We start from the raw sequence: 57,033 nt of genomic DNA, 5'->3' as shown, positions 1-57,033 counted from the left end.
GCCTCGATGCGCACCCAGCCCGGTTGGGCGAGAGTCACGCGCGCCTGGGCGGTGGTCAGCTCGAAGCCGCGCAGCGCGTCGGGATTGCGCACGCGCACGCTGACCGTGCCATAGCTGAGGTGCAATTTAAAACTGTCGTCATCGAGCTCGCTCACTTCCAGCTCGGAATCGCCATCGAGCCGCACGGCGGCCGCGCCCACGCGAAATTCCGCCAGCGCGCCGCGCATGGTGCTGAGCAGGTTATCCGTCGTGACGGGCCAGTTCAGCAGGGCGTTTTGCGCCTCGCCATCGCCGGCGCGCACCAGCACCTGCCCTTCGACGGTGGAAATGCGCCCCACGCGGGCAGGCGGGTCCTGTGCCAGGGCGAAGGTGCACGCCGACGACAGCAGCATGGCGCATACGGTGTTCAAGAGGGGGAGAGACAGGATAGGACGCATGGCAGCGCTCCAGGCAAGACGTACAAGGATGATTGCTATCGATTACATCCGCATAATGCGGGCATCGCAAGCGGGCTTACAACTGTTTGCATATTGACCTGGCTTAGGACGCCGCCTGGCCACCGCGCTTGACGAAGAACAATGCCGTGCCGACGGCCATCAGCAAGCCGCCAAAGAAGCGGTTCTGCTTCTTCACGGCCTTGGCATCGCGGAAAAAGCGCTGCATCGAGGATGCCAGGAAAGCGTAGCCGTGCATGACGATCTGATCGATCGTGCACATGGTGACGGCCAGGATCAGCAACTGCGGCAACAGCGGCGCCGTGGGGCTGATGAATTGCGGCAACACCGCCACCATGAAGATGATGCCTTTCGGATTCGTCACGTTGGTCAGAAAACCCGTCAGCACGCGCCGGCCCATGGACGGCACCACCGCGTCGGCATGCAGGTCGCCCGTGACGGCCACCCTGGCGCGCCACTGCGACAGGCCCAGGTAGATCAGATACAAGGCGCCCACCGTCTTGACGATATTGAACGCCACTTCGGATGCCAGCAGCAAAGAGCCCACGCCGGCGCCGGCAATGCCCAGCACCACCAGCAGCCCCAGCTGCAAGCCGAGAATGGTGGCGCTGGCCTTTCTGACCCCGTACGACAGGCCGTGCGACATCGACAGCACGGCGCCCGAGCCGGGCGAGATGGCGATGATGGAAGCGGCGATGACAAAGGTGATCCAGGTGGCGAAATGCATGCGGTGTCCAAAAATGCTGACGAGGAGCAATTTTAACCCGGCCCGTGCGGCCCTGCCGGCCATCCCTGGGGTAAGATCGCAAGGATGCCTTACCCACGTCACCCCTTGCCGTACAACCAAGAATAACATCATGAAAAACAACACTTTCCTCGCCGCACTATTCCCTGCCACCACCGCGGGAGCGCGCTGAGATGGCCGGCTCCAGCCTGCTGGCCCTGCTCGACGACATCGCCAGCATCCTCGATGACGTTTCCCTGATGACCAAGGTGGCCGCCAAGAAGACGGCCGGCGTGCTCGGCGACGACCTGGCCCTGAACGCGCAGCAAGTGGCCGGCGTGCGCGCCGAGCGCGAATTGCCCGTCGTGTGGGCCGTCGCCGTCGGCTCGCTGAAGAACAAGGCCATCCTCGTGCCCGCCGCGCTGGCCATCAGCGCGTTTGCGCCATGGGCCATCACGCCACTGCTGATGGTGGGCGGCGCCTACCTGTGCTTCGAAGGCTTCGAAAAGATCGCGCATAAATACCTGCATCCGGACGACAGCCACAAGGCCGAGCTGGCGCAGGCGCTGCGCGACCCGCAGGTCGACCTGGTGGCGCTGGAAAAGGACAAGATCAAGGGCGCCATCCGCACCGATTTCATTTTGTCGGCGGAAATCATCGTCATCGCGCTCGGCACGGTGGCCACGGCCACCTTCGCCGAGCAGGTGGCCGTCGTCGTCGGCATCGCCATCATCATGACGGTGGGCGTGTATGGCCTGGTGGCCGGCATCGTCAAGCTCGACGACGCGGGCTTCTACCTGGCCGCGCGCAAGGGCGCTGGCGCGCTGATGAACGGCGTGCGCGCATTTGGCCGCATGCTGGTGTCGGCGGCGCCGAAACTGATGAAATTCCTGTCCGTGGTGGGCACGCTGGCGATGTTCATGGTCGGCGGCGGCATTTTGACGCACGGCTGGCCGTGGGCCAGCGCCATGCTGCACCACGCGGAAGAAGCGGTGGCCGGCGTGGCCGGCATCGGCCCCGTGCTGGCCGCCGTCACGCCCAGCCTGATCAACGCAGTGGCCGGTCTCATCGCCGGTGGCCTGGTGCTGGCCGGCGTCACGGCCGTGTCGGCTTTATTGCGCATGATCAAGCCAAACAAATAAGCTTTCTGGTCTGATGGGGCGGCAGGCGCATCCGTGCCTGCCGCCCCGGCCATGCCGGCGGCGCCCGCTGCCCATGGAGACCCTATGCAGACTTCCCCCATCCAACGTCCCAGCAGCGCCTTCATCGGTGCCTCCTGGGCGGCACTGCTGATCGGCGCCATCACCTATTTGACCGGCCTGTGGAACGCCGGCATGGCCCTCAATGAGAAGGGCTATTATTTTACGCTCCTGATGTATGGCCTGTTCGCCGCCGTCTCGCTGCAAAAATCCGTGCGCGACCGCGCGGAAGGCATCGCCGTGACGGGCATGTATTTCGGCCTGTGCTGGATTTCCGTGCTGCTGGCCTTGCTGTTATTGACGGTGGGCCTGTGGAACGCCAGCCTGCAGAACAGCGAGAAGGGTTTCTATGCCATGGCATTCCTGCTGAGCCTGTTTTCCGCCGTGGCCGTGCAAAAGAATGTGCGTGACGTGGCACGCGCCGCGCCCGCCACCTCGGCCGAGACGCCGGGAACTTAAACAGCAGCGGCGCATCTATTCTGTATCCATGTCGGGAGAGGATGATGGGCGACCAGCAGAAACGTTTACAGATGGCGCTGGAAGCAGCGCACATGGCCATCTGGGATTCGCGCATCGTCGATGGCCAGGTCATCGACGGCACGGTCATCTGGTCGGCCAAGGGTGCCGCCTTGCTGGGCCTGGAAGAACATGCGCTGACGCAGCCGTTCCGCAGTTTTCTCGACAGCGTGCATACCAGCGACCGCGACAAGGTGATCAAAGTACTGCAAGACGGCGTGCGCCGGCGCGGCGGCTACGCGCTGCAATACCGCGTCATCTGGCCCGACGGCAGCGAACACTGGCTGGCGGCCAAGGCGCGGATCTTCATGGATGACGCCGGACAGCCCGAACGCACGCTGGGCATCATCTGGGATATCACCGAGCACATGGCGCGCGAGCTGATGATCGCCGAACGCAAGGAACTGGCCGAAGTGACGCTCAGCTCCATCGGCGACGGCGTCATCACCACCGATCCACAGGGCAAGACGCGCTACCTGAACCGCGTGGCGGAACAATTAACGGGCTGGAGCAGCCAACTGGCCGAGGGCCTCGATATCCGGCAAACGCTGCAGCTGATCGATGAAAACACGGGCGAAGCGCTCGAGCACGTGGCCCTGAAATGCCTGCAGCAGCGCCAGGCCATCGGCGTATCCACGCACACGCAACTGATCACGCGCAAAGGACGGCGTATTTCAATCGAGGACTCCGCCGCTCCCATCTGGTCGCGCGACGGCGAGATCCTTGGCGCCGTGATCGTGTTTCGCGACGTCAGCCACGAACGGAAATTAAGCCGGCAACTGTCGTGGCAAGCCACGCACGACACCTTGACGCAGCTGATCAACCGGCGCGAATTCGAACACCTGGTCGCTGGCGCCCTGCGCACGGCCAAGCAGGAAGGCCACGCGCATGCGCTGCTGTACCTGGACCTGGACCAGTTCAAGGTCATCAACGACACCTGCGGCCACGCCGCCGGCGACGTGCTGCTGCGGCTGCTGGCCAAGATGCTGCAGGGGAAGATGCGCGACAGCGACATCCTGGCGCGCCTGGGCGGCGATGAACTGGGCGTGCTGCTGCCCCACTGTCCGCTCGACCATGCGCGCCTGATCGGCGAACAGCTGCGTCAGGCCATCCATGAATTCCCCTTCACCTGGGCCGAACGCAGCTTCGAACTGGGCGTGAGCATCGGCATCGTGGAAATCAACCAGGACAGCAAGTCCATGAGCGAGCTGCTGAGCGCCGCCGACCAGGCGTGCTACCTGGCCAAGGAGCAGGGCCGCAACCGCCTGCACGTGTACCAGGAGTCGGACGTCATGCTGGCGCAGCGGCATGGCGAAATGCTGTGGATCTCGCGCCTGAACGAAGCGTTCACCCACGATTATTTCCGCCTGTACGCCATGCCCATCGTGCACTTGCACGACAGCGAGGAACACCATGACGAAGTGCTGATTCGCATCCGCAACGGCAAGGGCGACCTGATACTGCCCGGTGTATTCATTCCCGCCGCCGAACGCTACGACATGATGCTGTCCATCGACCGCTGGGTCATCCGCGCCGTCTGCCAGCATATCCAGAGCGTGCGCGACAGCCTGCCGCCCTTGGCCGCGCTGGCGGAAAGCCGGCGCCGGGCACCGGCGCTGTATTCCGTCAACCTGTCGGGCATGTCGCTGGCCGACCCCGGCCTGCACGACTACATCACGGCGCAGTTCGTGCAATACGCGATCGCGCCCGAACAAATCTGCTTTGAAATCACGGAAACGGCCGTCATCGCCAACCTGCCCAAGGCGCAAGTGTTCATGCGCCAGCTCAAGGCCATGGGCTGCCGCTTCTCGCTCGACGACTTCGGCAGCGGCTTTTCCTCGTTCGGCTACCTGCGGGCCCTGCCCGTCGACTATTTAAAGATCGACGGCATCTTCGTGCGCGGCATCGCCACCAATGCCATCAACCGCGCCATGGTCAAGGCCATCAATGAAGTCGGCCACGTGATGGGCCTGCAAACGGTGGCCGAATACGTGGAAAACGCGGAAACCCTGGCCGTCATCCGCGAACTGGGCATCGACTACGCGCAAGGCTACGCCGTGGGCGGCCTGCGGCCCCTGACGGCGGGCGTGGATTAGCCACCAGCGGCAACCAGTAACTTTAAAACAATGCCGCATTGCTATCGCTAAATGCGTGCAAGCACGACCAATCTGGAGGATTTTGATCTACATCAATAAATTTGCGCAGGCGACTCCTTACACTGATCTCCATTCTTGCAATCGTGCAAGTCTTACTCACCAATTAGCTCTTTAACTGATCAGGAAGCCGCGACCATGCGCCAAAATTTGCCAGTGACTAACCGTGAAGTTCTCGTCTTGGACGATCAGGCCATCGTGTCGAAAACGGATATGAACGGCAATATCGTGTATGTGAACCCGTACTTCAGCCAGGTCAGCGGCTTCAGCGAGGCAGAGCTGATCGGTTCGCCGCAAAATATCGTGCGCCACCCGGACATGCCGGCCGAAGCGTTCGCCGACCTGTGGACCTCGATCCAGGCCGGAACGCCATGGACGGGCCTGGTCAAGAACCGCTGCAAGAACGGCGATTTTTACTGGGTGCGCGCCAACGTCACGCCCATCCGCGAAGCGGGCAAGACCATCGGCTACATGTCGGTGCGCGTGAAGGCCGACAAGGATCAGGTCAAGGCGACCGAGGAAGCCTACGCGGCCATCCGCAACAAGGAAGGCGGCAATATCGTCATCAAGAACGGGCAAATCGTGCGTCCGGGCCTGGCGCACCTGCTGCACAACCTGACGCACATGTCGCTCAACCTGCGCATCTGGGCCGCCACCTCCATCGTCAACTGTCTGCAACTGCTGGTGTGCGTCATCAGCCTGTTCGCCAGCGGCGGCAAGATCACCAATTACGCCATCTTCGGCGCCACCCTGTTCGGCTTCCTGATCAACGTTTTCCTCTGGTACACCTTGCGCATGTCCGTGCTCAAGCCGCTGGGCAAGGCCCTGAACGGCGCGCGGGCGATTGCCGCTGGCGACCTGTCGGGCAGTTTCGAAACGGACAGCACGGATGAAGTGGGGCAATTGCTGCGCGCGCTGCAACAGATGAACAGCAACCTGATCGCCACCATCCGCGACGTGCGCATCAACGTGGAAACCATGGCTGTCGCCACCAAGCAAATCGCCGTCGGCAATATGGACCTCTCGGGCCGCACGGAATCGCAGGCGGCCAGTCTGGAAGAGACGGCCTCGAGCATCGAGGAATTCTCGTCGACGGTGAAACAGAACGCGGACAACTCGGTGCAGGCCAACGAGCTGGCCGTGGCCGCCTCGAAAGTGGCCGTGCAGGGCGGCGAGATCGTTGCCGAAGTCATCACCACCATGGACGAGATCAACACCTCGTCGAAGAAAATCGTCGACATCATCGGCCTGATCGAAGGCATCGCCTTCCAGACCAATATCCTGGCCCTGAACGCGGCCGTGGAAGCGGCCCGCGCCGGCGAACAGGGCAGGGGCTTCGCCGTGGTGGCGGGCGAAGTGCGCAACCTGGCGCAGCGCTCATCCGTGGCGGCCAAGGACATCAAGCAGCTGATTGAAATTTCCGTCGGCAAGGTGGGCGCCGGCATGCTGCAGGTGAACCGCGCCGGCGCCACCATGGAGCAGGTGGTCAGTTCCGTCAAGCAAGTCACTGCCATCATGCAGGAAATTTCCATCGCTTCGCGCGAACAGAGCATCGGTGTCGACCAGGTCAACCAGGCCATCGCCCACATGGACCAGGTGACGCAGCAAAACGCGGCCCTGGTGGAAGAAGCCGCCGCGGCCGCCACGCGCCTGGCGGAAGAAGCGGCCAGCCTGTCGCAAGCCGTGAGTCTGTTCAATTTCGGCAAGATGCCGCCACCGCGCCGCGTCGCCATGCCTGGCGGCAAGGGAGGCGCCGCGAACGCCGGCAAACCTGCCATGAAACGCCTGGCCGCCTAAACCTTTCAAGACATACAAACACACCATGCCTACACTACTCAGCAGTGCTTCCGCCGACCTGGACGCCGTCGTCGAATTCGACCCGGTCATCATCGGCAAGATGAGCCAGTCCGGCCCCCGCTACACATCGTACCCGACCGCCGACCGTTTCAATGCCGACTTCGGCTACGGCAATTTCCTCGAAGCGCTGGCCGCGCTGCGCATGCGCGGCGGCCGTCGTCCGCTGTCGCTGTACGTGCACGTGCCGTTCTGCGATACCCTGTGCTACTACTGCGCCTGCAACAAGATCATCACCAAAGACCGCAGCAAGGCCGCCACCTATCTCAGCTATCTGAAACAGGAAATCGCCATGCAGGGCAAGCTGTTTTCCGGCATGAACCAGATCGAACAGCTGCATTTCGGCGGCGGCACGCCGACTTACCTGAGCGAAAAGCAGATGGATGAGCTGATGCTGCATTTGCGCCAGCATTTCGAGTTCGCTTCCGATGAAGACGGCGAGTATTCGATCGAAATCGACCCGCGCACCGTGTCGCGCGAACGCGTGTTTTCGCTGCGCGCGCAAGGCTTTAATCGCATCAGCCTGGGCGTGCAGGATTTCGACGCCGACGTGCAAAAAGCCGTCAACCGCATCCAGCCGGAAGCGGAAACGGTGGCCATCATGCAGGCGGCGCGCGACGCCGGCTTCCGCTCGATCAGCATCGACCTGATCTACGGTTTGCCCAAGCAAAACCTGGAGACGATGACGGAAACCCTGCGCAAGGTGATCAACGCCAGCCCCGACCGCATCGCCCTGTACCATTACGCGCACATGCCGCATTTGTTCAAGCCGCAGCGCCGCATCCTCGACGCCGACATGCCCGACAGCGCCACCAAGCTGGCCATGCTGGGACTGTGCATCGCGCGCCTGACGGCCGCCGGCTATGTGTACATCGGCATGGACCATTTCGCCAAGCCGACGGACGACCTGGCCGTGGCGCAGCGCCAGGGCCGCTTGCACCGCAATTTCCAGGGCTATTCGACGCGCGCGGAAGCCGATCTGATCGCCTGCGGCGTGTCGGCCATCAGTTCCGTCGGCGCCGTCTACAGCCAGAATGAAAAGACGCTCGACGCCTACTACGAAAAGCTCGACGAAGGCGTGCTGCCGATCGCGCGCGGCATCAAGCTCGATACGGACGATTTGTTGCGCCGTATCATCATCCAAATGCTGATGTGCAATTTCGAATTGTCGATCGCCACCATCGAGCAAGCCCACCCCGTGAAGTTCCGCAGCTATTTCGCCGCCGAGCTGGAAAAGCTGCGCGAACTGGCGCGCGATGGCTTGCTCGTCATCGAGGAAGACTGGCTGACGGTGACGCCGAAAGGGCGCTTGCTGATCCGCAATATCTGCATGGTCTTCGACCGCTACCTGACCATGGCCCGCGCCAACGCGGCGCCAGACGCGGTGCAGCCGCTGCGCTACTCGAAAACGGTGTAACGCCGCCCGATGAACGCCCTCAGCCTCGTGCCCATGTTCCTGGTCGGCCTGGCCGGCAGCGTGCACTGCATCGGCATGTGCGGCGGCATCGTGGGCGCCCTGTCGATCAGCGGCGGTGCGCCAGCGCGTCCCGTGATCGCCATCGCCGTGGCGCGCCCCGCGCTGCAGGCTAACGTGCTGCGCGTGCTGGCCTACAACGGCGGGCGCATCGGCAGTTACATGCTGGCCGGCGCCCTGGCCGGCAGCCTGGCGGGCGCGGGCATGCTGCACCTGGCTTCCCTGCAAGTGGCTGGCTACTGGCTGGCCAACCTGATGCTCGTCGCCCTGGGCCTGTACCTGATGGATGCCTGGCGCGGCCTGGCCCACCTGGAAGCGGCCGGCAACGTCGTCTGGCGCCGCGTGCGCCCCCTGTTGAAGCCCTTGATGCCGATGGATACGCCATTCAAAGCGCTGGCCGTGGGCGGCCTGTGGGGCTGGGTGCCGTGCGGCATGGTCTACAGCGCCCTGCTGACGGCCATGCTGCAGGGTTCAGCGCTGCAAGGCGCGGCCGCCATGGGCGCCTTCGGCCTGGGCACCCTGCCCATGCTGCTGGGCATGGGCTTGCTGGGCACGCGCCTGCGCGCGCAGATGCAACGCCGTCCCGTGCGCATCGCCAGCGGTTTGCTGGTGCTGGGCTTTGGCTTGCTGGGCCTGCTGCGCGCCGCGAATGGCGTGTCGCTGGGCTGGCTCGACGCCCTGTGCGTCACGGGCCATCCATGAAAAGAATCGTATGAATGCTGTGTTAAAACCGTCCGCCTGCTTCCATTGCGGCTTGCCCGTCCCCAGCGGTTCCAGCTGGAACGTCACCATCGACGAGCTGCCGCGCGCCATGTGCTGCCCCGGCTGCGAAGCGGTGGCGCAAACCATCGTCGACATCGGCCAGAGCGCGTATTACCGCGACCGCGACGAATACGCCGTCAACGCGTTTGATGCCACCCTTATGCCGCCCGAATTGCGCCTGTACAGCAATGACGATGCACAATTCGCGCGCGACGCCAGCAGCTGCGAAGCGACCTTGTCCGTCGAAGGCATCCGCTGCGCCGCCTGCGTCTGGCTGATCGAGCGTCAATTGACGCGTTTGCCCGGCGTACAGGCCGCCAGCCTGAACGTCGCCACGGAGCGCCTGTACGTGCGCTGGAGCCGCGCGCAGTGCGAGCCGGGCGACATCCTGCAAGCCGTGCGGCAAGTCGGCTACACGGCTTATCCGTATGACGCCGTGCGCCATGGCGAGCGCCTGCAAAAGGCCAGCAAGACCTTGGGCCGCCAGCTGTTCGTGGCGGGCCTGTCGATGATGCAGGTGATGATGTACGTGGCGCCCGCCTACCTGGCCGCCGAAGACGGCACCCTGGACGACAGTATGGCCAGCCTGATGCGCTGGGCCAGCCTGCTGCTGACGTTACCTGCCATCTGCTATTCGGCCATGCCGTTTTTCCAGGGCGCCTGGGCCAGCCTGCGCGCGCGCACCCTGGGCATGGACGTGCCCGTGGCGCTGGGCATCCTGGCGGCCTTCTTCGGCAGCGTGGTGGCGACCTTTACGGGCCGTGGCGACGTGTATTACGACTCGGCCACGATGTTCATCTTCCTGCTGCTGTGCAGCCGTTATTACGAGCTGCAGGCGCGCCGCAAGGCAGCCTCGGCGCTGGAGCGCTTGCAGCACGCCTTGCCCGCCTCGGCCTCGCTGATGGCGGGCTTTCCCGACAACCGCGCCACCACCCTGGTGCCGGCCGGTACGCTGGACGTGGGCGACATCATTTTAGTCAAACCGGGCGAGGCCATCGCCGCCGACAGTGTCATCATCGAAGGCACGAGCGCGCTCGATTTATCGCTGCTGACGGGCGAGAGCGCGGCCCAGCGGCGCAAGACGGGCGAACAGGTGCCGGGCGGCGCCATCAACGCCAGCGCGGCCTTGATCCTGCGCGTCTTGAAACCGGCGCGCGAAAGCACCTTGTCCGATTTATTGAAACTGATCGAACGGGCCGGCAGCGGCAAGCCGCAGATCGCGCAATGGGCCGATAAAGTGGCCGCCTGGTTCGTGCTGGGCCTGCTGCTGTTTGCCGTCGCCGTATTCGCTTTCTGGAGCTGGCACGATGCGTCGCGGGCCTGGCCCGTGGCGATTGCCGTGCTGGTCGTGTCGTGCCCCTGCGCGCTGTCTCTCGCCACGCCGACGGCGCTGGCGGCCGCCACCGACAGCCTGCTGCGACGCGGCGTGCTGATCGTCCAGCCGCATGTGCTGGAAACCCTGCACCGCGCCACCCACATCGTCTTCGACAAGACGGGCACCTTGACCTTGGGCCGGCCCGTGCTGCAACAGATCGAGGGACTCGGCAGCATGACGGAGGACGACTGCCTGCAAGTGGCCGCCGCGCTGGAAGCGGGCAGCGCCCATCCGCTGGCGCAGGCGATCCTGGCAGCCGCCGAAGGGTTGCCAGGACAGCAGTCGCGCGCGCATGCGGAAAACCTGCAGGAAGTGCAGGGCCAGGGACTCGAAGGCGTGATCGACGGCGTGCGCTACCGCCTGGGCAATGCGGCCTTTGTCGCCGCCATCGCCGGGCCGCCGCTGGGCGACACGGCCGTCGGCATGCAGGGCATGACGCCGCTATACCTGGGCACGCAGGGGCGCTGGCTGACGCGTTTCCTGCTCAGCGATGCGCTGCGCCCGGAAGCGCGTGAAGTGGTCGCGTATTTCCAGCGGCGCGGCAAGCAAGTCGTGTTGCTCAGCGGCGACCAGGAAGCGCTGACGCAAAGCGTGGCGACGGAACTGGGCATCAACACGGCGTGCGGCGAATGCCTGCCCGATGAAAAGCTCGATTTCGTGCAGCAATTGCAGGCGACGGGCGCCGTCGTGGCGATGGTCGGCGACGGCATCAACGACGCCGCCGTGCTGAGCGCGGCCGACGTCTCGTTTGCCATGGGTTCCGGTGCCGCGCTGGCGCAGGCGCATGCGGACACGGTGCTGCTGTCGAGCCAATTGGTGTCCGTGCTCGACACGGCGAAAACGGCCGCGCGCAGCATGCGCATCATCCGCGAAAACCTGGGCTGGGCCACCCTGTACAATCTGACGGCCATCCCGGCCGCCGCGCTGGGCTTTTTAAACCCCTGGCTGTCCGGCGTCGGCATGGCTGCCAGCTCGGCGGTCGTCATCGCCAACGCCCTGCGCCTGCGGAAAGCCTGAACATGGAAGCACTCTACCTCCTCATCCCCTTAAGCGTCGTGGTCGTCTTCATCGCGCTGTGGGTGTATTTCACGGCCTCGGACAGCGGCCAGTTCGACGACCTCGTCGGACCGGGCCTGCGCGTGCTGCAGGACGACGATACGCCGCCGGAAGCGGCCGCCCCTCCGGCCACTCAACGCGAATAGCCCTGCGAGCCCGGCCGCGCATCGAAGCGCCGGCCCCACCACGGCAGAAACACGGTATTGCCGCCGCGCGCGCGGAACCACGGCTGCTCGTGGTCGACGGGCCGCACGACGGCCGGCGGCGCCACCACCACGGCACTCACGCTCTCGCTATCGCTGCTGCCCGCCACCAGCACGGGCCGGCCCACGTGGTTCGCATGGGCGATGGCCAGCGCCACGTTCGTCAGCGCCGTGCCCGCGCCCGTCTCGCCCAGCAGCGCCGGCATGTTGAAGGTCTGCTTGTTGAAGTCGAAGTCGGGCAATTGCTGCGTCAGGCTTTGCGCCAGCGGACCAATGCGCTCTGACGAAACAGGATAGGTGCTGCCGGCATCGTGGATGACGTAGCCGATGGCGTCGTCATTCAATTGCGCGTTCCGGGCGGCAGCGTCGATGGCAGCGCTCCACGCCTGCACGGCGCGCGGGGACTGTCCCTTGTCGGCGCTGAAATCGGCGACCTTGCGCGTGGCGGGAAAGCCCAGCCAGGCCAGCGGCGCGCGGTCCGTCTTGTAGCCAGGACCGGCCAGCACCAGCAAGACCATGTTTTCATTGATCTGCTCATCCTTGGGCGGATAACTGGGCGCATCCCAGTTCATCACCCACACCGTCTTGTCAGGGTTGGCCTGCAGATAAGCCAGGCCCGCCGCCAGTGACGTAAAGCCCGCATTGGCGCCGCCCATGGTGACGCGCACGTCGGGCGGCGTGGCCGTGGTCCAGGAATCGGGAAAGGAGGGATTGCCGATGCTGAAGGCGCGCCTGATTGTATCCTGCACATATTTTCCGGCTTCTATGGGATCGAGACGTCCGGCAGGCAGCGCGTACTCAACGTGGATGCCAGCCAGTTCGCGCCGCGTGGATTTGTCGGTCAGCGAATGGGCGTTGTAAAAATACTCTTTGCTGGAAAAATAAATGTCACGAAAGCGATAAATTAACTCGGCAACGTATTGCTGATGGTAGCCTTCCAATGTTTCGCTACCATTATTACCATAGGCAATCATGCCGATCGACTGCACCTTGCCAAAACGCACAGGATTCTCTTTTACTTTGCTGTCGTCCTTGTTTGGCTTGGCCAGGCCCAGTGTCCACAACAGTTGCCACTCGGTCGGATAGTCGCGCCGCTGCAGGGGATTGAGCCACTGCACGCCCACCACCTGCGCCATGTACGGCTGCGCGGGCGCAGCAGGGGCGACAGCGGCAACCGGTGCCGCGACTGGCGCCTTGCTGGCGCAGGCCGAGGTCAGAAAAAGGACGGCAAGCGCCAGCAATGCCGGCATCAACAATAGTCGTTTCATCAGCAATCCTTCTTTAAAAGGAACATCGATTGGCCCGGTCTGCAATATCGGCCAGAGTGCAATACCAGACGCAAGGCTGAATACACACATGCTCCAGCCCAGCCGACGAGGAAAAGTAGCAATCAAGTTGCGCATCAGGAGGTCTCCGGGCGCTTGTACATGCGCTCATCCACAATTTCAGAAGGCATGCTTCCCGTGCTGCCACTGCTGCTCACCCAATCCAGCAATGGCAGTTCCTTGAACATTCCCGTCAAAAAATACTCACGAAATATTTTCAATGGCAGCATTTCATTACCAGTAATTAAAAGACGCCAATCTGCCGCGATGCGCAGTTGTAGCATCGCCTTCTCGCTGATATGACCCACCCCAATCGCCACGTCATACGCCAGCGCCTTTTCCGCGTGCCGGGAATTGGTCAGGATGGTGGAGTGGTCGGTCGCATGCGTGTCGCAGGTTGCCACCAGTTGCGTCTGGATTTCCTGCTTGCGCCATTCCAAATATTCCGGCGTGGCGGCGGACAGGTCGTCTTCCATCATCGCCTTGCCGTCATTGCCGTCCAGCTTCTCGCGGCGGGCCTTCATGCGCAGGCGGGCATGGTCTTCGTAGCGCAATGCCGCCTCGGTATCGCGGTCGCCCTGCGGCGTGCCGCCCACGCTTGTATCGGCATACGGCTCGCCTTTCTGACGTGCCTTGCCTACCTGGCGGTGCGTGCCGGGCGGCTCGATATCCTGATCGAACTGTAGGCTGGGTACGCCAAAGCGCACGGCCTGCGGTATAAACACTTCCGGCAAGGCGGGCGCCGTCACGGGGATGTGCCAGTCATCGGGCGGCACGGCATTGATGGGTGTCTTCAGCATCTTCATGAGAGCCGACATGGCGGCGGCCGTGCGCACGCTCGCCGCCTTGCCGGCCGCGCTGGTGCTGGCGCGCACGCCTTTGTCTGGATCGTATCTGGAGATCGGCGAATGCGGATGCCAGAAATCGGCGCTGCCCCGCGCGGGCTGGCGATAGTGATTGCTCCAATAGTCATAATCGCCGTGCTGGCCAACGGGAAAGCCTTGCGCGAACACCCGCTGGGTAAACACGCCGTCGCCGCGCGTGGCCTTGATCTGTTCGGCGCTGAGACCCAACCAGCCGATGCCCTGGATGGGCGTGGCGGAAATCACCTGATCGTGCGGATTGCAATACAGGGTGACGCGGCCGCGCGTCGTCGGCTGCGGGCCGCAGGCATAGGCGGCCCGGTCCTTGTCCAGCGTGAAATCATGGCGCACGTTGGCGGCCATGCACGCCAAGGCGGCAGACAGGGGCGGCTCCCTGGCCTGGCCGCGCACGATGTCGAAAAATGCCGCCAGGGTCTTGCGGCGCGCCTCGCCGCTTTGCCGGCCCACATTGCCATCGACATCCCTGACTTGCCCCTGCAGCCAGCCTTCCGTGTCATTTCTGCGCAACAGGCTGTACGGAGGGTTGCACAAGACATAAGTATCGGCCACGCAACGGCCGCTTTTGCCTGCCGCATCCTGCACCTCGGCCATCTTATTGCCCAGAAACGCGGCCGCCATGCCCACCATATTGCCCTGGCTGTGACAAACGACGGTGATCGGGACGTCGGCCTGCTGCCGGCGGATGGCCGCCACCAGGTGCGCCAGGCGCAGCGCGGCCAGCACGAAGTAGGGACGCGGCGGGCAGGCATACACGATGCGGTCGTTGACGGGATTCAGATGCTCGATATGGATGAACAGGAAGAGGGCGTCCGAGAGGCCCTCGCCCCACAGATCCGGCAGCGATGAGCAGCCATTGGCGAACGGGCCGCCGCCCCAGTAAGCGTGTTCGTTCAGGTAGACCGAATCGCCATATTGCTGCAATTCCCTGTCGCTGGCCTTGTAGCCCCAGCGGAACTGGATCACGGGTGAGAAATGCGCTTGCGGCGCGATAAAGGTGCTGGCCGTATAGTCGGGATCGACATAGCCGTCATCGCTCAGTTCGCTCCGATAGCCCACCGGCGTCAGCTGCCCGCCCTGCGCCGTGGCATGCGCCATATGCTCGTCGCAGCGCTTCATGCGCTTGTTCAGGCCGGCGCACAGGCCGGCTTCGGCCGCGCGGTACCACTCGCCCTCGGAATTGACGCCATGCACGAAGATAACGATGCCCGGCGACGGCGCCTGCACCAGGCAAGCGAGCTTGCAGTGATCGAACAGGGTCGTGCCCTCGGCTTTTCCGACGACCAGGTCTACCTGGGCATTCAACGAATCGCGGCGTTCCGGGTCTTCCATGGCGGGCCTTGGACGTGTCTGGACAAGCCACTCTAAGTCATTGCCTCCACGCACGTTTTACGCCATGTCAAGCCAGCGCTTGCAGGGATCTTGCATGGCTTTTTTTACCCAAATCACAATTTATTTCGATGTCAGTTAGCTACGCTTATTTCATCCGGGGAATTTTGATCCACATCAAAGTTTTTTCGCGGTCAAACACTTACTCTCTGGCCACCATCATAAATAGTAATTCCAGGGAGAGTCTTTGTGGATCAATCGCTGAACTATAACTACAAGATCGTGAAGCAATTCGCGGTCGCTACTGTGGTATGGGGCATCATCGGCATGCTGGTTGGCGTTATCATCGCCGCTCAGTTGGCCTGGCCTGCCCTGAACCTCGACATACCATGGCTGACATACGGACGCTTGCGTCCGCTGCACACGAATGCGGTGATTTTCGCCTTCGGCATCTGCGGCCTGTTCGCCACCTCGTACTACGTTGTACAACGCACCTGCCAGGTGCGCCTGTTTTCCGACAAACTGGCCGCCTTCACGTTCTGGGGCTGGCAAGCGGTGATCCTGTGCGCGGTCGTCAGCCTGCCCATGGGCCTGACCCGCGGCAAGGAATACGCCGAACTGGAATGGCCTATCGCCATCCTCATCGCCGTCGTCTGGATCGCCTACGCCATCGTCTTCTTCGGCACCCTGATCAAGCGCAAGGTCAAGCACATCTACGTGGCCAACTGGTTCTTCGGCGCCTACATCCTGGCCGTGACGATTTTGCACGTGGTCAATGGCGCCGTCATGCCAGCCTCGTTCACCAAGTCGTATTCCGCCTATGCGGGCGTGCAGGATGCCATGATCCAGTGGTGGTACGGCCATAACGCGGTGGGTTTCATCCTGACCGCCGGCTACCTGGGCATGGTCTACTACTTCATCCCGAAACAGGCCGAGCGCCCCGTGTACTCGTACCGTTTGTCGATCGTCCACTTCTGGGCGCTGATCTTCACCTACATGTGGGCGGGCCCGCATCACCTGCACTACACGGCATTGCCTGACTGGACACAATCGATCGGCATGGTCTTCTCGCTGGTCCTGCTGGCACCAAGCTGGGGCGGCATGATCAACGGCATCATGACTCTGTCGGGCGCCTGGCACAAGCTGCGCACCGATCCGATCCTGAAATTCATGATCGTCTCGCTGTCGTTCTACGGCATCGCCACCTTCGAAGGTCCGATGATGTCGATCAAGACCATCAACTCGCTGTCGCACTACACCGACTGGACCGTTGCCCACGTGCATGCGGGTGCCTTGGGCTGGGTGGGCTTCATCACCATGGGTTCGATCTACTATCTGCTGCCACGCCTGGCGGGCCGCACGCAGATGCACAGCACGCGTCTGGTCGACGTGCACTTCTGGGTGGCCACCATCGGCATCGTGCTGTACATCGCCGCAATGTGGATCGCCGGCGTGATGCAGGGCCTGATGTGGCGTGCGGTCAATCCGGACGGCACCCTGACCTACACCTTTGTCGAGAGCGTGAAAGCAACGTATCCGTACTACGTGGTGCGCGTGGCCGGTGGCCTGCTGTACCTGTCGGGTATGTGCATCATGGGCTACAACACCTGGATGACCTTGCGCGGCAGCAAACTCCCCGTCGCCCGCATTCCGGAACTGAACGCGGCGCACGCCTGATAGGAGCGAAAGCAAATGAAATTTTCACACGCATGGATTGAGAGAAACCCCTGGCTGCTGATCGCCCTGGTCACGGTAGTGATCAGCATCGGCGGCGCCGTCGAGATCGTTCCCCTGTTCTTCCAGAAGAGCACGACGGAGCCGATCGCCGGCCTGAAGCCGTATTCGCCGCTGCGCCTGGCGGGCCGCGACATTTACGTGCGCGAAGGCTGCTACAACTGCCACTCGCAGATGGTGCGTCCGCTGCGCGCGGAAACGGAACGCTATGGCCACTATTCGGTCGCTGGCGAGTTCGTCTACGACCGTCCGTTCCAGTGGGGTTCCAAGCGCACGGGGCCCGACCTGGCCCGCGTGGGCGCCCGCTACAGCGATGAATGGCACCGCACGCACTTGAACAACCCGCGCGACGTGGTGCCCGAGTCGAACATGCCGGCCTACCCATGGCTGGCGAAGACCAAGCTGGTGCCTGACGACATCATGCCGAAGATGCGCGCCCTGAAACGCCTGGGCCAGCCGTACAGCGATGCGGAAATCACCGCCGGCCCGGCGCAGCTGCAGGACAAGACGGAAGAAGACGCCCTGGTCGCCTATCTGCAAGGCCTCGGTACATTAATCAAAACAAGGAATTAGCATGGCAATCGAAAACCTGTTTGACAGCGCCAGCAGCGTCATGACGGTGGTTTCCTTTACGACGTTCGTAGGCATCCTGTGGTGGACGTTCAGCCGCAGCAATAGCGACTTCGACGCGGCGGCGCGCCTGCCGTTCGACGACGAGGCGCTCGACTACGCGGCCGATGCCGCGCCGGCACAAGGAGAGCGCAACCATGGCTGACTTTACCAATGGCTTCTGGAATATCTACATCATCGTGCTGTCCCTGCTGGGCATCATCGGCTGCGGCGTGCTGCTGTACTCGCAGTCGAAAATCAAAGTGGTCGAAGGCGCGCCTGCCGACGGCACCACGGGCCACGTCTGGGACGAGGACTTGAAGGAACTCAATACGCCGATGCCGCGCTGGTGGATGTGGTTGTTCTACATCACCATCGTCTTCGCCCTGGCGTATCTGTTCCTGTACCCGGGCCTGGGCACCTATGCCGGCAGTCTGGGCTGGAAATCGACGGGCCAGTACGAGGAAGAGCTGAAGAAGGCAGAAGCCGACTACGGTCCCCTGTTCAACAAGTACCTGAGCCAGGACTTGAAGACGGTGGCCGCCGATCCGCAGGCGCAAGCCATCGGCCAGCGTTTGTTCCTGACCTACTGCGCGCAATGCCACGGTTCGGATGCGCGCGGCAACAAGGGCTTCCCCAACCTGACCGACAAGGACTGGCTGTATGGCGGTGATCCCGACATCATCAAGACCACCATCATGCACGGCCGCAATGGGCAGATGCCACCGATGGGCGCCGCACTGGGTTCCGAAAAGGATGTCGAGAACGTGGCCCATTATGTGCTGAGCCTGTCCGGTTCCACCTCGGATCCCGTCAAATCCGTGCTGGGCAAGGCCAAGTTCGGCGCCTGCATGGCCTGTCACGGCGCCGATGCGAAGGGCAACCAGATGCTCGGTTCGCCTAACCTGACGGACAAGATCTGGCTGTACGGCGGCAGTGCCGATACCATCATGGAAACCATCCGCAAGGGACGCAACAACACCATGCCGGCCTTCAGCGATTTCCTCGGCGAGTCCAAAGTCCACGTGCTGTCGGCGTATGTCTGGAGCCTGTCGAATCCCCAGACGCCCGTGAAATGATGTAATGGAACCTCAAGTCATCAAGATGTATGCGGCCCGCGAGCAGATCTACCCTCGCGAGGCCAAAGGACGCTACGCTACCTGGCGATGGGTATGCGTATGGCTTACCCAGCTGGCGTTCTACGGCTTGCCGTGGTTGACCTGGAATGGCAGGCAAGCCCTGCTGTTCGATTTGACCACGCGCAAGTTCTACATTTTCGGCGTCGTGCTGTGGCCCCAGGATTTCATCTATCTGGCGGCCCTGCTGATCATCTGTGCGTATTTGTTGTTCCTCGTCACGGCCATTGCCGGGCGGGTGTGGTGCGGGTTCTCTTGCCCGCAAACGGTATACACGGAAATCTTCCTGTGGGTCGAACGCCGCATCGAGGGCACGCGCAGCGCGCGCATGGCCCTCGACAAGCAGGGACCCTCCGTGCGCAAGGCCGTCAAGAAGACGGCCAAGCACCTGGTATGGGGCGCCATCGCCCTGTGGACGGGCTTTACCTTTGTCGGCTACTTCACGCCGATCAAGGAACTGGCGCAGGCGGTGACCACCCTCAATTTCGGTCCCTGGGAATGGTTCTGGGTCTTGTTCTACAGCCTGGCAACCTACGGCAACGCGGGCTGGCTGCGCGAGCAGGTGTGCAAATACATGTGCCCCTACGCGCGCTTCCAGAGCGCCATGTTCGACCAGGACACCCTGATCATCACTTACGATGCCAAGCGCGGCGAACCGCGTGGCGCCATCAGCAAGAAGGCCGGCAACAACGACAAGCTCGGCGATTGCATCGACTGCACGCTGTGCGTGCAGGTGTGTCCGACCGGCATCGATATCCGCAACGGCCTGCAGTATGAATGCATCGGCTGCGCCGCCTGCGTCGATGCCTGCAATACCGTGATGGACAAGGTCGAGCGGCCACGGGGACTGGTACGCTACAGTACCGACCATGCGATGGAAAACAACTTCAATTCGAAGCAGATACGCCAGCGCGCCATGCGCCCGCGCGTCTTGATCTACACTTCCATCCTGGCCCTGATCATCATCGCCGTGTGTACCTCGCTGGCCCTGCGCACGCCCCTGAAAATGGACGTGATCCGCGACCGCGGTTCGATGGGACGCGAAGTGGAAGACGGCATGATCGAAAACGTCTACCGCCTGCAGATCATGAACACGTCCGAGCAAACCCAGCATTTCAAAATCAGCGCTTCCGGCTTGCCGGGCCTGACCTTGCTGACGCGCGAAGAGGTGACCTTGCAGCCGACGGAAACGCTGGGCTGGCCGATCCGCCTGCGCGTGCCGCACGGCGTGGGAGAAAAGGGGTCGAACAAGATTGCGATCGAATTGCACTCGCTGGACGACCCGTCGCTGCATGTGCGTGAAAGCGCGGTCTTCATCGTGCCGCGGTGATGTTGATTCGGGGTCGGACCCTCTGGGTCCGACCCCGGTATTTCGCCGTAGGGGTATCATCAATCATGCGTTAGGGTCACTTGATTTTCAACCCGGAAGCAAAAGCTGGGGTCAGACCCACAGGGTCCGCCCCCAAGGAGAACAAAATGTCCGACAGTCTGAAACTGCAACCTCCCGTTGCACCGTGGTACAAGCATCGCTGGCCCTGGCTGCTGATGATCGGTCCCGGCCTGTCCGTGGTCGTCGGCAGCTGCATGGCGTATATCGCGTTTACGCAGCCCGATGCGCTGGTGGTGGGTGATTATTACAAGCAGGGCAAGGCGATCAACCAGGACTTGCGGCGCGACACGATCGCCAGCGACCTGGCCATGGATACCAGCCTGTCCTATGATGTGGCGTCAGCGCGCCTCAGTGGTTCCGTGCACAGCTTCGGCAAGGCTTATCAGGGTCCGTTGCAGCTGCATCTGGCGCATGCGACACTGCCGGAAAAGGATATCAAGCTGCTGGTGCAGCCCGATGCGGCCGGCAATTTTTCCGTAGCGCTGCCGATGCTCGAACGCAGCCGCTGGCAAGTACTGGTGGAAAACGACAAACGCGAGTGGCGCCTGTCCGGCATCTGGACCTGGCCGCTGCAGCGCAGCATCGCGCTGCACGCCGATGAAGAGCTGTAAGCCTTATTTGCAGACGTCGGTACCGGCCGTAATGGCCTTCAGTTTGGCCGGCTGCAAGATCTCGATCTCGCGGTTGGAGACGCGCAGCCAGCCTTCCTTCTTGAATTTCGACAATAAACGGCTGACGCTCTCGATGGTCAGCCCCAGGTAATTGCCGATTTCCTCGCGCGACATGCGCAGCTGAAATTTGCTGGCCGAATAGCCGCGCGCTTCATAGCGCGAAGCCAGGTTGACGATAAAGGCGGCAAAACGCTGGGTCGCCTGCATATTGCCCAGCAACAGCATGACGCTTTGCTCGCGCGTGATTTCCTGGCTCATCATGCGATGGAAATGGCGCAGCAGGGTCGGCATATTGCCCAGCAATTGTTCCAGGCTGGAAAAAGGAATTTCACACACTTCGCTGTCTTCCAGCGCCACCGCATTACAGTGGTGGCGGTCGGCGCTGATGGCATCCATGCCCAGCAGTTCGCCAGCCATCTGAAAACCCGTCACCTGCTCTTCGCCGCCCGGATTGATCTGGTACGTCTTGAAGTGCCCCAGGCGGATCGCGTACAGGTTCTGGAACGAGTCGCCGATGCGGAACAGCGAGGCACCGCGCACGATCTTGCGGCGGCGGCCGATGATCTGGTCCAGCCGGTCCATGTCGCCCACATCGAGGCCCATTGGCAGGCACAATTGATGCATGCTGCAGGTCGAGCATCGCGCACGCAACGCTTCCACGGTCACTGTGGGCATGGTGGGAGTGAGTAGCGCTTCAGTCATGTCGGTACCTTTTAGAAAATGCAACAACAAGTTTACTGCATACAGGGTTGCCGTGTGCCAATTTCACCGCAGTTCCGCTGAATAAACGACGTTCTGACTTTGATTATATGGCAACATCGTCAAAAGCCCATGCGGGGAGGGCAATTTGCGCGGTGGCGCTTGCCAAGCTGGGGCATTGATAGGAAAATTCCTGACAGCATTATCTGCCGCCTGTGCCGCCCGGTACTGAAAAGGAAATCATGAAGCCACTCGGCATCAAAGCAAAAGTCGCGCTGGCCACCAGCCTGACCTCGATCGCCATGATCGCGCTGGTCACCATGATCCAGCTGCAGCACATGCGCGCCGACTTCACCCGAGTACTGCTGAGCCAGCAATCTGCCCTGATCACCCGCACCGCTGCCGAACTCGACGACAAGCTGGGCATGCTGCTGCAGATCGTCACGCTGACGGCCAGGCAGCAGCCGCCGGAACTGATCGGCCAGCCCGCCCAATTGCGCGAATACTATTCGCGCCGCGCGATGCTGGTGCTGTTCGACGACGTGCTGGTGCTCGATGCGCACGGCGCCGTCGTGGCCGACATGCCGCTGGTCACGGGCCGCATCGGCATCAACGTGGCCGAGCGCGAGTATTTCCAGACCGTCTTGCGCACGCGCCAGCCCATGATCACCGAGCCGATGCTGGGCAAATCGAGCGGCATGCCCATCGTGCAGATGGTCGCGCCCGTGCTCACGGCCGATGGCCAGGTGGCCGGCGTGGTGATCGGCGTGCTGCGCCTGTACAAGGACAACCTGCTGGGACGCCTGCGTTCGGAAAAGATCGGCAAGAGCGGCTATTACTTCATCCTCACGCGCGGCGCCGTGCCGCGTTACGTGCTGCACCCCGATACCGACCGCTTGCTGCAGCCACGCCAGCCGAACGCCAACCTGACGACGACCCAGCTGCTGAAGAACGATGGCGAAGGCACCATGGTCAGCACCAACAGCCGCGGCATCACGGCCGTCAACAGCTTCAAGCGCCTGAAATCGGTGAACTGGCTGCTGGCCGCCTCGCTGCCCCTCGACGACGCCTTCGAACCGTTCGATGGCGTGCTGTACCGGCTGGTACTGTGGAGCACCCTCGCCTCGCTGCTGGCCGCAGCCGTTCTGGGCTGGGTCACCGTGCGCCTGCTGTCGCCGCTGGTACGCCTGCGCGATACCCTGCGGGCGCTGCACACCAGCGGCAGCCGCTTCACCCCCGTGCCGGTGCAGCAGCGCGACGAAATCGGCGAACTGACGGAAGCGTTCAACGGCCTGATGAGCGAACGCGACCGCCTGCAGCAGGAACTCGAATCGCGCGCGGCGGAACTGGAACAGGAGCGCGACCGGGCCGAGGCGGCCAACCGGGCGAAGAGCGATTTCGTGGCCAACATGAGCCATGAAATCCGCACGCCCCTCAATGCCGTGCTGGGCATGGTGTATTTGCTGGGCAATACCAGGCTCGATACGGAACAGCGCAAGTATCTGACCATGGTGCGCGTGGCGGGCCAGTCGCTGCTGGGCATCCTCAACGACGTGCTCGACTATTCGAAGATCGAGGCGCGCCGCATGGAATTGTCGCCCGTCGAATTCGACCTCGACGAGGTCATGAACACGCTGGCCACGACGATGACCATGAATGCGGGTGAAAAGGAGCTGGAACTGGCCATCGCCGTCGAGCCCGACGTGCCGCGCCGCCTGGTGGGCGACGCCCAGCGCCTGCAGCAGATCCTCGTCAACCTGGCCGGCAACGCCATCAAGTTCACCGAGAGCGGCGAAGTGGTGGTGGCCGTCAGCCTGACCGAGAAAGAGAACGGCCGCGCCTGGTTGCGCTTCGAAGTACGCGACACGGGCATCGGCATGACGGACCTGCAGCAACAGCAGCTGTTTGCCGCCTTTTCACAGGGCGACCAGAGCATCACGCGGCGCTTCGGCGGCACGGGCCTGGGCCTGGCCATCAGCAAGCAGTTGATCCACATGATGGGTGGCGATATCGCCGTGGCCAGCAGCGAAGGCAAGGGCAGCCGCTTCTGGTTCAGCGTGCCGTTCGAGATGCTGGCGCAGCCGGCCGAAACGCGGCGCACGCCGGCCCTGGGCCAGCTGCGCCTGCTGGTGGCCGACGATAACCGCACCACGCGCGAACTGATCGTCAAACTGATCGAGGCCTGGGGCTGGCTGGCCGACGAAGTGGACTCCGGCTTTGCCGCCATCGAACTGTACCGCGAACGCCTGGCGCAGCAGCAGCCGTACGACGTGGTGCTGGCCGACTGGCACATGCCCGTCATGGACGGCCTGGCCACGGCCAAGGCCATCCGCCAGGCGGCCAGCGGCCAGCGCCAGCCCATCGTGGTGATGGTCAACGCCTTCGCCCGCAACCACCTGGAGGAAATCTCCAGCGCCGCCGAGGCCGATGTCGTGCTGATGAAGCCGATCACGGGTTCGAGCCTGTTCGATGCCCTGCACCAGGCGCTGATCGCCAAGAACGACGGCGGCGAACAGCGCATCCTGCACCAGCCGCTGGGCACAGAGCTGGCCGGCGTGCATTTCCTGCTGGTGGAAGACAATCATTTGAACCAGGCCGTGGCGCGCGGCATCCTCGAACACATGGGCGCCACCCTCGATGTGGTGGGCGACGGCTTGCAAGCCGTGGAACGGCTGCGCACGGAAGCGCTGCGCTACGACATCGTGCTGATGGACATGCAGATGCCCGTCATGGACGGCTTCAGCGCCACCCACATCATCCGCACGGAACTGCGCTTGAACTTGCCCGTGATCGCCATGACGGCCGGCGTGCTGGCGTCCGAACGCGAGCGCTGCATGACGGCCGGCATCAGCGATTTCATCGCCAAGCCCGTGGTGGTGGAAGAGATGATGGAAGTCATCCTGCGCCACCTGCCGAAGCGCCCGCCCGTGCAGACGGCCGGGCCGGTGCCCCTTGCCGATGAGGAAGTATTTTCCATGGCGCCGCTGATGCGCGTGATGGGCCGCGATGCCAAGGGGCGCGGCGTGCTGCGGCGCATGGTGGAAGACGCGCTGAACAAGGGCATGACGCCCGTGCGCGACGCCGAAACGGCGTTGCAATCGGGCCGCCACAGCGACGTGGCGCGCATCCTGCACGGCGTGCGCGGCTCCGTCGGCACCCTGGGCACGAAACGCCTGATCCGCGCCGCGTTCGCCACCGAGGAAGCCATCGACGCGGGCCGCCTGGACGAGGTGCCAAGCCTGCTGGCGCACACGGCGCAGGAACTGGAACTGGCGCTGGCGGCGGCGGCCGATTGGTTGTCCAGGCTGAAGGATTAAAAGAGTAGGTCGGATTAGCGCGCAAGCGCGTAATCCGACATGATTCGCCAACAATATTGTCGGATTACGCGGCGTGCCGCCGCTAATCCGACCTACCCAATTTACGCGGGCACGCCCAGAATCACGCTGGACGCTTTAAATATCGCCGTCACGCTGCTGCCGATGGCAATGCCCAGGTCGGTGCTGCTCTGGTTCGTGATGATGGCGGCAATCGTGCCGCCGCGCGGCAAGTCCAGCACCACTTCCGTGTTGACGGCACCCGTCTGCACGCGCGTCACCAGCCCGGACAGCTGGTTGCGCGCGGAAAAGCGCGCCCCTGCGCTGTCCGCCACGAGGATGATGGACGACGCCTTGATCAGCGCAAACGCTTCCGCGCCCGGCACCAGGCCCAGGCTGGCGCTGCTGCCCTGCGTGACGATGGCAACGATGTGCTGTCCACCCGGCAATTCCAAGGTCACTTCATCGTTGACGGCACCTTGTTTCAGTTCAACAACTTTGCCCAGGAATTGATTGCGTGCCGTGGTTTTCATGGCCATTCTCCGTATGAGTAAAAGATCGTCGGCGATGCCTTCCGCCTGGCTGCCCAACTGGCGCAGGTAGCGGGCATGCTCGCGCTCGATGATACGGAAATTATCGACCAGCTGGCGCCCACGCTGCGTCAGCCGCGTGCCGCCGCCGCCCTTGCCGCCCGTCAGGCGCTCGACCAGCGGCTCGCCAGCCAGGTTGTTCATCGCGTCGATGGCGTCCCAGGCCGCCTTGTAGCTCATCTTGACGAGCTTGGCCGCCTGCGTGATGGAGCCGCACTCGGCGATGGCGCCCAGCAATTCCACCCGCCCGGCGCCGCCCAGATTTTCTCCGCCCACCGTCATCCATACCGAGCCTTGCAGGCCGATTTCCGCTGCCGCTGATTTATCCAATGCGTTCACCCAATGCCATGTGTTCTTCCCTGTTATCGATCTGCCCATCGCGCAAGTACAGCACATGCTCGCCGAGGATGCGCGCATCTTCCGGATCGTGTGTGATCAGGATCATGGGCACGTCCAGGCGCTGCTGCCACTGGCTCAGCTCCAGGCGCATTTTGACACGCAGGGCCGGATCGAGGGCGGCAAACGGTTCGTCGAGCAGCAGCGCGTTTGGCTCGGCCACAAGCGCCCTCGCCAGCGCCACCCTTTGGCGCTGGCCACCGGACAACTCGTCGGGAAACTGGTGCGCCAGTTCCTGCAAGTGGAATGCGTCGAGCCAATGCTCGACCTTCTGCAATTTTTCGCGCACGCGCGGGTTGAACCAGCCGCGGCTCAGGCCGAAGCCCACGTTCTGGCGTACCGTCAGGTGCGGGAACAGCGCGTAATCCTGGAACAGGTAAGCGACGTTGCGCTGCTGCGGCGGCAGGTTGATGCCGGCGGCCGAATCGAACAGGGTACGGCCGTTCAGGCGGATATGCCCCGCGTCCGGTGTAAACAGTCCGGCAATGGCTTTCAGGGTCATGCTCTTGCCGGCGCCGGAGGGGCCATACACGGCGATGCGCTGGCTGTTCGAGGTGCATTGCACGTGCATGTCGAAACGGCGTTTACCGGAGCGCAAGGTGGCGCGAATGTCGAGGTCGAGTTGCATGGGCGTCATCATCAGCGTCATTTGTGCGCGATGCGCCCGGGGGCCAGGCGGCCGGCCGACAGCAGCACCACGATGCACACAAGGGAGATGATCACGACCAGCGTATTGGCCACGTCGTCCTGGCCCGCCTGCACGGCTTCATACACGGCCACCGACAGGGTTTGCGTCTTGCCGGGGATGCTGCCGGCCACCATCAGGGTGGCGCCGAATTCACCGAGCGCGCGCACGAATCCCAGCAGCACGCCGGCGAGAATGCCGCGCCAGGCCAACGGCAAGGTGACGCGGAAGAAAATCGCCATTTCCGGGAGGCCCAGCACGCGGGCCGCCTGCTCCAGCTGGCCATCGACCGCCTCGAAGGCGGCGCGCGCGGGCTTGAAGACGAGGGGAAAAGCGACCACCGTGGAAGCGATGACGGCGCCCTGCCACGTGAAGATCAGGTTGATGCCGAAGTTGTCCTGCAGCCAGATGCCCAGGGTCCCGCGCCGGCCCAGCAGCACCAGCAGGTAATAGCCGAGCACGGTGGGCGGCATCACCATCGGCAGGGTCAACAGGGCGTCGAGCAGCTCGCGCCCCGGAAAACGCGTGCGCGCCAGCAGATAGCCCGTACCGATGCCGAGCAGCAAATTGAGCGCCGTGGCCCAGGCCGCAACTTTGAGCGACAGGGCCAGCGCGGTCCAGGCGATATCCATGCAGACGCTTACCTCAAAATCAGGGCTTCTTGAAGCCGTACTTGGCCAGGATGGCTTGCGCCGGCGCCGTCTGCAGGTAGCTGACGAAGCGCTTCGCTTCGGCCGCATTGCCGCTGCCCTTGATGGTGGCGATCGGGTACAGCACGGGCGCGTCCAATGGCACGTCCAGCACCACGTTCACCTTGTCTTTCATGATGGCCGCGTCGGTGGCGTAGACAAAACCCGCATCGACTTCACCGCGCGCCACGTAGTCGAGCGACTGGCGCACGTTCTGCGTGCCGATGGCCTTCGCTTGCACGGCGTCCCACAGCTTCGCCTTCTTCAGCGCGCCTTCGGAGTAACGGCCGACGGGCACGCTGGCCGGATTGGCGATGGCCACGCGCGTCACGCCCTTGTGCGTCAGATCCGCCAGGCTCTTGATGCCCAGCTTGCTATCGTGCGGCACGATCAGCACCAGGCTGTTGCTGACGAAATCCTGGCGGTCGGCCGGCAGCACCAGGCCCTGCTTTTGCGCCGCATCCATGGTTTCCTGGTCGGCCGAAGCAAACACGTCCACGGGCGCGCCCTTGACGATCTGTTGCAGCAGCACGCCCGAAGCGGCGAAGTTCAGGGACACCTTGCTGCCCGGATATTGCGCCTCATAGCTTTGCGCCGCATCCTTGAACGCATTCGTCAGGCTGGCCGCGGCCGACACCACCACTTCGCCGGCAAAGGCGGAGGTGGCGGCGGTAGCGAGCAGGGCGGCGCTGAGGAGTTGGGCGAGGGAGGTGAGGCGCATGATCGTATCCTTGTAAAGTGAACGGTGAACAAGGACCGTAATATACACTTATATATAGCGTTCTGCCACGGCACACGTCAAGACGGCTGAACTTGCTTCAAGCACGCCCCGTGCAGCCTCAGGCAGCCACTTTCTCACTGACAAGATCATCCTTGCGCCGCGCATAGCGCTGCGCAATCACGGCGCAAATCATCAGCTGAATCTGGTGGAACAGCATCAGCGGCAGAATCACCATGCCCAGCGAGTGCGTGGCAAACAAGACCTTGGCCATGGGCACGCCACTGGCCAGGCTTTTCTTCGAACCGCAAAAGACGATGGCGATCTCGTCTTCCTTGCTAAAGCCCAGGCGGCGGCTGATGAATGTCATCAGGCCCAGCACCAGCGCCAGCAGCAAAATGCTGAACAGGCCCAGGGCCACCAGCGTTTCCACCGAGATCGTGTGCCACAGGCCTTCGCTGACGGCTTCGCTGAAGGCCGTGTAGACCACCAGCAAAATGGAACCCTGGTCGACGAATTTCAGCATGGCCTTGTGGCGGTCGACCCAGCGGCCGATCCAGCGGCGCAGGAATTGGCCAGCCAGGAAGGGCAGCAGCAATTGCATGACAATCGATAAAACAGCGTCGACCGACGACTTGCTTTCCGCGCCTTTCGCCACCAGCAAGCCGACCAGGATGGGGGCAAGGAAGATGCCGATGAAATTCGAGGCCGAGGCGCTGCAGATGGCGGCCGGCACGTTGCCGCGCGCCATGGCCGTCAGGGCGATCGACGATTGCACGGTCGATGGCAGCGCGCACAAGAACAGGATGCCCACGTACAGATCGGGCGTAAGGAAAGTCAGCGCCAGCGGACGCAGGGCCAGGCCCAGCAGGGGGAACAAAATGAACGTGCTGGCCAGCACCAGCAAATGCAGGCGCCAGTGCATGACGCCGGCCACCACGGCTTCGCGCGACAGCTTGGCGCCATGCAGGAAGAACAGGGCGCCGATGGCCACGGTGGTGATATGGCCGAAGACCACGGCCGTCTGGCCCGTGCAGGGCAAAAAGCTGGCCAGCGCCACGGTGACGAGCAGGGCGAGGGTGAAATTATCGGGTTTCAGATTGCGCAACAGGGCAGCGGGAGAGAAAGAAGACATGCGGTAGCCTGGTAGCGGCGCAGCCTTGCAACAGATGCTGTGCCGGGGATGACAAACAGCGCCGGGAGCGGCGCCAGTGCTGGCTATTCTAACCCTATCGCCGAGCTTCCTGCCTGGAAGCAGGCGTGACTTGTGGACACAATGGCACAAAAAAATGCCCTGTCCGCAGACAGGGCAACCCGGAGTAAAGTACAGCGCGAGGAATTAACCGGCGGCTTTGACTTTCAGCTCGTTCTTGATTTCTTTCACGCCGCTCACGGAAGCGACGATCTGCACGATGCGGTCACCCGCTTCGGCGCTCGGTACATCGCCCGACAGGACGACGACACCTTGCTGGGTTGCTACCTTGACTGGCAGGGTAGCGGCTTGCGCATCGGCGCTCAGGGCGGCCTTGGCCGAGGAAGTGATGGTTTCATCAGGGACGGCGGCGGCGGCGTTGGCGGCCACGACAGTGCCAGCAGGAGCTTGTGCTTTTGGTGCGGAGTCAGCGGCATGCGAAGCGGTGATCGAGGCGCCCGACAGTACGATAGCGGCGACCAGGGTATTGAACAGTTTCGATGTTTGCATGGTAGTTCCTCTCAATGAAGTTAAAAGCTTCTTACTTGGATAAAGCAACACGTTGAAGCGTCACATCTACCCATACAGCAAGCACCGTGCCAGCTTTTAAATTGCATTCAAAATCAACGACTTACACTCAAACTCGATTTTTTCAGCGCGTTTGCGCCGGATCTGGCCCGAAAATCGGGGCTTTTTGTCGCCTGACGACGACAGCTTATGGCAAGACAATCAATATTTAACAGTAAGCCATTGATTAATGACGCTTTATTTTTGTCGCTCATCAGCGACAGGGTCGCCATCCCCCCGGAACAGGGCCGGCGTCAGCTCGTATTTCTGCAGTAAACGGTAGAACTCCGTGCGGTTGCGGTCGGCCAGGCGGGCCGCATCGGCCACGTTGCCGTCCGTCAGGCGCAGCAATTGAATCAGGTAGTCGCGCTCGAAGCGCTGCTTGGCTTCGTTGTAGCTGAGCGCTTCCAGCGACGGCACGCGCAAGGCCCGCTGCACCAGGGACAAGGGCACCAGCGACGCCGTGGCCAGCGCGCACACTTGCTCGACCACATTGACCAGCTGGCGCACGTTGCCGGGCCATGGCGCGGCCACCAGGGCCGTGAGGGCGTCGGGGGCGAAGCCGTTCAGGGGCTTGTCGTACTTGGCCGCCAGTTTCTGCAGGAAATGGTTCGCCAGCAGGGAAATATCTTCGCGGCGCTCGGCCAGCGGCGGCAGGGTCAGGGTCACGACATTGAGCCGGTAATACAGGTCTTCGCGGAATTGCCCTTCCGCCATGGCCACGTCGAGGTCGCGGTGCGTGGCGGACAATAAGCGCACGTCGACGGGCCGCGTCTGGTCGGCGCCCACGGGCCGCACGGCCCGCTCCTGCAGCACGCGCAACAGTTTGACTTGCAGCGGCAGCGGCATGTCGCCGATCTCATCTAAAAACAAGGTACCGCCATCGGCCGCCTGAAATAAACCTTCGCGGTTGCCGACGGCGCCCGTAAACGAGCCCTTCACGTGGCCGAACAGTTCCGATTCCAGCAACTGCTCGGGGATGGCGCCGCAGTTGACGGCGATGAACGGCGCCTTGGCGCGGCGGCTGGCGTTGTGCAGCGCGCGCGCCAGCAATTCCTTGCCCGTGCCGCTGGGGCCGCGGATCAAAATGCTGGCGTCGGAACCGGCCACCAGCTTGGCTTCGGCCAGCAGCTCGGCCATCTGCGCGCTGCGGCTGATCAGCTCGGCCCGCCAGCTTTCGTCGCCGGACGCGGGCGCCGGCATGACGGTGGACAAGTTGATGGCATATGCCACTTTTTCCATCAGCAGCTTGCCGTCGAACGGTTTCGTCAGATACGCAAACGCGCCACGCGCCGTGGCGTCGACGGCGTCGGGAATGGTGCCGTGGGCGGTCAGCAGGATGACGGGCAGGGCCGCATGCTGGCGGCGGATTTCATCGAACAGGGCCAGGCCGTCGCGGCCCGGCAATTGCACGTCGGTAATAACCAGAGCCGGCAATTCCACGGCCAGGCGCGCCAGCGCCGCTTCCGCGCTGCCCACGGCCGTGACCCGATAATTACCCGCCTTCAAGCGGATGGTCAGCAGGCGCAGCAGGTCGGGATCGTCGTCGACCAACAGGATGTGGGCCTGCTCGCTCATTTCGGCGCTCCCGCGGCAGGGCGCACGGACAGGCTGCGCTCGATGTTTTTCAGCGCCTCGAGTTTTTCATTGAGCTGCTCGTTGCGGCGCTGGGCATCGCGCAGCTGCGCATTGAGCTTGTCGATGCTCTCGTCCTGGCGGCGCAGTTCCGCATACTGGCTGCTGAGCAATTGCGCCAGCGGCGCCAGCAGTTGACCATCTTTGGCCGTAGCCAGCGGTTCCAGCAAGGCTTGCGCGCGGGCCAGGTCACCGGCACCGCGCACGGTGGCCTGCAGCATGGCGCGGCGGATGGTGTTGGACGGCGCGTGATCGGCCTTGGCCAGGTCCAGCTGCGCTTTCACCAGTTCCGACGGCGTCATCAGGCGCAAGGCGCTTTGATACGCGAGCAGTTCGGTCAGCTGGGGATCGGCGACCACCACCACGCGCGGCGGCGTTTGCACCAGCACGGGCGTCTGGATAGTGGGCTTGGCGGCGCAGGCGCCCAACAGCAGCGCGCAGGCGGCCATGCCGGCCAGGGAAGTTCTCGTCATCATAAGGGCAGTTCTATCCGAAAGTGCGCGCCAGCCTGGCGCGGTAAAAGAGTGACGCTGCCATCGTGGGCAGCGATATATTCGCGCACGATGGACAGGCCGATGCCATTGCCGTTGCGCGCGCCGGCCGCCTGGCGCACGCCCTGGTAAAACGGCTCGAAGATGCGTTCGGCATCCTCGGGCGCCACGCCGGCCCCCTCGTCGATGCAATCGATGCGCACACGGCCGCCTTCGCAAGTCAGGGTAAAACGCACGGTGCCGCCTTCCGGGCTGAAGCGCACGGCGTTCGACAGCAGGTTCGCCAGCACTGTTGCCAGCTTGTCGCGGTCGGCCTGCACGATCAGGGATTCGCCCTGCACTTCGACCGTCAGGCGGCGCGCCAGCCATTGCAGGCGCTGCCCGGCCACCACATCTTGCAGCAAGACCAGCAAGTCGACCTTGCTGCGCGCCAGATGCTGGGCGTCAAAGGCGGCGGTATTGTAGCGCAGCAAGTCTTCGATCTGATTTTGCAGGGACGCCGTGTTTTGCTGCAGGATGCCGGCGATTTCGCGCTGGCCATCGCTGAGCTTGCCGGCAACCTCGTCTTCCAGCAAGGCCACGCCTTCGCGCAGGGCCGCCAGCGGCGTTTTCAGCTCATGCGAGATGTGCCGCAAAAAACGTTCCTTGTCGGCATCGAGGTCCGCCAGGCGCTGGCGCAGCCAGTCCAGCTGCTGGCCCAGGCGGCGCGTATCTGCGGGGCCGCCGACGACGATGGGCTGGTCGTAGCGCTTCTCGCCCAGGCGCTCGATGGCCGACTCGATGCGGCGCAGTGGACGCGACAATAGAAAACCGAAGCAGGTGGCCAGTACGGCCGCCAGCAGCACGGCGCCGCCCACCAGCACGCCCAGCACGCGGCGCTGGCGTTCCAGCTCGGCCAGCAGGGCATCGTTGCGGCTGCCGATTTCCGTCTTGCTTTCGCGCGCCAGGCTGTCATTGATCTGCGCCATGCGGGCAAACGCGCGGTACACGACGGCGTGGCCATCGCGCTTGCGGCGCTTACCCGCTTGCAAGACTTCCCACGCCGCTTGCGCCTGCGCCGTCCACTCGTCGGCCAGCTGCGAGGCAAACTCGGGCGTGGCGCGGTTCAGCACTTGCAGCGCCGCCGTCGCTTCGTCGCGGGCCGCCGCATAGCGCTCGCGGAAGACGGGATCATCGAGCACGAGGAACTGGCGCGCGCTGCGCTCCATGGCCAGGGTACGCTCGGACAGACGCTGCGACTGTTCTGTCAGGGCAATCGCCTGCGCCGCCGTCTCGCGCCCCAGGCGCGCCAGGTGCTCCAGGGTCAGCAAGGCTTGCACGGAGGTAGCCGTCAAAATGCCCGTCGTCAAAATGAAGGCGGCAAATAACAGTTGGCGAAAGGACAGTCTGGACAAGGTAAGCGCCTTCGGTTCGGTCAGCAAGGGGGAAAAGGCGCATGGTACGCTAAGCTTTCATTCGCAGACGCCACCCACCCGGAAATGGTTAATTTTGCAACACTGTCGCTTTTCCGGCCATCGGCAAGTCCCCCTCGGCGGCGCACGAATACTCCTAGTACAATAGGGAAAAACTTCACGCAGGCATCAAACTGGCGCCCGCCCTGGCATTACGCCACTTTGCCCCCACCTGTGATGCAGCCCCACCGACTATCCGTTTCACCTACTGAAGAGATCCCATACCGCATGAGCACATTTGAAAAAGTCAGCAGCAACTTCATTCCAGTCTTGCAGGCAACCATCGAGCAATATGTCGAGCCAGCAACGGGCATGCGCCATATCCACATGCATACCGAGCAGGCTGAGATGGTGTTCCTGGTGGCCTTTCCCACTGTGCCTGAAGTAAGCGACGGGCGCGCCCACATTCTCGAACACCTGGCCTTGTGCGGCTCGTCGCGCTACCCGGTGCGCGACCCCTTCTTCTCGATGCTGCGCCGCTCGACGGCCACCTTCATGAATGCGATGACCTATCCGGACCGCACCGTGTACCCGTTCGCCAGCACCGACCGCAAGGATTTCTTCAACCTGCTCGACGTGTACCTGGATGCCGCCTTCTTCCCCAACCTCGATTACCTGAACTTCCGCCAGGAAGGCTGGCGCCATGCGTTCGAAGGCGACAAGCTGGTGTACCAGGGCATCGTCTTCAATGAAATGAAGGGCGCCTTCAACAGCCCCATGCGCGCGCTCGACAGCGGTATCGCCAGCACCTTGCTCAAGGGCACGACGTATGAAGTGGAATCGGGCGGCGATCCGCTGGTGATCCCGGAACTCACGCATGCCATGCTGAAAGAATTCCACGCCAGCCACTACCACCCTTCGCAAGCCGTGATCATGACTGCCGGCAATATCGAAGCGTCGGCGGTGCAGGAACAAGTGGCCGAACGCGTGCTGTCAAAACTCAGCGGTTTCTCCGAACGCCGCCTGCCGCAGCTGGCGCCCGCCTGGACCGCGCCGCAGGAAAACATCGTCAAGATTCCGTCGCAGGAAGCGCGCGACGATGAATTCGGCCTGCAATTCGCCTGGTTGATGGGCGAGTCGAGCGATCCCATCGCCTACTACCACGCGCATCTGCTGTCGCACGGCTTGCTGGGCGAATCGTCGGCGCCCGTCATGCGCGCCATGGAATCGGCCGGCTACGGCCGCCCATCGGATATGAATGGCCGCGACGCGGGCATCCGCCAGATGGTGTTCCACATCGGCATGGAAGGTTTGACGCAGGAACAGATCGCCGACGCGCACCAGCGCATCTGGACGGCGCTGGAAGAGACGGCGGAAGAGGGCATTCCCGCCGCCGTGCTGCACGCGGCCTTGCGCGACATCAAATACAGCCAGCGCGAAATCAGCAGCGGCCGCATGCCGTATGGCCTGGGCCGCTTGCTGCACGCCTTGCCGCTGGCCATGTATGGCGGCGACGTGATGGACGCCTTCGACAATGCGGCGATTTTGGAAACGCTGGAACAGCAGATCGAAGACCCTGAATTCTTCAAGCAGCTGGTGCGCGAGCTGATCGCCAATCCGACCCGTTTGACCACCCACGTGGTGCCCGACAGCGCCTATTTTACCGACCGCGCCGCGCAGGAAGACGCCAAGCTGGCGGCCCTGCAAGCGCGCTTGACGGATGCCGAGCGCGAGCACATTGTCGCCGAGTCCGCCGCGCTGGAAGCGCATCAGCAACTGCCGTCGAATTCGGAAGTGCTGCCGCGCATCCGCCCCGGCGACGTCAGCGCCGCGCCGCGCCCGGCCCTGCCGATTCCCCCGGCCGTCGACGGCGCCGTGGCGTTCAGCATTGCCTCGAACGGCATCAGCTATGCCAACGTGCTGTACGACGTGTCGAGCTTGCCGGAAGCGTCGTGGCCCTGGCTGCGCCTGTACACGGACCTGGCGCCGGAACTGGGCGTGGGCGACATGTCGTTCGACGACGCCAGCGCCTGGCGCCAGAGCATGGTGCCCTCGTTCCACATCGGCCTGGAAGCCATTCCCCGCCCGCAGCAAGCGATGCGCGTGGAATTGTCGTTCTCGGCCAGCGGCTTGCGCGAAGAACACGCGGCCATTGCCGCCGTGCTGTCGGCGTGGATCGCCAAGCCCCGCTTCGATGAAGAAGAGCGCCTGGCTTTCCTGATCGAAAGCCTGGTGCAGGACAAACTCTCCAGCCTGGCCGAATCGGGCAACCGCTACGCCATGCTGGCCTCGGCAGCACCGCTGTCGCCCACGCGCCGCTTCGACGACATCGTCGGCGGCCCGGCCGCACTGCCGTTCTACCGCCGTTTGCAGCAGCTGAGCAAAACCTCGGCAGGCTTGCAGGAAATCGCCCGAGAACTCGATACCTTGCACGCGCACATCATCGCCCAGCAGCCGACCGTGCTGTGCGCGGGCCTGGAGCACGATGGCATCACCCTGGCCCGCTTGCTGGAATTGCCGGCGGCCAGTACGCAGGCGGCAGCACCAGCCACTGATGTCGCACCGGCCGCATTGCCGCTGGCCAACACGGCCCTGCATGCGACGAGCCAGATCAACCATTGCTTCGTTTCCTGGGCCGTGCCTGGCGTGCACAATCCGGACGCTGCGGCCCTGGCCGTGGCCGCCGAACTGATGACGAATCAGGTGCTGCATACGGCCCTGCGCGAAAAAGGCGGCGCGTATGGCGGCAGCGCCAGCTACGCGGCCGGCGCCGGCACGTTCACCCTGAGTTCCTACCGCGATCCGCGCCTGGCCGGCACGTTCGCCGACTTCGGCACGACGCTCGACCAGATCCTCGACGGCGACTTCTCGCAAGAGCAGGTAGAGGAAGCCATCATCTGCGTCATCAAGGGCCTCGACAAGCCGCACTCGCCGTACGCGGAAGCGCTGACGGCGTGGAACATGCAGCAGCGGGGCACGACGGAAGCCGTGCGCCAGCAGTTCCGCACCGGCGTGCTGAACTGCACCTTGAGCCAGATCAAGGATGTCACGCGCACCTGGCTGAAAAACGGCCAGCAAAGCCGCGCCGCGTTTGCGGGCAACACGACGCAAGACCTGGCCGGGCTGGACGTGGTCGATTTGCTGGCGCTGGCCAGCTAAAGCTTAGGTTTAACAGTCGGGTAGGTCGGATTAGCGTGGCGTAGCCGCGCGTAATCAGACACCACCACCGGCCAACAATATTGTCGGATTACGCGGCGTACCGCCGCTAATCCGACCTACGCTGCTATTGCGGTATTGAATTCGCTTCCATATACATCAACTCCCATTGATGCCCATCAAGATCCTGGAAACTGTGGCCATACATGAAGCCGAAATCCATCGGCTCCTTGTAGATGCTGCCGCCCGCCTGGACGGCTTTTGCCACCAGGTCATCAACTTCGCCGCGGCTCTCGGCCGACAAACACACGAGCACTTCCGTCGCCACCGTGGTGTCGCACAGCTGCTTGGGCGTGAATTGCTTGAATTTATCGTGCGTCAACAGCATCACGAAGATGTCGTCGGCAACGATCATGCAGGTCGCCGTTTCATCCGTGAAATGGGCATTGAAACTGAAGCCCAGCGCCGTGAAAAACGCCACGGAACGCTCGAGCGACTGGACGGGCAGATTGACAAAGATTTTGCGGGCCATCATGTCTCCTTGTAGGTCGAATGAGTACATCGTGCCCGCCAATTCTACACCGGCTTTTTACGCGCCCGCGCGTCCCACGGTCTTCGGCGCGTAGCCGAAATAACGGCTGAACGCGGTGCTGAAATTGGCCGGATGGCGATACCCCGTTTGCCAGCCCGCCTGCGCCACCTGACACCCATTTTCCAGCAGTAACTTTGCCCGCTGCATGCGCAGCGCCAGCAGGGTGCGCTGCGGGCTGTCGTTGTAGCGGTAGCGCCACCCCTGCTTGAGTTTGAACAAACTTAACCCTACTTGCGCGCACAGGTAATCGAGCGTGAGTGCCTGCGCCATCTGTTCCTGCATCAGCGCGTGGACACGCTCCAGTTTGATGATGTCGGCCTCGGACCAGCGCGGCACAAGAACGGGTGCCGGCCGCAGTGCCCGCAACTGCTCCGCCAGCAGGCTGAGCACGCCGATATGCACGGCCAGCGGGTCCGTCGCGCGTAGCAGCGCGCGCGCGTGCAGGGCGGCAGTGGGTGTGGTGGCCGCATGCGCCAACTGGCGCGCACCGCCGTTGGGCAGCAAGGAAGTCAAGCCTTCCGGCCAGTAGCGCGCCAGCGCGTCTTCGCCGACCAGCACGCGCAATTGCGCCGCCCGTTGATTTGCCTCAAAACGGCGCTCGCCGCTGACGTGGTGAAACGCCGTCACCGTCGTATGCCCGCTCCGGAAATGCAATTGCCCGCCATCGCGCGTGGTGTAGCCGGACGCGCCTTCCAGGCCAATGGTAATGACCAGGCCGCCCCCGTCGTCATGCTGCGATTGCTCGACGAGCGCAAGGCGCGGACGGTAATCGGAATGCACCAGCAGCACGCCCTGGTCGACTTGCCGCTGGTCGGCGCGGCACTCTTTCAACCCCGGGTCCAGCTGGCGCCGCGTCCAGCCTGCCGCTTCCCTGTCCTGTCCTGCCATCGCTCCTCCCTGTCCCTGCGCACCGTTACGCATACGAAATGCGCCGTGCCGCATACAAATGCAAATGATAATTATTCTCATTGTTGCATAAAATGACGCTGATGCCCACCTCGCCGAAAGGAAGATCATGTCATTCGATACGCAACACGCCTTGCAACCGTACTGGGACCTGGCCGTCGCTCCCGTCCAGGCCGATGGACTGGCCGCCGCCCTGGAACTGGGCATTTTCGAGGTACTGGCCACGCCGCACACGCCGGCGCAACTGGCCGACGCCCTGTCGCTGCATGCGCCACACACGGCCTTGCTGCTCGAATTACTCTGGAGCATGCAGGTGCTGGAACGCGACGAGGGCGACGCAGATGCACAGCGCTACCGCTGCACGGCCACCACCTTGCAATATTTCTGCCGCGACTCTGTTGCCTTTTGCGGCGACGCCTGGCTGTACCGGCTGCACGCGCTGCGCCATTTCGCCACGCAGCTGAACACGCTGGTGCGCGAGGGCGGCAAGGCGGCGCCGTACAGCGCGGCAAATGGGGTCAACTGGGCCGTTGCCGCACAACAGCAGATCGGCCAGGAGCAACGCGCCGTCACCATGCGCGCGGCCCTGTCCGTGATGCAGCGCATCGCCCCGTTTGCAGACGGCAACACGGCGCTGCGCCTGCTGGACGTGGGCGGCGGTCCGGGCTGGGTGGCCATTGCGCTGGCGCAAGCCCACGCGGGCGTGCAGGGCTGCGTTTTCGACTGGCCGGAAACGGTGGCCGTGGCGGCCGCGAACATCGCCCATGCGCAATTATCTGATCGCCTGGAGACCTTGGGCGGCGACCTGGACCGCGACGACATCGGCGGCGATTACGACCTCATCTGGTGCTCGTCCGTGCTGCATTTCGTGCCCGACATGGCGCGCGCCTTGCGCAAGATGCATGCGGCGTTAAAACCCGGTGGCGTACTCGTCTGCGTGCAGGCGGAAATCGCGCCGACGCCCTTGGATGCGGCGCGCGTGCTGCCGTATTACTTGCCGATGCGCATGCTGGGCCGCACGGTGACACGGCAGGGAGAATTGGCGCAGCTGCTGCGCGACACGGGCTGGCGGCAAGTGGAACAATACAGCGCCAGCGATTTCCCCATGGCCCCCGTGCAAGTGCTGATTGCGCGCACTTGAATTGCAGGCGTTTTATGTCGCCCCATTCTGCAGCGACTCGATGATCAGACCAGCCAGCCGCTCGACGGGCGGCCTGGACACCGTTGAGGCACGCAGCAGTTCCAGCGACAGCGGGGGCAGGGCGGGTAAGCCCGCGTCCACATGATCGAGCGCGCACACGGTCGAGGGCAGGCCGTACGCCGTGCGCACCGTCACGCCCAGCCCGGCGGCCGCCGCCGCCCACAGGCCCGCCAGGCTGGGACTGGTAAACGCCGTGCGCCAGGCGATGCCGGCCCCATCGAGCGCCTGCGTGGCGCAGCGCTGGAACAGGCAGTCGCGGTCAAACGTAATCAAGGGCAAAGGCTCGCCCGATTCGGGCCGCCAGGCCAGGCTGGACGAGGCGATCCAGCGCATGGACGGTTCGGCAATATGCTGGCGCTGCTGCGGCGGATATTCGGCCACGTCGGCGATGCAGGCGCCGCCCCACAGCAGGGCCAGGTCCAGCTGGCCCATGGCCAGGCCTTGCATCAAGGCCGTGTTGCGCGCCACGTGCGCCTCGATGCGCACTTTCGGATGCGCGCGCGCAAAGCGCCCCAGCACATCGGGCAGCAAGGCTTCGCCAAAATCCTCCTGCAGGCCCAGCCTGATCCAGCCTTCCAGTTCCGCGCCGCGCAAGGCGACGGCCGCCTCGTCATTGAGTTCCAGCAGCCGGCGCGCATAGCCGAGCAGGACTTCGCCGGACGGCGTCAGCGCCAGCCCCCGGCCATCCTTGCGGAACAGGGGCATGCCCGCCTGCTCCTCGAGTTTTTTCAGCTGCGCGCTGACGGCCGAGGTGGAACGGCCCACCTTGTCGGCCGCGCGGGCAAAGCTGCCCAGCTCGATGCCAGCCACATAGCTGCGCAAGAAGGCGATGTCGAAATTCAGCAGGCTCATGGGGAAAATGCAATCGTCCAGTTTTATGGGATGGTGTAGCGTAAATTATCTGATATTCAGAACGATCGTACTGCGCAACACTGTCAGGGTCAACCACTTTTCCCTCCCTGCCATGAGCACCAGCTGCCAAGCCATTCCTGTTCCCGTCACCACGCCCGCGCTGGGCGACGCCCACCGCTGGAAAGTACTCGCCGTCGGCGTGGCGGCCAACGCCAGCTTTTCCGCCGCCGCCAACGGCATGCCCACCACGGCCATCTGGCTGCGCAGCGGCTATCACCTGAGCAATACGCAACTGGGGGTGGCGCTGGGCGCCATGGGCCTGGGCGTGGCCCTGACCGAATTGCCATGGGGTATGGCCACCGACCGCTGGGGCGACCGCCCCGTGCTGCTGACGGGCTTGCTGGGCACCATGCTGGCGCTGCTGGCCTTGCTGCTGTGGATCACGCCCGCTGACGGCTCCGTGCCGCCCTTATGGGCGCTGGCGGCGGGGCTGGCGCTGGTCGGCGTGCTGGGCGGCAGCGTGAACGGTGCCAGCGGCCGCGCCGTGATGCGCTGGTTCGGCGCGGGCGAACGGGGTTTCGCCATGAGCATCCGCCAGACGGCCGTGCCACTGGGCGGCGGCCTCGGCGCCCTGATCTTGCCCAGCCTGGCATCGCGCTACGGCTTCATGCCCGTGTTTGGCGCCCTGGCCCTCGTATGCGGCCTGTCGGCGTTTTTTACGTGGCGCTGGATGCATGAGCCAGATTTCTCTGCCGAGGCCGCCACGGGGCCGCACAACGCGTCCAAAAGCCTGTCCGGGATCAAGCCACCGCCACCGTTGCGCAATCGAAAGGTCTGGCGCATGGTGGCGGCCATCGGCTTGCTGTGCGTGCCGCAGTTTGCCGTGCTCAGCTATGCCACCGTCTTCCTGCACGACCATGGCCGCCTGGGCCTGGCGGCCATCACGGCCGTGATGGTGGCCCTGCAGGCGGGCGCCATGGTGATGCGCATCTGGAGCGGACGCCACACGGACCGCCACGCGAACCGGCCCGCCTACCTGCGCGGCTCGGCCCTGGTGGCGCTGGCGTCATTCATTTTGCTGGGATGCATCGCCTGGACGGATGCGCCAGGCTGGCTGCTGATGGCCGCCGTGGTGGCCGCCGGCATCGCCGTGTCCGCCTGGCATGGCGTGGCCTACACGGAGCTGGCGACGGAAGCGGGCGGCGCCAACGCGGGCACGGCCCTGGGCATGGCGAACACAGCCGTCTACGTGGGACTGTTCCTCACGCCGATGGCCATCCCGCACCTGCTGGCGGCCAGCAGCTGGCCCGTCGTGTGGTGGCTGGCGGGACTGGTGGCGCTGCTGACCTGGCCGCTGTTTCCCAGGGCTCAGGGCAGCGGCGAAATGCGATAGATGCAGCGCATCGCGTTCGTCAGCACATGCTGCTCGCGCACGATGCTGGCGTTCGGCCCCACCACTTCCTGGAACAGCTGCAGTTCGGAGCGGCAAAAGCCCTGGCAAGTGCGCGCGGCCGCGCAGATGGGGCAGTGGTCTTCGATCAGCAGCCAGTCGTCGCCGTCCGCTTCCACGCGCGCCATATAACCCTCTTCATCGCGCACGGTGGCCAGTTGCTGCAAGCGCGTGGGCAAGTCCGGCGCCGAGCACGCCAGCGCGTACGCGCTGCGGCTTTCCTCTTCGCGCTGCGTGATCAATTTGTCCAGCCCCGCCTCGCCGAACAGCTGGCGCACCGAGCCGATCAGCTTGATCGTCAGCTGCGCATGCGTGTCGGGAAAGCGCGCATTGCCCGCTTCCGTCAAGACCCAGTTCTGGCGCGGCCGGCCGGCGCCCGCCTGCGCTTCCTGGCGCCCTTCGATCAAGCCCGCCGCCACCAGCTTTTGCACTTGCTGGCGCGCCGCCTCGCCCGTCATGTCCAGGGTCTTGGCCAGGGTCGCCGTGGAGACGGGTCCCTTGGTCTTGATGAAATACAGGATGCGCTCCGTCGTCTGCGGCGCTTCGCTATTATCCAAACGTTTACTTGTGTAATTCATTTCGCTCAACTATCATGGGGCCAGTTAACCAACTAATTGCTTGCATAATAGGCCGGTAGCTCCCCGCTGTCGAGGAGTTTCCACGTCCGCGTGCCGGCAAGACACTTTCTTGGACTGGAATCCCATGCAGCTGCAGCACTCCATTTGGCTGTTTCACGCCATCCTCGCCACCGGCCTGGCCACCTGGCTCACCCTGGCCGCCATCAACAACCTGCACGCCTTCCACGGCTCCGTCTGGGCCATCGGCAACACCATGCGCATGGATCCGCTGCGCATGGACCCGACCATCCAGACGCCGCTGCTGCGCCGCGCGCTCACTTCATTGACCTTGCACCGGCTCTCGCTGGGCGTGGTGCTGGCGCTGCAGCTTGCCGCCGCCATCGCCGCCTGGACGGGCGTGGCGCTGTTTTTCGGCGGCGGCCTGGCCGCCGGCTTGCCCTGGCTGAACCTGGCCTTGTGCGCCATGGCCGCCTTTTTGCTGCTGATGCACCTGGGCGGCCTGTGGTTCGGCTACTGGATCGCGCAGGAAGGCTTGCAGACGACACACCTGGTGCTGCTGCTGTGGACCCTGGCGCTGTTTTTCACCTTCAACGCGCAGCGGACCTGATCAGCCTCCGCTGCGCCTCTGTCTTTTTGTACTGCTGTAAAGGACTGCATCATGAATACGAAAATCGTCGGCGCCTCCGCGCTGGCCATCGCGCTGGCCGTCGCCGGTGCCGCGCTGTACCCGCGCGCTGCATCACAAGCCGCTACGCATGCGGCCGATGCCACCGCCTCCCCGGCCACCAAGGTGGCGCTGGTGCCCGTCGTGCTGGGCACGCAAGAGCGCTTTTTTGCCGGCGTGGGCGAACTGGAAGCGGCGCGGCAAGTGCAGGTGGCCGCCGAAACAGGTGGACGCATCACGCAGATCCGCTTCGAATCGGGGCAAACCGTGGCAGCTGGCGCCGTGCTGGTACAGCTGAATGACGCCCAAGAACAGGCAATGCTGCTGCGCCAGCGCGCGCAGCTGAAGAATGCGGAAAGCAGCCATGCCCGCACGGCGCAGATGGTGAAGGAAAAGGCGGCTACGCAGGAGCAACTCGACAGCGCCCTGGCCGCGCGCGACGCGGCCCTGGGCGACGTGCGCCAGACGGAGGCGCTGATCGCACAAAAAACCATCCGCGCGCCGTTTGCGGGGCAGCTGGGCATCCGCAAGGTGCACGCGGGACAGTACCTGAACGCGGCCGATACGGTGGCCAGTCTGATCGACACGAAGTCGCTGCTGGTGAACTTCGCCCTCGATGAACAGAGCAGCGCGAAACTGGCGCCGGGCCAGGCCGTGCAAGTGCTGGTGGACGCCTATCCGGACGACGTTTTTACAGCGAAGATCAACGCCATCGACCCGCTGATCGACCGCTCGCGCATGGTGCAGGTGCAGGCGGCGCTGACCAATCCGCGCGGCGCTTTAAAAGCGGGCATGTACGCGAATGTGCGCGTGGCGCGCGAAGCGGGCCGGCAGCTGACGGTGCCGGAAACGGCGGTGACCTACAGCGCCTATGGCGACACGGTGTTTGTGGCGCAGCAGGAGGGCAAGCAGCCGCTCACCGTCAAGCGCGTGGGCGTGAAACTGGGCGAGCGGGCAGGGGGACGCGTGGCCATTATCGACGGCTTGCGCGAGGGGCAGCGCGTGGTCGCTTCGGGCCAGCTGAAACTGGCCGACGGCATGGCCGTGCAGGCCGTGGCCAACACCCTGGACGAGGCCAAGCGCGCCGCGCCCAAGGCCGGCTCGTAAGAGGAGCACGCGACCATGAAATTTACCGATCTATTCGTGCGCCGCCCCGTGCTGGCGCTGGTGATCAGCACCCTGATTCTGATGCTGGGCGTGATCGCCCTCCTGCAGCTGCCGATCCGCCAGTACCCGATGCTCGAATCATCGACTATCACGGTCAAAACCACGTATCCGGGCGCCTCGGCGGAACTGATGCAGGGTTTTGTCACGCAGCCGATCGCGCAAGCCGTGTCGTCGGTGGAAGGCATCGATTACCTGACCTCATCCTCGGTGCAGGGCAGCAGCACGGTCACCGTGCGCATGGAATTGAACCGCGATTCCACGCAGGCGTTGACGGAAGTGATGGCCAAGGTCAACCAGGTACGCTACAAGCTGCCCGAAGGCGCTTTTGACCCCGTCATCGAGCGCTCGGCCGGCGATTCCTCGGCCGTGGCATACGTCGGCTTTGCCAGCGAGAGCGTCTCGGCGCCCGCGCTGACCGATTATCTGGCGCGCGTGGTGCAGCCGATGTTCGCCACCATCGACGGCGTGGCGAAAGTCGACGTGTATGGCGGCCAGCAGCTGGCCATGCGGCTGTGGATCGACCCGGCCAAACTGGCGGCGCGCGGCTTGACGGCCGCCGACGTGGCCGACGCCGTGCGGCGCAATAACTACCAGGCGGCACCGGGCAAGGTGAAGGGACAATTCGTCGTCTCTAACATCAGCGTCAACACGGATCTGACCAGCGTGGCGGAGTTCCGCGACATGGTCATCCGCAAGGGTGGTGATGAAAAGGACAGCGCATCGCTCGTGCGTTTGAAGGACGTGGGCACGGTGGAACTGGGCGCGGCCGCCACGGAAACGAGCGGCATCATGGATGGCGTGCCGGCCGTGTATCTGGGCCTGTCGCCCACGCCGGGCGGCAACCCGCTGGTGATCGTCGACGGCATCAAAAAACTGCTGCCCGAAATCCAGAAAACCCTGCCGCCCGGCGTGAAAGTCGAGCTGGCGTTCGAGACGGCGCGCTTCATCCAGTCGTCCATCGAGGAGGTGGCGCACACCCTGCTCGAAGCGCTGCTCATCGTCGTCATCGTCATCTATTTGTGCATGGGTTCCTTGCGCTCCGTGCTGATTCCCGTCGTGACGATCCCGCTGTCGATGCTGGGCGCGGCGGCGCTGATGCTGGCTTTCGGCTTCAGCATCAATTTATTGACCTTGCTGGCGATGGTGCTGGCCGTGGGCCTGGTGGTCGATGACGCCATCGTCGTGGTGGAAAACGTGCACCGGCATATCGAGGAAGGCAAGACGCCCGTAGCCGCCGCGCTGGTGGGCGCGCGCGAAGTGGCCGGTCCCGTGATCGCCATGACGATTACCCTGGCCGCCGTGTATGCGCCGATCGGCATGATGGGGGGACTCACGGGCGCGCTGTTCAAGGAGTTCGCGCTGACCCTGGCCGGCGCCGTGGTGGTGTCGGGCGTGGTGGCGCTGACCTTGTCTCCCGTGATGAGCTCTTTGCTGCTGCAACCGAAACAATCGGAAGGGCGCATGGCGCGCGCCGCCGAGCATTTCTTCGAAGGCTTGACCACGCGCTATGCGCGCCTGCTGGACCGCTCGCTGCACCACCGCTGGCTCAGCGCCGGTTTCGCCGCGCTGGTGATGGTGAGTTTGCCCTTTTTGTACCTGCTGCCACAGCGCGAACTGGCGCCAGCGGAAGACCAGGCCAGCGTGCTGACGGCCATCAAGGCACCGCAGCACGCCAACCTCGATTACGTCGAACGTTTCTCCTACAAGCTCGATGATATCTACAAAAATATCCCCGAAACGGCGTCGCGCTGGATCATCAACGGCGGCGAAGGCCCCGCGTCGAGCATCGGCGGCATCAACCTGACGCCGTGGGCCGAACGCGCGCGCAACGCGGCCGTCATCCAGGCCGAATTGCAGCACGCCGTGGGCGACGTGGAAGGCACCAGCATCTTCGCCTTCCAGCTGGCGCCCCTGCCCGGATCGAGCGGCGGCTTGCCCGTGCAGCTGGTCTTGCGCAGCGCGCAGGATTACGCCACGCTGTTCCGCACCATGGAAGACGTCAAGCAGCGCGCGCGCACAAGCGGCCTGTTCGCCGTCGTCGACAGCGACCTCGATTACAACAACCCCGTGGTGAAGGTGCGCGTGGACCGCTCCAAGGCGAACAGCCTGGGCATCCGCATGCAGGACATCGGCGAATCGCTGGCCGTGCTGGTGGGCGAAAATTACCTGAACCGCTTCGGCATGGATGGCCGCGCGTATGACGTCATCGCGCAAAGCCCGCGCGAACAGCGACTCACGGCGCAAGCCCTGACGCAGCAGTACGTGCGCGCCGACGATGGCAGCCTGCTCCCGCTGTCCGCCGTCGTCTCGGTGAGCGAACAGATCGAGCCGAACATGCTGACGCAGTTCAACCAGCAAAACGCGGCCACCTTCCAGGGCGTGCCGGCGCCGGGCGTGACCCTGGGCGACGCCGTCACCTTCCTCGATGGCGTGGCGAAAACCCTGCCGCCCGGCTTCAGCTACGACTGGCAATCCGATGCACGCCAGTTCGCCACGGAAGGCAATGCGCTGCTCTTGGCCTTCCTGGCGGCCGTCGTCGTCATCTACCTGGTGCTGGCGGCCCAGTACGAAAGCCTGACGGACCCGCTGATCATCCTGATCACGGTGCCGCTGTCGATCTGCGGCGCCCTGATTCCGCTGGCGCTGGGCTACGCCACCGTGAACATCTACACGCAGATCGGCCTGGTGACCCTGATCGGCTTAATCAGCAAGCACGGCATCCTGATGGTGGAATTTGCCAACGAATTGCAGGTGCATGAACAGCTCGACCGCATCACGGCCATCCGCAAGGCGGCGCAGATCCGCTTGCGCCCGATTTTGATGACGACGGCCGCGATGGTGGTGGGCCTGGTGCCGCTGCTGTTCGCCTCGGGCGCGGGCGCCAACAGCCGCTTCGGCCTGGGCGTCGTGATTGTCTCTGGCATGTTGATCGGCACCTTCTTCACCCTGTTCGTGCTGCCCACCGTGTACACCTTTTTGGCCCGCCGCCACACGGCCGACCATGCCACGCCGCGTGCCCGCGATTTGTCGCAGGCGCTGAAGGAATCCCCATGAAAAAGTACCGCTATCTCGTCTCCCTTTTCCCCGTGCTGGCCGGCTGCGCCGTCAGCCCCGCCTACGTCACGCCGGGCACGCCCGACATCGCCCTGGCCAGTCCGCAGCAAGCGCAATTCGCACCTGGTACGGGCGCCGTCAGCGAGACCGCGTGGTGGACGTTTTTCGACGATGCGCGCCTGTCGCAACTGATCGCCAGCGCACTCGAACACAACCTCGATATCGCCCAGGCGCAAGCGAATCTGCTGGCCGCGCGCGCCATCTTCGACGAGCGCCGCCTCGATGAATTGCCCACTGTCACGGGCCAGGCGGGCTGGCAGCGCCAGGTGCGGCAAAACACCCCCGATAGCCGCACCGCCAGCGCCAGCACGCGCGTGGGTTTCGACGCGCAATGGGAGATCGACCTGTTCGGCCGCCTGGCGCATATTTCCCGCTCGGCGCAGGCGCGCGCCGACGCGGCGCAGGCGGACTTGCGGCAAGTGCAGCTGACGATCGCCGCCGAGGTGGCGCGCAATTACTACGAGGCGCTGGGCTACCAGCAAAACCTGGCGCTGACGCAGGCGCAGGTGCAAAGCTGGCGCGATACGGTGGCCCTGACCGACGCGCGCATCCGCGCCGGCAGCGGCTTGCCGGAAGAACGTCACAACGCGCTGGCCAACCTGGCGCGCAGCGAGGCGGCCTTGCCGCCGTTGCAGGCGCTCTTGCGCCAGGCGCAGTACCGGCTCGATGTGCTGAGCGGGCAGGCGCCGGGCGCCATCGCGCTGGCCACCACGCCGCGGCAGCAGGCGCCGCTGGCGGGCCAACTGCCGCTGGGCGACGTCAACCAGTTGATCAAGCAGCGTCCCGACGTGGTGCGCGCCGAGCGCCTGCTGGCCGCGTCCAGCGAAGACGTGGGGGCCGCCACGGCCGACCTGTATCCGCGCCTGAGCCTCGGTAGTTTCCTGGGCTTCTTTGCCCTGCGCGGCAGCGGCGTGTTCGACGGCGGCGCGCGCGCCTTTGAGGTGGCACCAATCGTCAGCTATCCGGCCTTCCGCCTGGGCAGCGTGCGGGCACGCTTGCGCGGCACGCAGGCCGAGGCGCAGGGCGCGCTGGCGCGCTATGAGCAAACGATGTTATTGGCGCAGGAAGACGTGGAAAACGCCGTCACGCAGCTAGCGGAAAACCAGACGCGCCTGGCCTCCCTTCTGGAATCGGCGCGCCACGGCAATGCGGCGCTCGGCATCGCCAGCACGCGCTATCAGGGCGGTGCCGGCAGCTACCAAGCCGTGCTGGAAAACCAGCGCGCCTTGTTCGATATCCGGCGCGAAGCACTGCTGGCGGAAACGGCATCCTACATCGATGCGATTGCCCTGTACAAGGCACTGGGATGGGGGCACACTATGTGATCTTTTTAGCTCGGAAAGGCACGCGATGTTCACGCAAGGCAGCTGGCTCAATCCACCGGAAAATTTCACCCGCGACGCGGCGCAACTGCGCGTGACGACCGATGAAAAAACCGATTTCTGGCGCAAGACTTCGTATGGTTTTATCCGCGACAGCGGCCACTTTTTCGGCACGGAAATCGGCGGCGATTTCACGGCGCAGCTGCACGTGGCGGCGCAGTACTCTTCGCTGTATGACCAGGCCGGCATGATGGTGCGCATCGATGCGGAAAACTGGATCAAATGCGGTGTCGAATTTTCCGACGGCCAGCTGCTATTGAGCACGGTATTCACCTTGGATAAATCGGATTGGGCCGTCAGCATCGCCCCCGCCATGCCCGATGGTTTCTGGCTGCGCGTGACGGTGGCGCAAGGCGTGATCCGCGTGCAGTATTCCACCGATGGCCAGCGCTGGCCGCTGCTGCGCCTGGCGCCGTTTCCCACGGCATCGCGCTACCTTGTCGGCCCCATGTGCTGCACGCCGGAACGTGGTGGCCTGGAGGTGGTTTTTTCGCAGTTTTCCATCGCTCCGGCGCAGCAAAAAGACTTGCATGATTTGAGTTAAATTAGACCACCCACGTTTCGTGCAGATGGCGCCACAGCAGGGCGCCAGTGGATGTTTTGTCATACACGACGGTTGACAGGCGCTCGGTGTTTTCTCCCCCCGGCAGCGACTGGCATTCGCGGTAGGACACGGTGGCGCCGGCCACGCTTTCCTGGACTAAAACGAGGTCGGAAAGCCGCATCTGCAAACCCGGACGGCTGCCGCCGGCGGCGCGGAAAAACGTAGTCAAGCCGGCGTGATCGAGCTGCTTGCCACCGGGCGCCACCATCGTGAAAGCGGGTGAAAAATGCGCCAGCAATTCAGCGCAATGTACTGGCGCCGCCGCCTCGCCGGAAAGCCAGTCGCGGATCAGCACATGCGTGGATAAGACGTCGTCAAAATAAGGATTTGTAGCGTTCATTTTTTGCTTGCTCCATGGTGATGTAAAAGGTCGAGAACGGCGCGGTTGTCGATGCGCGCGCACAGCGCCAGAGGCAGCACGCACGAAGCTGCGGCGAGGGCAAAACACCAGTGAAAAACCTGCACCGCGCGCGCGTGCTGGGCGGGGTCGTCCAGCGTCGACATTCCGTGCGCCGCCAGCAAGCCATTCAGCAGTACGCTGAGCAGCGCCACGCCCAGGCAAAAGCCCAGCTGGCGGTTGATATTCCACACGGCGCTGGCCTGGCTCAATTGCCCGTCCGGCGTGCGCAAAAACGCCGTGCTTTGCGCCGTGCTGCTGCACAAGCCGCCGCCAAAACCCATCACGGCATACGCGCCCGCCAGCCAGAATAACTGGCCCGCCGCATCCACGCGCAGCAGCATCAGCATGCCCGCCGCCTGCAGCAGCGCACCGGCAATGAACAGCGGTTGCGGACCCACGCGGCGATAGCTTTTGCCGGTCAGTGAAATGGCCGCAAACGAGGCCAGCGCCCACGGCAGCATCAGCGCGCCCGCCGTCGATGCCGACATGCCCAGCACGCCCTGCAGGTACAGCATGGCCAGCAGGCTCACGCCCATGAAGACACCGGGCACCAGCAAATACATCAGCATGGCAATGCGCAACAGCGGTTCGGCGGCCAGGCGCAGGTTCAGCAGCGGCGTGGCTTTGCGCAAGGCGCCGCGCACGTAGGCCCAGGCGCAGGCGGCACCCAGCGCCAGCACGCCGGCGCCGGCCGCCAGCTCGCCCGGTGTGCCCAGCATGGTCAGGCCCAGCAACAGCAAAAGGATGGCTGTGCTGCCCGCCAGCAAGCCGCCCACGTCGAGGCGGGGCACTTGCGCGCGCGGCGGGTCGGGACGCAGCCAGCAGGCGGCCAGCAGCAGCGCCAGCGCGGCGAAGGGCACGTTCAGATAGAAAATCGCGCGCCACGACAGGCTGTCGACGATCACGCCGCCCAGCGCAGGCGACAGCGCGGGCGCCAGCAAGCCCACCAGCATGATGACGGAGGACAGGCCAGGGCGCTCGGCAGGCTGGTACAGCTGGTAAGTCATGCTTTGGCCCAGCGGAATGAGCAAGCCGCCCCCCAAACCCTGCACGCAGCGCCAGACGATCAGCGCCTCGATCGAGGGCGCCAGGCCGGCGCCGATGCTGGCGCATAAAAAAGTTAGCAACGATGCCATAAACACGGTTTTGCTGCCATAATAGGCAGCCAGCCAGGCGCTGGCGGGGATGACGATGGTCAGGCCGAGAATGTAGCCGGTGCTGATCCAGGCCAGCTGCGCCACCGAAGCGTGCAGGGCATGGCCGATGTCGGGGTAGGCGACGCTGGTGATGAACATGTTGATCAGGTCGACGAAAAACCCCAGCAGATAGATGGCCGCCACTTTTTTGCGATAGTCCATGGTGCTCCGAATGGCAAACGGCCAGCTTAAGCGCCACAGGCCATTTGCGTAACGGGCCAGCCCCGATTACACTGTCAAAGAAATTTTGACAAACCTCTACAACCCGCATGCCTCCTCATTCTTATTTATGATCAGTCTTGACCGCTTGGGTATTTTCATCGCCATCGTCGACGCCGGCTCGCTGACGGCGGCCGCCGCCGTGCTGGGCCAGAGCAAGGCCGTCGTCAGTTTTAACTTGAAACAGCTGGAGGCGGAGCTGGGCGTGTCGCTGCTCACGCGCAGCACGCGCAGCCTGGCGCTGACCGACGTGGGACGGCGTTTTTACGAAGATTGCCAGCGCGTGCTGAGCGAAGCGCACGGCGCCATCGAGACGGCGCGCCAGGGCCAGCAGGGCTTGCGCGGCACCCTGCGCCTGACCACCACCGTCGAATACGGCGGCCGCACGGTGATCCCCGCGCTGATCGCGTTCGCCGCCGCCCATCCGCAACTGCAGATCCAGCATTCCTCGTCGTCCTCGCATGAAGACCTGATCTCGGGCCGCTACGACCTGGCCATCCGCATGGGTTCCCTCAACGATTCGAGCTACCGCGCCGCGCTGATCGAACCGTATGCGATCTGGCCCGTCGCCTCGCCCGCCTACCTGGCCAGCCTGCCCGCCAGGGACATCGCCACCTTGCCCGACTTGCAGCGCGCGCGCTGGCTGGCGCACAGCCGCCTGGCTTCGCCGCTGCGCTGGGAGGTGCAGACACCGGACGGCGCCGCCACCTTCGCCGCGCAGGACGACGCCGCCATCCATTCCGACTCCGCCTCGGCCCTGCTGGGCTTTGCCTTGGGCGGCTGCGGCGTGGCCCTGCTGCCGCAGTGGCTGGTGGAGGCGGACGTGCGCGCGGGACGCCTGCGCCGCCTGCTGCCCGACGTCGTGTTCCCGCAGCAGGGCGTGTATGCCGTGTATCCGAACACCCAGCATATTGCGGAAAAGGTGCGCGCCTTTATCGACTTTTTGCGCGCTTTTGTGGGCACGCCGGACTGAGATTTCACTTCGTCAATACTTGATAAACACAACGATTTCCAAGGGGCAAACGGGCGCCCCTTTCGCTTGACACGGCCTACACTGAAAGGACGTTGTTCACCGATTGGAGACCATCATGGCACATACATTGGCAGCAGTTTTCGCCGTGCGCGACATGGCCGAGCGCGCCCGACACGACCTGATCACGGCGGGCTTCCCCGGCGCCAGCATCCGCCTGCACGATGCGGGCAGCGACGACTTTTCCACCACGGCAAACATCCGCCGCGACGACAGCGATAATCTGCTCGACAACATCAAGCATTTCTTTACGGACCTGTTCGGCAGCCACGCCGACCGCCACATCTATGCGGAAGCCGTGCGGCGCGGGCATGTCGTGCTGACCCTGGAAGGGGCGAGTGACGCCGATATCCAGCGCGCCACCGACCTCGTCGAGCGCTATGCGCCGCTCGACATCGATGCGCACGCCGACCACTGGCGTGCCGGCGGCTGGCAAGGCGCGCCGCAACACGACAGCGCGATGCGCCAGGGCGCCAGCATGCAGTCCGGCGCGCCATCGCAGCAGGGCACGTCCGCCAGCAATATGAACGAGGCGCCAGGGTCGCAGCAGTTTGCCAGCGACATGGGGTCGCCGCCGCCGTCCGGCACGGGCGCCAACGTGCGCCGCTATCCGGGCGCCGAGAACCTGCCCGGCACCAGCTACGACGACGAGCAGTATTACCGCAGCCACTGGAGCGCCACCTATGTCGCCACCGGCGCGCGCTTCGAGGACTACGATCCCGCCTACCGCTATGGCCATTCCATGGCCAACAGCGACAGCTACCGGGGCCGCCCATGGGACGAGGTGGAAGCGGACCTGCGTTCCACGTGGGAGCACACGTATCCCCAGTCCGCGTGGGACAACTTCAAGGCGGCCATCAAGCATGGCTGGGAGCGCGTGACCTCCTGACGCGCGCTGAGGGGGTTGCTCCCCTCAGCGTCCCTCGTGCGTGAGCTTGAGGAAGTGGTTCAGGATGTGGAAGTGGTCTTCGAAGAATTGCTCTTCCATGGCCGGCAGCGAGGCCACGGGCACCCACTGCGCCAGCGCCGCGTCGTCGGCCGCCGTCACGGCCGGCAGCTGGCGCGTCTTCAGGTCAAAATAATGCGCATGCGTGATGGTGCGCCCGCGCTGGCTGCGGTCCGGGTGGTCAAACACGGCCACGCCGACCAGCGCCTCGACGAGGGTGGGCGCCAGCACGCCCAGCTGGGTTTCTTCCGCCAGCTCGCGCAGGGCGCCCTGCAGCAGACGCTCGCGCGGCTCCAGGAAGCCTCCAGGCAAGGCCCACAAACCCTTGCCCGGATAGCCGCCGCGGCGCACCAGTAAAACGTGGCCCCCCGTCTGCACCAGCGCATCGACGGTGCAAAAGATGGGCGCATACGGCGCCACTTTCCAGCGCGCCTTGTACGCTTCGATGGCGCGGTGTTCCTGCACCAGCGGCGCGTACCACGGCAGCAAGGTCCACGCTTTGACATACTGGCCGATGGCCGCCGGCAGCAGCTGCGCCACGGCGCTCAGCGACACGTCCACGTCCTCGGCCTCGAACAGCACGTTGCGGATGGCCGTCGCGCCGATCGGTGCGCCAGGGTCGATCTCCAGGTTGAGCAACTGCCAGTGCGGGAAGTGGTGCAGGTAATAACTGGTGGCGTCCTTGAAGCAGGCCACCAGGGCGATGCGCTGCGCCGCGGGCACGGCACCCGCCACGGCGCGCCGCACGGCGTCGGCCCACAAGCCATCGTCGTAGTAATCGCGCACGGCCACGTAATGCACGCGCGCGCGCTGATCCTCGGACAGGGTGGCGGCGATCATGGCGGCCCGTTCCTGCCACGTAAACGGGTTCTTCGGGCTGCGCGCATGGAAGGCGGATCCGAGCACCACCACCACCTGGGTGGCGGTGCCCAGCGCCTTCCGCAGCAAGCCCGCATGGCCATTGTGAAAAGGCTGGAAGCGGCCGATCAGGATGGCCGCGTCAGCGGAATAGGTAAGGGTCATGCGTCGTCTCCGGTAGGGTAGTGGGCGGCGATCGGCAATTGACGCCCGCTGCCAAAGGCGCGCGAACGCACGCGGATGATGGGCGCCGCCTGGCGCCGTTTATATTCGTTGCGGGCGACCATGCCGAGGATGCGCCGCACCAGTGCCCTCCCGTCGTCCGTCTCGCGCAGCTGGTCGACCAGGGTCAGTGCTTGCGCGCTTTCCTGCGCCGGCAAACGCCGTCCCTCGATATGCCATTTGAGGATTTCATCGAGCACCGGGTACGGCGGCAGGCTGTCCGTGTCGCGCTGGCCCGGCGCCAGTTCCGCCGACGGGGGTTTATCGAGCACGGCGGCGGGGATCAGCTCGCGCCCGGCGCTGGCGTTGATGTGGCGCGACAGGGCAAACACCTCGGTTTTATACAGGTCGCCGATCAGGCCCAGGCCTCCATTCGTGTCGCCGTACAGGGTGCAGTAGCCGACCGAGATTTCACTCTTGTTGCCGGTGGTGAGCAGCAGGGCGCCAAACGCGTTCGAGTACTCCATCAGGATGGTGCCGCGCACGCGCGCCTGCAAATTTTCCAGCGGCAGCCCCTGCAGCTTGCCGTCGAAGGCCTCCGCGTAGCCGGCCTCGTACTGCGCCACGATGTCGCGTATCGGATGCGTGGTCAGGGCGATGCCCAGGTTGGCGCACAGGGCGACGGAATCGGTGACGGAGCCGGCGCTGGAAAAGACGGACGGCATGGTGATGGCCGCCACGTTGTCGGCGCCCAGCGCCTCGACGGCCAGGGCCAGGGTCAGCGCCGAATCGATGCCGCCCGAGCAACCGACGACGACTTGCGTAAAACGGCAGCGGCGCGCGTAGTCGCGCAAACCGAGCACGATCTGGCGCCGTGCAAATTCGACGGCGGGAATGCCGTCCGGGTCGGGCACGGGGAAGGGCTGACCATCGGGCCGCGCGAAACGGCCATCGGCAAAGCGCAGCAATTGAAAATCCTCGACGAAGCGGGCCGCCTCGAATTGCACGCCGAGGGTAGGAGACATGGCGAACGAGGCGCCGTCGAACACAAGTTGATCCTGGCCGCCCACCTGGTTGACGAACAGCAGGGGCAAGTTGACGCGTGCGCAGGCGGCGCCAAACACGGCGTGGCGCTGCGCGCGCTTGCCGATGTCGGACGGGCTGGCGTTGATGCTGACGATGAGATCTGGCCGCGCCGCATGCAGGGCCTCAAACGGATTGACGGCGTAGGCGCGGCCATCGTCGTTCCAGCCATCCTCGCAAATCATGAAGCCCACCTTGCAACCGGCGATAGCGAGGGTGCAGGCGCCGGGAGGACCGGGCTCGAAATGGCGGCCCTCGTCGAAGATGCCGTACGTCGGCAGCAGCTGCTTGTAGTATTCGGCGACGATGCGCCCGTCGCGCATCGCCAGCAAGGCGTTGTACAGGGGCTTGCCGACGCCGGGATTCGGGCGCGCCGTGCCGATGACGGTGACCAGTCCGGGCCAGCGCGTGGACGCCTCCAGCAGCTTATTCAGCGCCCGCTGCATGGCGCGCAGGAAGGCGGCGTCCTCGAACAGGTCGCCCGGGTAATACGCGCACAGCGACAGTTCGGGGCACACCAGCAGGTCGGCGCCATCGGCGCTGGCGCGGGCCATGCGCGCGGTGATGGCGGCGACATTGGCGTCGAAGTCGCCCACGGTGGGATTCATCTGGGCGAGGGCGATGGTCAGCATGGTGATCCTTCAATTGGTTCCGCTTGAAACCACTATCCTGCCTGAAAAATTTTCTGAGCGTACTGATGCAATCGTGCAAGCCTGCCGCTCCAGTCCCTACAAAGTCTTCAGCCAGGCCCGCAAGCGCATGCGCGCATTCGCATATGGCGACGAAGTATTGAATTGGATCATGCGTCCCATCGTGTAATGCGTGTACCAGGGCTGGCCATACAATTGCGCGTCGTCATGCGCGTCGATCAGCGCCAGCAGCTGGTCTTTCGCCTGTTCCAGGCGCTGCAGCAAGTCGTCCATGCTGAGGTCAGCATAGTCCGCATAGAAGCGCTGCGCCAGTGGACCCAGAGCGTTCCACGTGAAACCTTCGGCGGGAAAGGCGATGTCCTCGATGCGTTTACCGTCGCGCAGCTGCGCGTGCCAGTGCAGGACCAGCTCGTTCCATCCCACCAGATAGGCGAGCAGATCACACACGCTCATGCGCGTGCCCTTCACTTGGCCCTCCAGCACGGGATCGCGCGCCAAGGCCGGTGGCACGCGCGCCAGCTCCTGCGCCAGCTTGGCGTACGTGGTGCTAATCGCCTCGACCAGTTCCTGCTTGCTGTTCGGAATGGCCATCACGCCGCCTTCACGACAGGCAAGCCGGCCGCCTGCCAGTCGTCGTAACCGCTGCCCAGACGGCGCGCAGGCAAGCCGTGCTGGCGCAGGGCCGCCACGGCTTGCACGGACAGCACGCAATACGGACCGCGGCAGTAGGCGGCAATTTCTGCGTTCGCGGGCAATTCGCCGAGACGGCGCTGCAAGTCGTCAAAAGGAATATTGATCGCACCGGGCAAGTGCCCGGCGGCAAATTCCTGCGCGGGACGCACGTCGAGCACGGTGATGCTGGCTTCCTGCAAGCGCGCCAGCAACTCGTCGCCCGTGATCGCTTCCACGTGGTCGCCCCGGCTCAGCGCCTGCAATTCGCTGCGCTGATGCTGCGCATACAGCTCCAGCGCAGCCAGCAGTTGTACGATGGGGCCGCTACCGAGCCGGTACAGCACGCGCTTGCCGTCGCGCCGCGCCTGCACGAAGCCGGCGCGCCGCAACTGCTGCAAATGCTGCGAGGTATTCGCCACGGACAGGCCCGTCAACTCCACCAGCTGCTCCACCGCAAATTCACCGTGCGCGATCTGCTTGAGCAGGTGCAGACGCGGCGCGCTGCCTAAAATATGGGCAAACGCGGCGGAACCGGCAAGCACTTCAATATCAGCATTTTTCATTGACACGATGCTAGCACCCTTATAACATTCAAGCAATTAATTGAATGTTAGGAGCGGCAATGCAAATACTCTGGCTCGATGCCCTGGCGATCGGCGTGGGCGCGACGGCGGTGATGGATGTGTGGGCGGTGGCCTTGAAACGCTTCTGGTGCATCCCCTCGCTGAACTTTGCGATGGTGGGGCGCTGGCTGGGCCATCTGCCGCGCGGCACCTTGAGCCACGTCAACATCGCCCAGGCGGCGCCCGTGCGCGATGAGGCCATCCTGGGCTGGACCGCCCATTACGTGATCGGCGTGTTGTTTGCGGCCGTGCTGCTGGCGCTGGTGGGACAGGAGTGGGTGCGCCAGCCGACGTTCGCGCCGGCGCTGCTGGCGG

The 57,033-nt window shown here is 64.1% G+C and carries 50 protein-coding genes (1 of these 50 only partly in view); 26 read left to right on the top strand and 24 right to left on the bottom strand.

Going from position 1 to position 57,033, the window contains the following annotated elements; genetic code table 11:
- Both K0F86_RS09685 and K0F86_RS09680 read right to left on the bottom strand, forming a co-directional pair.
- On the bottom strand, positions 1-437 hold the beginning of the coding sequence (locus K0F86_RS09685) for a FecR family protein (protein ID WP_219134180.1). Its footprint begins 1,183 nt before the window's first position; only the first 437 of its 1,620 coding nucleotides appear in the window; its start codon is at positions 435-437; its stop codon lies off the left edge, out of view.
- Between the two features lie 103 nt (positions 438-540).
- Entirely contained in the window at positions 541-1,182 is a 642-nt protein-coding gene (locus tag K0F86_RS09680) for a LysE family transporter (RefSeq protein ID WP_219134179.1), read from the bottom strand.
- Positions 1,183-1,373: 191 nt separating this feature from the next.
- Between K0F86_RS09680 and K0F86_RS09675 the strand changes: the two genes are divergently transcribed.
- The 8 genes from K0F86_RS09675 (at position 1,374) to ccoS (ending at position 11,714) form a co-directional block, all read left to right on the top strand.
- On the top strand, positions 1,374-2,321 hold the full coding sequence (locus K0F86_RS09675; protein ID WP_219134178.1) for a DUF808 domain-containing protein: 948 nt from the start codon (positions 1,374-1,376) through the stop codon (positions 2,319-2,321).
- Positions 2,322-2,405: 84 nt separating this feature from the next.
- Positions 2,406-2,837, top strand: coding sequence for an inner membrane protein YiaA (gene yiaA / locus K0F86_RS09670; protein WP_219134177.1), 432 nt, complete (start codon positions 2,406-2,408; stop codon positions 2,835-2,837).
- A gap of 92 nt (positions 2,838-2,929) precedes the next feature.
- The gene (locus K0F86_RS09665) at positions 2,930-4,990 is read left to right on the top strand and encodes an EAL domain-containing protein (protein WP_257572066.1); all 2,061 of its coding nucleotides are present in this window, start codon (positions 2,930-2,932) and stop codon (positions 4,988-4,990) included.
- A 195-nt stretch (positions 4,991-5,185) separates the two neighbouring features.
- Positions 5,186-6,844 (top strand): PAS domain-containing methyl-accepting chemotaxis protein, encoded by a 1,659-nt coding sequence (locus K0F86_RS09660; RefSeq protein WP_219134175.1) that lies wholly within the window; start codon positions 5,186-5,188, stop codon positions 6,842-6,844.
- Positions 6,845-6,869: 25 nt separating this feature from the next.
- Complete coding sequence (hemN, locus tag K0F86_RS09655) at positions 6,870-8,318, top strand: oxygen-independent coproporphyrinogen III oxidase (protein WP_219134174.1); 1,449 nt, start codon at positions 6,870-6,872, stop codon at positions 8,316-8,318.
- Positions 8,319-8,327: 9 nt separating this feature from the next.
- Positions 8,328-9,077 (top strand): sulfite exporter TauE/SafE family protein, encoded by a 750-nt coding sequence (locus tag K0F86_RS09650; RefSeq protein ID WP_219134173.1) that lies wholly within the window; start codon positions 8,328-8,330, stop codon positions 9,075-9,077.
- A gap of 10 nt (positions 9,078-9,087) precedes the next feature.
- Complete coding sequence (locus K0F86_RS09645; RefSeq protein ID WP_219134172.1) at positions 9,088-11,529, top strand: heavy metal translocating P-type ATPase; 2,442 nt, start codon at positions 9,088-9,090, stop codon at positions 11,527-11,529.
- A gap of 2 nt (positions 11,530-11,531) precedes the next feature.
- Complete coding sequence (ccoS, locus tag K0F86_RS09640) at positions 11,532-11,714, top strand: cbb3-type cytochrome oxidase assembly protein CcoS (protein ID WP_219134171.1); 183 nt, start codon at positions 11,532-11,534, stop codon at positions 11,712-11,714.
- On the opposite strand, the gene K0F86_RS09635 is transcribed toward ccoS, so the two are convergent.
- Entirely contained in the window at positions 11,702-13,174 is a 1,473-nt protein-coding gene (locus tag K0F86_RS09635; protein WP_219134170.1) for a virulence factor, read from the bottom strand. The two genes, ccoS and K0F86_RS09635, sit on opposite strands and share 13 nt — an antisense overlap.
- Complete coding sequence (locus K0F86_RS09630; RefSeq protein ID WP_219134169.1) at positions 13,174-15,309, bottom strand: DUF3274 domain-containing protein; 2,136 nt, start codon at positions 15,307-15,309, stop codon at positions 13,174-13,176. Before K0F86_RS09630 ends, K0F86_RS09635 begins: the two co-directional genes overlap by 1 nt.
- 246 nt (positions 15,310-15,555) lie before the next feature.
- Between K0F86_RS09630 and ccoN the strand changes: the two genes are divergently transcribed.
- The 6 genes from ccoN to K0F86_RS09600 all read left to right on the top strand — a co-directional run bounded on the left by ccoN (position 15,556) and on the right by K0F86_RS09600 (position 20,786).
- Positions 15,556-16,983: a cytochrome-c oxidase, cbb3-type subunit I gene (gene ccoN, locus K0F86_RS09625; protein ID WP_046681775.1), complete on the top strand. Its 1,428-nt coding sequence runs from the start codon at positions 15,556-15,558 to the stop codon at positions 16,981-16,983.
- Between the two features lie 15 nt (positions 16,984-16,998).
- Entirely contained in the window at positions 16,999-17,613 is a 615-nt protein-coding gene (gene ccoO, locus K0F86_RS09620) for a cytochrome-c oxidase, cbb3-type subunit II (RefSeq protein ID WP_219134168.1), read from the top strand.
- A gap of 1 nt (position 17,614) precedes the next feature.
- On the top strand, positions 17,615-17,815 hold the full coding sequence (locus K0F86_RS09615) for a cbb3-type cytochrome c oxidase subunit 3 (protein ID WP_071080089.1): 201 nt from the start codon (positions 17,615-17,617) through the stop codon (positions 17,813-17,815).
- Entirely contained in the window at positions 17,808-18,728 is a 921-nt protein-coding gene (ccoP, locus tag K0F86_RS09610; RefSeq protein WP_219134167.1) for a cytochrome-c oxidase, cbb3-type subunit III, read from the top strand. Before K0F86_RS09615 ends, ccoP begins: the two co-directional genes overlap by 8 nt.
- 4 nt (positions 18,729-18,732) lie before the next feature.
- Positions 18,733-20,115 carry a cytochrome c oxidase accessory protein CcoG gene (gene ccoG, locus K0F86_RS09605; RefSeq protein ID WP_257572065.1) on the top strand — a complete coding sequence of 461 codons (1,383 nt, stop codon included), beginning with the start codon at positions 18,733-18,735 and terminating at the stop codon, positions 20,113-20,115.
- A 146-nt stretch (positions 20,116-20,261) separates the two neighbouring features.
- Positions 20,262-20,786: a FixH family protein gene (locus tag K0F86_RS09600; protein WP_219134166.1), complete on the top strand. Its 525-nt coding sequence runs from the start codon at positions 20,262-20,264 to the stop codon at positions 20,784-20,786.
- A 3-nt stretch (positions 20,787-20,789) separates the two neighbouring features.
- Here the strand turns inward: K0F86_RS09600 and fnr are convergent, their stop codons facing one another.
- Positions 20,790-21,548 carry a fumarate/nitrate reduction transcriptional regulator Fnr gene (gene fnr / locus K0F86_RS09595; protein WP_071080086.1) on the bottom strand — a complete coding sequence of 253 codons (759 nt, stop codon included), beginning with the start codon at positions 21,546-21,548 and terminating at the stop codon, positions 20,790-20,792.
- Between the two features lie 239 nt (positions 21,549-21,787).
- Between fnr and K0F86_RS09590 the strand changes: the two genes are divergently transcribed.
- Positions 21,788-24,862, top strand: a complete 3,075-nt coding sequence (locus K0F86_RS09590) for a response regulator (protein WP_219134165.1) — start codon at positions 21,788-21,790, stop codon at positions 24,860-24,862.
- A 101-nt stretch (positions 24,863-24,963) separates the two neighbouring features.
- Here the strand turns inward: K0F86_RS09590 and K0F86_RS09585 are convergent, their stop codons facing one another.
- From K0F86_RS09585 to K0F86_RS09545, 9 genes are all read right to left on the bottom strand, one after another.
- Positions 24,964-25,731, bottom strand: coding sequence for a TOBE domain-containing protein (locus K0F86_RS09585; protein ID WP_219134239.1), 768 nt, complete (start codon positions 25,729-25,731; stop codon positions 24,964-24,966).
- Positions 25,732-25,771: 40 nt separating this feature from the next.
- Positions 25,772-26,473 carry a sulfate/molybdate ABC transporter ATP-binding protein gene (locus tag K0F86_RS09580; protein WP_219134164.1) on the bottom strand — a complete coding sequence of 234 codons (702 nt, stop codon included), beginning with the start codon at positions 26,471-26,473 and terminating at the stop codon, positions 25,772-25,774.
- Between the two features lie 17 nt (positions 26,474-26,490).
- The gene (gene modB, locus K0F86_RS09575) at positions 26,491-27,162 is read right to left on the bottom strand and encodes a molybdate ABC transporter permease subunit (RefSeq protein WP_219134163.1); all 672 of its coding nucleotides are present in this window, start codon (positions 27,160-27,162) and stop codon (positions 26,491-26,493) included.
- Positions 27,163-27,181: 19 nt separating this feature from the next.
- A complete protein-coding gene (modA, locus tag K0F86_RS09570; RefSeq protein WP_219134162.1) occupies positions 27,182-27,940 on the bottom strand; it encodes a molybdate ABC transporter substrate-binding protein in 759 nt (252 codons plus the stop codon).
- 118 nt (positions 27,941-28,058) lie between these two features.
- Entirely contained in the window at positions 28,059-29,072 is a 1,014-nt protein-coding gene (locus tag K0F86_RS09565; RefSeq protein ID WP_219134161.1) for a bile acid:sodium symporter family protein, read from the bottom strand.
- Positions 29,073-29,276: 204 nt separating this feature from the next.
- Positions 29,277-29,639 carry a BON domain-containing protein gene (locus K0F86_RS09560; RefSeq protein WP_219134160.1) on the bottom strand — a complete coding sequence of 121 codons (363 nt, stop codon included), beginning with the start codon at positions 29,637-29,639 and terminating at the stop codon, positions 29,277-29,279.
- Between the two features lie 255 nt (positions 29,640-29,894).
- A complete protein-coding gene (locus K0F86_RS09555; RefSeq protein WP_219134159.1) occupies positions 29,895-31,274 on the bottom strand; it encodes a sigma 54-interacting transcriptional regulator in 1,380 nt (459 codons plus the stop codon).
- The gene (locus K0F86_RS09550) at positions 31,271-31,807 is read right to left on the bottom strand and encodes a protein bicaudal D homolog (RefSeq protein WP_257572064.1); all 537 of its coding nucleotides are present in this window, start codon (positions 31,805-31,807) and stop codon (positions 31,271-31,273) included. Before K0F86_RS09550 ends, K0F86_RS09555 begins: the two co-directional genes overlap by 4 nt.
- Entirely contained in the window at positions 31,804-33,216 is a 1,413-nt protein-coding gene (locus tag K0F86_RS09545; RefSeq protein WP_219134158.1) for an ATP-binding protein, read from the bottom strand. Before K0F86_RS09545 ends, K0F86_RS09550 begins: the two co-directional genes overlap by 4 nt.
- A 285-nt stretch (positions 33,217-33,501) precedes the next feature.
- Here K0F86_RS09545 and K0F86_RS09540 point away from each other — a divergent pair, with 285 nt between their 5' ends.
- The gene (locus tag K0F86_RS09540; RefSeq protein WP_219134157.1) at positions 33,502-36,372 is read left to right on the top strand and encodes an insulinase family protein; all 2,871 of its coding nucleotides are present in this window, start codon (positions 33,502-33,504) and stop codon (positions 36,370-36,372) included.
- A gap of 124 nt (positions 36,373-36,496) precedes the next feature.
- Here K0F86_RS09540 and K0F86_RS09535 read toward each other — a convergent pair whose 3' ends face one another.
- On the bottom strand, positions 36,497-36,901 hold the full coding sequence (locus tag K0F86_RS09535) for a VOC family protein (protein WP_219134156.1): 405 nt from the start codon (positions 36,899-36,901) through the stop codon (positions 36,497-36,499).
- 57 nt (positions 36,902-36,958) lie between these two features.
- Positions 36,959-37,849, bottom strand: coding sequence for an AraC family transcriptional regulator (locus K0F86_RS09530; RefSeq protein WP_219134155.1), 891 nt, complete (start codon positions 37,847-37,849; stop codon positions 36,959-36,961).
- A gap of 127 nt (positions 37,850-37,976) precedes the next feature.
- Between K0F86_RS09530 and K0F86_RS09525 the strand changes: the two genes are divergently transcribed.
- Positions 37,977-39,008, top strand: a complete 1,032-nt coding sequence (locus K0F86_RS09525) for a methyltransferase domain-containing protein (protein ID WP_219134154.1) — start codon at positions 37,977-37,979, stop codon at positions 39,006-39,008.
- A gap of 12 nt (positions 39,009-39,020) precedes the next feature.
- Here K0F86_RS09525 and K0F86_RS09520 read toward each other — a convergent pair whose 3' ends face one another.
- Positions 39,021-39,920: a LysR substrate-binding domain-containing protein gene (locus tag K0F86_RS09520; protein WP_219134153.1), complete on the bottom strand. Its 900-nt coding sequence runs from the start codon at positions 39,918-39,920 to the stop codon at positions 39,021-39,023.
- Positions 39,921-40,032: 112 nt separating this feature from the next.
- Here K0F86_RS09520 and K0F86_RS09515 point away from each other — a divergent pair, with 112 nt between their 5' ends.
- Entirely contained in the window at positions 40,033-41,313 is a 1,281-nt protein-coding gene (locus tag K0F86_RS09515; protein WP_219134152.1) for an MFS transporter, read from the top strand.
- Here K0F86_RS09515 and K0F86_RS09510 read toward each other — a convergent pair.
- On the bottom strand, positions 41,289-41,948 hold the full coding sequence (locus K0F86_RS09510; RefSeq protein ID WP_219134151.1) for a metalloregulator ArsR/SmtB family transcription factor: 660 nt from the start codon (positions 41,946-41,948) through the stop codon (positions 41,289-41,291). The genes K0F86_RS09515 and K0F86_RS09510 overlap by 25 nt on opposite strands.
- Before the next feature lie 124 nt (positions 41,949-42,072).
- Here K0F86_RS09510 and K0F86_RS09505 point away from each other — a divergent pair, with 124 nt between their 5' ends.
- The 5 genes from K0F86_RS09505 to K0F86_RS09485 are packed head-to-tail and all read left to right on the top strand — an operon-like array spanning position 42,073 to position 48,819.
- Entirely contained in the window at positions 42,073-42,555 is a 483-nt protein-coding gene (locus tag K0F86_RS09505) for a DUF2165 family protein (protein WP_219134150.1), read from the top strand.
- Positions 42,556-42,606: 51 nt separating this feature from the next.
- On the top strand, positions 42,607-43,719 hold the full coding sequence (locus tag K0F86_RS09500; RefSeq protein ID WP_219134149.1) for an efflux RND transporter periplasmic adaptor subunit: 1,113 nt from the start codon (positions 42,607-42,609) through the stop codon (positions 43,717-43,719).
- Positions 43,720-43,734: 15 nt separating this feature from the next.
- The gene (locus K0F86_RS09495; protein ID WP_219134148.1) at positions 43,735-46,833 is read left to right on the top strand and encodes a MexW/MexI family multidrug efflux RND transporter permease subunit; all 3,099 of its coding nucleotides are present in this window, start codon (positions 43,735-43,737) and stop codon (positions 46,831-46,833) included.
- A complete protein-coding gene (locus tag K0F86_RS09490) occupies positions 46,830-48,218 on the top strand; it encodes an efflux transporter outer membrane subunit (RefSeq protein ID WP_219134147.1) in 1,389 nt (462 codons plus the stop codon). The genes K0F86_RS09495 and K0F86_RS09490 overlap by 4 nt, the downstream gene beginning before the upstream one ends.
- Before the next feature lie 25 nt (positions 48,219-48,243).
- Positions 48,244-48,819, top strand: a complete 576-nt coding sequence (locus K0F86_RS09485) for a DUF1349 domain-containing protein (RefSeq protein WP_219134146.1) — start codon at positions 48,244-48,246, stop codon at positions 48,817-48,819.
- A 1-nt stretch (position 48,820) separates the two neighbouring features.
- On the opposite strand, the gene K0F86_RS09480 is transcribed toward K0F86_RS09485, so the two are convergent.
- Positions 48,821-49,219 carry a DUF4440 domain-containing protein gene (locus tag K0F86_RS09480; RefSeq protein WP_219134145.1) on the bottom strand — a complete coding sequence of 133 codons (399 nt, stop codon included), beginning with the start codon at positions 49,217-49,219 and terminating at the stop codon, positions 48,821-48,823.
- The gene (locus tag K0F86_RS09475) at positions 49,216-50,637 is read right to left on the bottom strand and encodes an MFS transporter (RefSeq protein ID WP_219134144.1); all 1,422 of its coding nucleotides are present in this window, start codon (positions 50,635-50,637) and stop codon (positions 49,216-49,218) included. Before K0F86_RS09475 ends, K0F86_RS09480 begins: the two co-directional genes overlap by 4 nt.
- Positions 50,638-50,764: 127 nt before the next feature.
- Between K0F86_RS09475 and K0F86_RS09470 the strand changes: the two genes are divergently transcribed.
- Positions 50,765-51,667: a LysR family transcriptional regulator gene (locus tag K0F86_RS09470; protein WP_219134143.1), complete on the top strand. Its 903-nt coding sequence runs from the start codon at positions 50,765-50,767 to the stop codon at positions 51,665-51,667.
- 115 nt (positions 51,668-51,782) lie between these two features.
- Entirely contained in the window at positions 51,783-52,613 is an 831-nt protein-coding gene (locus K0F86_RS09465) for a hypothetical protein (protein ID WP_219134142.1), read from the top strand.
- A 24-nt stretch (positions 52,614-52,637) separates the two neighbouring features.
- Here the strand turns inward: K0F86_RS09465 and K0F86_RS09460 are convergent, their stop codons facing one another.
- The 4 genes from K0F86_RS09460 to K0F86_RS09445 form a co-directional block, all read right to left on the bottom strand.
- Entirely contained in the window at positions 52,638-53,693 is a 1,056-nt protein-coding gene (locus K0F86_RS09460) for a bifunctional nicotinamide-nucleotide adenylyltransferase/Nudix hydroxylase (protein WP_219134141.1), read from the bottom strand.
- Positions 53,690-55,405 (bottom strand): NAD+ synthase, encoded by a 1,716-nt coding sequence (locus K0F86_RS09455; protein WP_219134140.1) that lies wholly within the window; start codon positions 55,403-55,405, stop codon positions 53,690-53,692. Before K0F86_RS09455 ends, K0F86_RS09460 begins: the two co-directional genes overlap by 4 nt.
- Positions 55,406-55,501: 96 nt before the next feature.
- Positions 55,502-56,014, bottom strand: coding sequence for a ClbS/DfsB family four-helix bundle protein (locus K0F86_RS09450; protein WP_219134139.1), 513 nt, complete (start codon positions 56,012-56,014; stop codon positions 55,502-55,504).
- Complete coding sequence (locus K0F86_RS09445; RefSeq protein WP_219134138.1) at positions 56,014-56,658, bottom strand: metalloregulator ArsR/SmtB family transcription factor; 645 nt, start codon at positions 56,656-56,658, stop codon at positions 56,014-56,016. The genes K0F86_RS09450 and K0F86_RS09445 overlap by 1 nt, the downstream gene beginning before the upstream one ends.
- 59 nt (positions 56,659-56,717) lie before the next feature.
- Here K0F86_RS09445 and K0F86_RS27430 point away from each other — a divergent pair.
- Positions 56,718-57,033, top strand: a 316-nt coding sequence (locus tag K0F86_RS27430) for a DUF2938 domain-containing protein (RefSeq protein ID WP_257572063.1), incomplete at its 3' end; no start/stop codon positions are given.

This window comes from Janthinobacterium sp. UMAB-60, assembly GCF_900095235.1.
Lineage (GTDB): Bacteria > Pseudomonadota > Gammaproteobacteria > Burkholderiales > Burkholderiaceae_D > Janthinobacterium.
The sequence above is the reverse complement of the archived record's forward strand: the minus strand, read 5'-3'. Positions and strand labels throughout refer to the sequence as shown.

Bases quoted from the DNA above. Each gene is read 5' to 3' on its own strand.
- K0F86_RS09500 (WP_219134149.1), top strand. From the start codon at position 42,607: ATGAATACGAAAATCGTCGGCGCCTCCGCGCTGGCCATCGCGCTGGCC.
- ccoS (WP_219134171.1), top strand. From the start codon at position 11,532: ATGGAAGCACTCTACCTCCTCATCCCCTTAAGCGTCGTGGTCGTCTTC.
- ccoP (WP_219134167.1), top strand. From the start codon at position 17,808: ATGGCTGACTTTACCAATGGCTTCTGGAATATCTACATCATCGTGCTG.
- K0F86_RS09475 (WP_219134144.1), bottom strand. From the start codon at position 50,637: ATGGACTATCGCAAAAAAGTGGCGGCCATCTATCTGCTGGGGTTTTTC.
- K0F86_RS09630 (WP_219134169.1), bottom strand. From the start codon at position 15,309: ATGGAAGACCCGGAACGCCGCGATTCGTTGAATGCCCAGGTAGACCTG.
- K0F86_RS09455 (WP_219134140.1), bottom strand. From the start codon at position 55,405: ATGCTGACCATCGCCCTCGCCCAGATGAATCCCACCGTGGGCGACTTC.
- K0F86_RS09490 (WP_219134147.1), top strand. From the start codon at position 46,830: ATGAAAAAGTACCGCTATCTCGTCTCCCTTTTCCCCGTGCTGGCCGGC.
- K0F86_RS09485 (WP_219134146.1), top strand. From the start codon at position 48,244: ATGTTCACGCAAGGCAGCTGGCTCAATCCACCGGAAAATTTCACCCGC.
- K0F86_RS09660 (WP_219134175.1), top strand. From the start codon at position 5,186: ATGCGCCAAAATTTGCCAGTGACTAACCGTGAAGTTCTCGTCTTGGAC.
- K0F86_RS09480 (WP_219134145.1), bottom strand. From the start codon at position 49,219: ATGAACGCTACAAATCCTTATTTTGACGACGTCTTATCCACGCATGTG.
- K0F86_RS09535 (WP_219134156.1), bottom strand. From the start codon at position 36,901: ATGGCCCGCAAAATCTTTGTCAATCTGCCCGTCCAGTCGCTCGAGCGT.
- K0F86_RS09645 (WP_219134172.1), top strand. From the start codon at position 9,088: ATGAATGCTGTGTTAAAACCGTCCGCCTGCTTCCATTGCGGCTTGCCC.
- K0F86_RS09495 (WP_219134148.1), top strand. From the start codon at position 43,735: ATGAAATTTACCGATCTATTCGTGCGCCGCCCCGTGCTGGCGCTGGTG.
- K0F86_RS09590 (WP_219134165.1), top strand. From the start codon at position 21,788: ATGAAGCCACTCGGCATCAAAGCAAAAGTCGCGCTGGCCACCAGCCTG.
- K0F86_RS09465 (WP_219134142.1), top strand. From the start codon at position 51,783: ATGGCACATACATTGGCAGCAGTTTTCGCCGTGCGCGACATGGCCGAG.
- fnr (WP_071080086.1), bottom strand. From the start codon at position 21,548: ATGACTGAAGCGCTACTCACTCCCACCATGCCCACAGTGACCGTGGAA.
- hemN (WP_219134174.1), top strand. From the start codon at position 6,870: ATGCCTACACTACTCAGCAGTGCTTCCGCCGACCTGGACGCCGTCGTC.
- K0F86_RS09550 (WP_257572064.1), bottom strand. From the start codon at position 31,807: ATGATGACGAGAACTTCCCTGGCCGGCATGGCCGCCTGCGCGCTGCTG.
- K0F86_RS09555 (WP_219134159.1), bottom strand. From the start codon at position 31,274: ATGAGCGAGCAGGCCCACATCCTGTTGGTCGACGACGATCCCGACCTG.
- K0F86_RS09680 (WP_219134179.1), bottom strand. From the start codon at position 1,182: ATGCATTTCGCCACCTGGATCACCTTTGTCATCGCCGCTTCCATCATC.
- yiaA (WP_219134177.1), top strand. From the start codon at position 2,406: ATGCAGACTTCCCCCATCCAACGTCCCAGCAGCGCCTTCATCGGTGCC.
- modA (WP_219134162.1), bottom strand. From the start codon at position 27,940: ATGCGCCTCACCTCCCTCGCCCAACTCCTCAGCGCCGCCCTGCTCGCT.
- K0F86_RS09615 (WP_071080089.1), top strand. From the start codon at position 17,615: ATGGCAATCGAAAACCTGTTTGACAGCGCCAGCAGCGTCATGACGGTG.
- K0F86_RS09540 (WP_219134157.1), top strand. From the start codon at position 33,502: ATGAGCACATTTGAAAAAGTCAGCAGCAACTTCATTCCAGTCTTGCAG.
- K0F86_RS09470 (WP_219134143.1), top strand. From the start codon at position 50,765: ATGATCAGTCTTGACCGCTTGGGTATTTTCATCGCCATCGTCGACGCC.
- K0F86_RS09460 (WP_219134141.1), bottom strand. From the start codon at position 53,693: ATGACCCTTACCTATTCCGCTGACGCGGCCATCCTGATCGGCCGCTTC.
- K0F86_RS09665 (WP_257572066.1), top strand. From the start codon at position 2,930: ATGGCCATCTGGGATTCGCGCATCGTCGATGGCCAGGTCATCGACGGC.
- ccoO (WP_219134168.1), top strand. From the start codon at position 16,999: ATGAAATTTTCACACGCATGGATTGAGAGAAACCCCTGGCTGCTGATC.
- K0F86_RS09635 (WP_219134170.1), bottom strand. From the start codon at position 13,174: ATGCGCAACTTGATTGCTACTTTTCCTCGTCGGCTGGGCTGGAGCATG.
- K0F86_RS09565 (WP_219134161.1), bottom strand. From the start codon at position 29,072: ATGTCTTCTTTCTCTCCCGCTGCCCTGTTGCGCAATCTGAAACCCGAT.
- ccoG (WP_257572065.1), top strand. From the start codon at position 18,733: ATGGAACCTCAAGTCATCAAGATGTATGCGGCCCGCGAGCAGATCTAC.
- K0F86_RS09510 (WP_219134151.1), bottom strand. From the start codon at position 41,948: ATGAATTACACAAGTAAACGTTTGGATAATAGCGAAGCGCCGCAGACG.
- K0F86_RS09600 (WP_219134166.1), top strand. From the start codon at position 20,262: ATGTCCGACAGTCTGAAACTGCAACCTCCCGTTGCACCGTGGTACAAG.
- K0F86_RS09515 (WP_219134152.1), top strand. From the start codon at position 40,033: ATGAGCACCAGCTGCCAAGCCATTCCTGTTCCCGTCACCACGCCCGCG.
- K0F86_RS09505 (WP_219134150.1), top strand. From the start codon at position 42,073: ATGCAGCTGCAGCACTCCATTTGGCTGTTTCACGCCATCCTCGCCACC.
- K0F86_RS09530 (WP_219134155.1), bottom strand. From the start codon at position 37,849: ATGGCAGGACAGGACAGGGAAGCGGCAGGCTGGACGCGGCGCCAGCTG.
- K0F86_RS09525 (WP_219134154.1), top strand. From the start codon at position 37,977: ATGTCATTCGATACGCAACACGCCTTGCAACCGTACTGGGACCTGGCC.
- K0F86_RS09580 (WP_219134164.1), bottom strand. From the start codon at position 26,473: ATGCAACTCGACCTCGACATTCGCGCCACCTTGCGCTCCGGTAAACGC.
- K0F86_RS09445 (WP_219134138.1), bottom strand. From the start codon at position 56,658: ATGAAAAATGCTGATATTGAAGTGCTTGCCGGTTCCGCCGCGTTTGCC.
- K0F86_RS09650 (WP_219134173.1), top strand. From the start codon at position 8,328: ATGAACGCCCTCAGCCTCGTGCCCATGTTCCTGGTCGGCCTGGCCGGC.
- K0F86_RS09450 (WP_219134139.1), bottom strand. From the start codon at position 56,014: ATGGCCATTCCGAACAGCAAGCAGGAACTGGTCGAGGCGATTAGCACC.
- K0F86_RS09520 (WP_219134153.1), bottom strand. From the start codon at position 39,920: ATGAGCCTGCTGAATTTCGACATCGCCTTCTTGCGCAGCTATGTGGCT.
- modB (WP_219134163.1), bottom strand. From the start codon at position 27,162: ATGGATATCGCCTGGACCGCGCTGGCCCTGTCGCTCAAAGTTGCGGCC.
- K0F86_RS09675 (WP_219134178.1), top strand. From the start codon at position 1,374: ATGGCCGGCTCCAGCCTGCTGGCCCTGCTCGACGACATCGCCAGCATC.
- K0F86_RS09560 (WP_219134160.1), bottom strand. From the start codon at position 29,639: ATGCAAACATCGAAACTGTTCAATACCCTGGTCGCCGCTATCGTACTG.
- K0F86_RS09585 (WP_219134239.1), bottom strand. From the start codon at position 25,731: ATGACGGTGGGCGGAGAAAATCTGGGCGGCGCCGGGCGGGTGGAATTG.